55 protein-coding genes and 1 tRNA gene (2 of these 56 cut by a window edge) are annotated in these 54,966 nt (G+C 62.1%); 25 read left to right on the top strand and 31 right to left on the bottom strand.

The genetic code is table 11. From position 1 onward, the window contains the following. The 6 genes from CIT25_RS34555 to CIT25_RS34530 form a co-directional block, all read left to right on the top strand. Positions 1-804 carry the 3' portion of an alpha/beta fold hydrolase gene (locus tag CIT25_RS34555; RefSeq protein ID WP_095489539.1) on the top strand. Its footprint begins 153 nt before the window's first position, so 804 of the gene's 957 nt are visible here — the last part of the coding sequence; the start codon falls outside the window, past its left edge; it ends in the stop codon at positions 802-804. Positions 805-1,021: 217 nt separating this feature from the next. Beyond that, positions 1,022-1,420, top strand: a complete 399-nt coding sequence (locus CIT25_RS34550) for a GFA family protein (RefSeq protein WP_095489538.1) — start codon at positions 1,022-1,024, stop codon at positions 1,418-1,420. A gap of 139 nt (positions 1,421-1,559) precedes the next feature. Then, positions 1,560-1,775: a hypothetical protein gene (locus tag CIT25_RS34545; RefSeq protein ID WP_095489537.1), complete on the top strand. Its 216-nt coding sequence runs from the start codon at positions 1,560-1,562 to the stop codon at positions 1,773-1,775. 176 nt (positions 1,776-1,951) lie between these two features. Beyond that, the gene (locus CIT25_RS34540; RefSeq protein ID WP_095489536.1) at positions 1,952-2,968 is read left to right on the top strand and encodes a glycoside hydrolase family 25 protein; all 1,017 of its coding nucleotides are present in this window, start codon (positions 1,952-1,954) and stop codon (positions 2,966-2,968) included. A 150-nt stretch (positions 2,969-3,118) separates the two neighbouring features. Next, positions 3,119-5,317 (top strand): esterase-like activity of phytase family protein, encoded by a 2,199-nt coding sequence (locus CIT25_RS34535; protein WP_095489676.1) that lies wholly within the window; start codon positions 3,119-3,121, stop codon positions 5,315-5,317. A gap of 259 nt (positions 5,318-5,576) precedes the next feature. Then, the gene (locus CIT25_RS34530; RefSeq protein ID WP_095489535.1) at positions 5,577-5,948 is read left to right on the top strand and encodes an endonuclease domain-containing protein; all 372 of its coding nucleotides are present in this window, start codon (positions 5,577-5,579) and stop codon (positions 5,946-5,948) included. 249 nt (positions 5,949-6,197) lie between these two features. On the opposite strand, the gene CIT25_RS34525 is transcribed toward CIT25_RS34530, so the two are convergent. The 4 genes from CIT25_RS34525 to CIT25_RS34510 all read right to left on the bottom strand — a co-directional run bounded on the left by CIT25_RS34525 (position 6,198) and on the right by CIT25_RS34510 (position 13,263). After that, positions 6,198-9,986 carry a vitamin B12-dependent ribonucleotide reductase gene (locus CIT25_RS34525; RefSeq protein WP_095489534.1) on the bottom strand — a complete coding sequence of 1,263 codons (3,789 nt, stop codon included), beginning with the start codon at positions 9,984-9,986 and terminating at the stop codon, positions 6,198-6,200. A 614-nt stretch (positions 9,987-10,600) separates the two neighbouring features. After that, positions 10,601-11,089, bottom strand: a complete 489-nt coding sequence (locus CIT25_RS34520; protein ID WP_095489533.1) for an NUDIX hydrolase — start codon at positions 11,087-11,089, stop codon at positions 10,601-10,603. Between the two features lie 217 nt (positions 11,090-11,306). Further along, entirely contained in the window at positions 11,307-11,807 is a 501-nt protein-coding gene (gpt, locus tag CIT25_RS34515) for a xanthine phosphoribosyltransferase (RefSeq protein ID WP_029353723.1), read from the bottom strand. A 76-nt stretch (positions 11,808-11,883) separates the two neighbouring features. Continuing rightward, positions 11,884-13,263: a pyridoxal phosphate-dependent decarboxylase family protein gene (locus tag CIT25_RS34510; protein WP_245330140.1), complete on the bottom strand. Its 1,380-nt coding sequence runs from the start codon at positions 13,261-13,263 to the stop codon at positions 11,884-11,886. Between the two features lie 224 nt (positions 13,264-13,487). Here CIT25_RS34510 and CIT25_RS34505 point away from each other — a divergent pair, with 224 nt between their 5' ends. After that, on the top strand, positions 13,488-14,399 hold the full coding sequence (locus CIT25_RS34505; RefSeq protein WP_095489531.1) for a LysR substrate-binding domain-containing protein: 912 nt from the start codon (positions 13,488-13,490) through the stop codon (positions 14,397-14,399). A gap of 10 nt (positions 14,400-14,409) precedes the next feature. Here CIT25_RS34505 and CIT25_RS34500 read toward each other — a convergent pair whose 3' ends face one another. Together CIT25_RS34500 and CIT25_RS34495 are read right to left on the bottom strand one after the other, a co-directional pair. Then, complete coding sequence (locus CIT25_RS34500; RefSeq protein ID WP_095489530.1) at positions 14,410-15,243, bottom strand: universal stress protein; 834 nt, start codon at positions 15,241-15,243, stop codon at positions 14,410-14,412. Positions 15,244-15,448: 205 nt separating this feature from the next. Next, positions 15,449-16,192, bottom strand: a complete 744-nt coding sequence (locus CIT25_RS34495) for a competence/damage-inducible protein A (protein ID WP_095489529.1) — start codon at positions 16,190-16,192, stop codon at positions 15,449-15,451. Between the two features lie 356 nt (positions 16,193-16,548). Between CIT25_RS34495 and CIT25_RS34490 the strand changes: the two genes are divergently transcribed. Beyond that, positions 16,549-16,836: a hypothetical protein gene (locus tag CIT25_RS34490; RefSeq protein WP_095489675.1), complete on the top strand. Its 288-nt coding sequence runs from the start codon at positions 16,549-16,551 to the stop codon at positions 16,834-16,836. Positions 16,837-16,910: 74 nt separating this feature from the next. On the opposite strand, the gene CIT25_RS34485 is transcribed toward CIT25_RS34490, so the two are convergent. From CIT25_RS34485 to CIT25_RS34455, 7 genes are all read right to left on the bottom strand, one after another. Further along, complete coding sequence (locus CIT25_RS34485) at positions 16,911-17,804, bottom strand: carbohydrate ABC transporter permease (protein ID WP_095489528.1); 894 nt, start codon at positions 17,802-17,804, stop codon at positions 16,911-16,913. Between the two features lies 1 nt (position 17,805). Continuing rightward, positions 17,806-18,657 (bottom strand): carbohydrate ABC transporter permease, encoded by an 852-nt coding sequence (locus tag CIT25_RS34480; protein ID WP_370453353.1) that lies wholly within the window; start codon positions 18,655-18,657, stop codon positions 17,806-17,808. Between the two features lie 205 nt (positions 18,658-18,862). After that, the gene (locus tag CIT25_RS34475; RefSeq protein WP_095489526.1) at positions 18,863-20,188 is read right to left on the bottom strand and encodes an ABC transporter substrate-binding protein; all 1,326 of its coding nucleotides are present in this window, start codon (positions 20,186-20,188) and stop codon (positions 18,863-18,865) included. A gap of 34 nt (positions 20,189-20,222) precedes the next feature. Beyond that, the gene (locus CIT25_RS34470) at positions 20,223-21,311 is read right to left on the bottom strand and encodes an ABC transporter ATP-binding protein (protein ID WP_095489525.1); all 1,089 of its coding nucleotides are present in this window, start codon (positions 21,309-21,311) and stop codon (positions 20,223-20,225) included. Positions 21,312-21,602: 291 nt separating this feature from the next. Next, positions 21,603-21,842 carry a DUF2188 domain-containing protein gene (locus tag CIT25_RS34465; RefSeq protein WP_095489524.1) on the bottom strand — a complete coding sequence of 80 codons (240 nt, stop codon included), beginning with the start codon at positions 21,840-21,842 and terminating at the stop codon, positions 21,603-21,605. A gap of 31 nt (positions 21,843-21,873) precedes the next feature. Next, entirely contained in the window at positions 21,874-22,182 is a 309-nt protein-coding gene (locus tag CIT25_RS34460) for a DUF982 domain-containing protein (RefSeq protein ID WP_095489523.1), read from the bottom strand. Between the two features lie 113 nt (positions 22,183-22,295). After that, positions 22,296-23,399, bottom strand: coding sequence for an NADH:flavin oxidoreductase/NADH oxidase (locus CIT25_RS34455; protein ID WP_095489522.1), 1,104 nt, complete (start codon positions 23,397-23,399; stop codon positions 22,296-22,298). A gap of 259 nt (positions 23,400-23,658) precedes the next feature. Here CIT25_RS34455 and CIT25_RS34450 point away from each other — a divergent pair, with 259 nt between their 5' ends. Together CIT25_RS34450 and CIT25_RS34445 are read left to right on the top strand one after the other, a co-directional pair. Next, the gene (locus CIT25_RS34450) at positions 23,659-24,237 is read left to right on the top strand and encodes an NUDIX domain-containing protein (RefSeq protein ID WP_095489674.1); all 579 of its coding nucleotides are present in this window, start codon (positions 23,659-23,661) and stop codon (positions 24,235-24,237) included. Between the two features lie 41 nt (positions 24,238-24,278). After that, positions 24,279-25,244, top strand: a complete 966-nt coding sequence (locus CIT25_RS34445) for an ATP-grasp fold amidoligase family protein (protein ID WP_095489521.1) — start codon at positions 24,279-24,281, stop codon at positions 25,242-25,244. Positions 25,245-25,386: 142 nt separating this feature from the next. Here the strand turns inward: CIT25_RS34445 and CIT25_RS34440 are convergent, their stop codons facing one another. The 3 genes from CIT25_RS34440 to CIT25_RS34430 all read right to left on the bottom strand — a co-directional run bounded on the left by CIT25_RS34440 (position 25,387) and on the right by CIT25_RS34430 (position 27,753). Then, positions 25,387-26,493: a transporter substrate-binding domain-containing protein gene (locus CIT25_RS34440; protein WP_095489520.1), complete on the bottom strand. Its 1,107-nt coding sequence runs from the start codon at positions 26,491-26,493 to the stop codon at positions 25,387-25,389. Further along, positions 26,490-27,311, bottom strand: coding sequence for a phosphate ABC transporter substrate-binding protein (locus tag CIT25_RS34435; RefSeq protein ID WP_280953409.1), 822 nt, complete (start codon positions 27,309-27,311; stop codon positions 26,490-26,492). Before CIT25_RS34435 ends, CIT25_RS34440 begins: the two co-directional genes overlap by 4 nt. A 357-nt stretch (positions 27,312-27,668) precedes the next feature. Then, positions 27,669-27,753, bottom strand: a tRNA-Leu gene (locus tag CIT25_RS34430). 487 nt (positions 27,754-28,240) lie between these two features. Between CIT25_RS34430 and CIT25_RS34425 the strand changes: the two genes are divergently transcribed. Both CIT25_RS34425 and ade read left to right on the top strand, forming a co-directional pair. Next, positions 28,241-28,420 carry a hypothetical protein gene (locus CIT25_RS34425; protein ID WP_095489518.1) on the top strand — a complete coding sequence of 60 codons (180 nt, stop codon included), beginning with the start codon at positions 28,241-28,243 and terminating at the stop codon, positions 28,418-28,420. 224 nt (positions 28,421-28,644) lie between these two features. Further along, entirely contained in the window at positions 28,645-30,456 is a 1,812-nt protein-coding gene (gene ade / locus CIT25_RS34420) for an adenine deaminase (RefSeq protein ID WP_095489673.1), read from the top strand. A 239-nt stretch (positions 30,457-30,695) separates the two neighbouring features. On the opposite strand, the gene CIT25_RS34410 is transcribed toward ade, so the two are convergent. From CIT25_RS34410 to CIT25_RS34400, 3 genes are all read right to left on the bottom strand, one after another. Beyond that, positions 30,696-31,862 carry an alpha/beta hydrolase gene (locus CIT25_RS34410; protein WP_095489517.1) on the bottom strand — a complete coding sequence of 389 codons (1,167 nt, stop codon included), beginning with the start codon at positions 31,860-31,862 and terminating at the stop codon, positions 30,696-30,698. A gap of 141 nt (positions 31,863-32,003) precedes the next feature. Continuing rightward, positions 32,004-33,071: an alpha/beta hydrolase gene (locus CIT25_RS34405; protein WP_095489516.1), complete on the bottom strand. Its 1,068-nt coding sequence runs from the start codon at positions 33,069-33,071 to the stop codon at positions 32,004-32,006. A 101-nt stretch (positions 33,072-33,172) separates the two neighbouring features. Beyond that, positions 33,173-34,576, bottom strand: a complete 1,404-nt coding sequence (locus tag CIT25_RS34400) for an aminopeptidase P family N-terminal domain-containing protein (protein WP_095489672.1) — start codon at positions 34,574-34,576, stop codon at positions 33,173-33,175. Positions 34,577-34,783: 207 nt separating this feature from the next. Here CIT25_RS34400 and ilvA point away from each other — a divergent pair, with 207 nt between their 5' ends. Continuing rightward, a complete protein-coding gene (gene ilvA / locus CIT25_RS34395) occupies positions 34,784-36,040 on the top strand; it encodes a threonine ammonia-lyase IlvA (RefSeq protein ID WP_095489515.1) in 1,257 nt (418 codons plus the stop codon). Between the two features lie 25 nt (positions 36,041-36,065). Beyond that, on the top strand, positions 36,066-36,620 hold the full coding sequence (locus CIT25_RS34390) for a DUF1697 domain-containing protein (RefSeq protein WP_095489514.1): 555 nt from the start codon (positions 36,066-36,068) through the stop codon (positions 36,618-36,620). 10 nt (positions 36,621-36,630) lie between these two features. Here the strand turns inward: CIT25_RS34390 and CIT25_RS34385 are convergent, their stop codons facing one another. Then, positions 36,631-36,924 (bottom strand): DUF2218 domain-containing protein, encoded by a 294-nt coding sequence (locus CIT25_RS34385; protein ID WP_095489513.1) that lies wholly within the window; start codon positions 36,922-36,924, stop codon positions 36,631-36,633. Positions 36,925-37,068: 144 nt separating this feature from the next. Beyond that, a complete protein-coding gene (gene gloA / locus CIT25_RS34380; protein WP_095489512.1) occupies positions 37,069-37,509 on the bottom strand; it encodes a lactoylglutathione lyase in 441 nt (146 codons plus the stop codon). 219 nt (positions 37,510-37,728) lie between these two features. Here gloA and CIT25_RS34375 point away from each other — a divergent pair, with 219 nt between their 5' ends. The 3 genes from CIT25_RS34375 (at position 37,729) to CIT25_RS34365 (ending at position 39,769) form a co-directional block, all read left to right on the top strand. Further along, positions 37,729-38,325 carry a cold-shock protein gene (locus CIT25_RS34375; protein ID WP_095489511.1) on the top strand — a complete coding sequence of 199 codons (597 nt, stop codon included), beginning with the start codon at positions 37,729-37,731 and terminating at the stop codon, positions 38,323-38,325. A gap of 143 nt (positions 38,326-38,468) precedes the next feature. Beyond that, positions 38,469-38,981, top strand: a complete 513-nt coding sequence (locus CIT25_RS34370; protein ID WP_095489510.1) for a DUF192 domain-containing protein — start codon at positions 38,469-38,471, stop codon at positions 38,979-38,981. A 20-nt stretch (positions 38,982-39,001) separates the two neighbouring features. Further along, complete coding sequence (locus CIT25_RS34365; RefSeq protein ID WP_164547221.1) at positions 39,002-39,769, top strand: alpha/beta fold hydrolase; 768 nt, start codon at positions 39,002-39,004, stop codon at positions 39,767-39,769. Positions 39,770-39,996: 227 nt separating this feature from the next. On the opposite strand, the gene CIT25_RS34355 is transcribed toward CIT25_RS34365, so the two are convergent. After that, a complete protein-coding gene (locus CIT25_RS34355) occupies positions 39,997-40,596 on the bottom strand; it encodes an HD domain-containing protein (RefSeq protein ID WP_095489509.1) in 600 nt (199 codons plus the stop codon). A 145-nt stretch (positions 40,597-40,741) separates the two neighbouring features. Here CIT25_RS34355 and cysE point away from each other — a divergent pair, with 145 nt between their 5' ends. Continuing rightward, positions 40,742-41,590, top strand: a complete 849-nt coding sequence (cysE, locus tag CIT25_RS34350; protein WP_095489508.1) for a serine O-acetyltransferase — start codon at positions 40,742-40,744, stop codon at positions 41,588-41,590. A 151-nt stretch (positions 41,591-41,741) separates the two neighbouring features. Then, on the top strand, positions 41,742-41,945 hold the full coding sequence (locus CIT25_RS34345) for a DUF3126 family protein (RefSeq protein ID WP_013531334.1): 204 nt from the start codon (positions 41,742-41,744) through the stop codon (positions 41,943-41,945). Between the two features lie 132 nt (positions 41,946-42,077). On the opposite strand, the gene CIT25_RS34340 is transcribed toward CIT25_RS34345, so the two are convergent. Beyond that, a complete protein-coding gene (locus CIT25_RS34340; RefSeq protein ID WP_095489507.1) occupies positions 42,078-42,809 on the bottom strand; it encodes a hypothetical protein in 732 nt (243 codons plus the stop codon). 149 nt (positions 42,810-42,958) lie between these two features. On the opposite strand from CIT25_RS34340, the gene CIT25_RS34335 reads away from it, so the two are divergent. Together CIT25_RS34335 and CIT25_RS34330 are read left to right on the top strand one after the other, a co-directional pair. Further along, a complete protein-coding gene (locus tag CIT25_RS34335; protein WP_164759244.1) occupies positions 42,959-43,282 on the top strand; it encodes a DUF6949 family protein in 324 nt (107 codons plus the stop codon). Positions 43,283-43,403: 121 nt separating this feature from the next. Next, positions 43,404-43,931: a gamma carbonic anhydrase family protein gene (locus CIT25_RS34330; protein ID WP_095489506.1), complete on the top strand. Its 528-nt coding sequence runs from the start codon at positions 43,404-43,406 to the stop codon at positions 43,929-43,931. Between the two features lie 43 nt (positions 43,932-43,974). Here CIT25_RS34330 and CIT25_RS34325 read toward each other — a convergent pair whose 3' ends face one another. From CIT25_RS34325 to CIT25_RS34305, 5 genes are all read right to left on the bottom strand, one after another. Continuing rightward, positions 43,975-44,535 carry an ankyrin repeat domain-containing protein gene (locus CIT25_RS34325; RefSeq protein WP_164759243.1) on the bottom strand — a complete coding sequence of 187 codons (561 nt, stop codon included), beginning with the start codon at positions 44,533-44,535 and terminating at the stop codon, positions 43,975-43,977. Positions 44,536-44,676: 141 nt separating this feature from the next. After that, positions 44,677-44,949 carry an HNH endonuclease gene (locus tag CIT25_RS38665; protein WP_425351782.1) on the bottom strand — a complete coding sequence of 91 codons (273 nt, stop codon included), beginning with the start codon at positions 44,947-44,949 and terminating at the stop codon, positions 44,677-44,679. A gap of 553 nt (positions 44,950-45,502) precedes the next feature. Continuing rightward, positions 45,503-46,111, bottom strand: coding sequence for a transglutaminase-like cysteine peptidase (locus CIT25_RS34315; RefSeq protein WP_095489503.1), 609 nt, complete (start codon positions 46,109-46,111; stop codon positions 45,503-45,505). Between the two features lie 269 nt (positions 46,112-46,380). Further along, a complete protein-coding gene (locus CIT25_RS34310) occupies positions 46,381-46,998 on the bottom strand; it encodes a PilZ domain-containing protein (RefSeq protein WP_095489502.1) in 618 nt (205 codons plus the stop codon). A gap of 117 nt (positions 46,999-47,115) precedes the next feature. Then, positions 47,116-47,754 (bottom strand): PAS domain-containing protein, encoded by a 639-nt coding sequence (locus CIT25_RS34305; protein WP_095489501.1) that lies wholly within the window; start codon positions 47,752-47,754, stop codon positions 47,116-47,118. A 395-nt stretch (positions 47,755-48,149) separates the two neighbouring features. Here CIT25_RS34305 and CIT25_RS34300 point away from each other — a divergent pair, with 395 nt between their 5' ends. From CIT25_RS34300 to CIT25_RS34285, 4 genes are all read left to right on the top strand, one after another. Then, entirely contained in the window at positions 48,150-48,890 is a 741-nt protein-coding gene (locus CIT25_RS34300) for a rhomboid family intramembrane serine protease (protein ID WP_095489500.1), read from the top strand. A 285-nt stretch (positions 48,891-49,175) separates the two neighbouring features. Next, positions 49,176-49,607 carry a CBS domain-containing protein gene (locus CIT25_RS34295; RefSeq protein ID WP_023798170.1) on the top strand — a complete coding sequence of 144 codons (432 nt, stop codon included), beginning with the start codon at positions 49,176-49,178 and terminating at the stop codon, positions 49,605-49,607. Between the two features lie 163 nt (positions 49,608-49,770). Next, complete coding sequence (gene gatB, locus CIT25_RS34290) at positions 49,771-51,270, top strand: Asp-tRNA(Asn)/Glu-tRNA(Gln) amidotransferase subunit GatB (protein ID WP_095489670.1); 1,500 nt, start codon at positions 49,771-49,773, stop codon at positions 51,268-51,270. A gap of 4 nt (positions 51,271-51,274) precedes the next feature. After that, positions 51,275-51,763, top strand: a complete 489-nt coding sequence (locus tag CIT25_RS34285; RefSeq protein WP_095489669.1) for a GNAT family N-acetyltransferase — start codon at positions 51,275-51,277, stop codon at positions 51,761-51,763. Positions 51,764-51,836: 73 nt separating this feature from the next. Here CIT25_RS34285 and CIT25_RS34280 read toward each other — a convergent pair whose 3' ends face one another. The 3 genes from CIT25_RS34280 to panB form a co-directional block, all read right to left on the bottom strand. After that, positions 51,837-53,234 (bottom strand): glycosyltransferase family 39 protein, encoded by a 1,398-nt coding sequence (locus tag CIT25_RS34280; protein ID WP_158302730.1) that lies wholly within the window; start codon positions 53,232-53,234, stop codon positions 51,837-51,839. A 167-nt stretch (positions 53,235-53,401) separates the two neighbouring features. Next, entirely contained in the window at positions 53,402-54,253 is an 852-nt protein-coding gene (panC, locus tag CIT25_RS34275; RefSeq protein WP_095489498.1) for a pantoate--beta-alanine ligase, read from the bottom strand. Continuing rightward, positions 54,250-54,966: the 3' portion of a 3-methyl-2-oxobutanoate hydroxymethyltransferase gene (gene panB / locus CIT25_RS34270; RefSeq protein WP_095489497.1), read on the bottom strand. It continues 126 nt past the right edge of the window; 717 of the gene's 843 nt are visible here — the last part of the coding sequence; the start codon falls outside the window, past its right edge — the gene reads right to left on this strand; it ends in the stop codon at positions 54,250-54,252. Before panB ends, panC begins: the two co-directional genes overlap by 4 nt.

Here is a 54,966-nt window from a genome sequence, read left to right as displayed (position 1 = left end):
GGCCTGAATTACTATTATGCCGTCTATGGCAAGGGCGAACCGCTGCTTCTGCTGCATGGCGGGCTCGGCACGACCGATATGTTCGCGCCGATCCTGCCGAAGCTTGCCGAAAACCGCACCGTCATCGGCGTCGACCTGCATGGCCACGGCCGCACCGCGCTCGGCGACCGGCCATTGAGCTTGGAGGCGATGGGCGACGACATGGCGGCGATCGTCAAGGCGCTCGGCTATGAGCAGGTCGATGTCATGGGTTATTCGCTGGGCGGCGGCGTCGCCTTCCGCATGGCCGTCCAGCATCCCGAGGCAGTGCGCCGGCTGGTCCTGGTCTCGACCGGCTATGCCGCCGACGGTTTCTATCCCGAGATGCGCGGCCAGCAGGCGCAGGTTGGCGCGGCGATGGCCGACATGATGAAGGAGACGCCGATGTACAAATCCTACATGGCGGTCGCGCCGCATCCGCAGGATTTCCCGAAGCTGCTCGATCAGCTCGGCGCCTATATGCGCAAGGACTACGATTATTCCACCGACGTCCCGAAGCTGAAGATGCCCGTCATGCTGGCTTTCGGCGACAGCGACATGTACCGGCCAGAGCACGAGATCAAGTTCTATCAGATGCTCGGCGGCGGACTGAAGGACGCCGGCTGGATGCGCGAGAACCTGTCACAGAACCGCTTGGCCATCCTGCCGAACCGCACCCACTACGACGTGTTCTTCGCGCCGGAACTGGTGGCCGCCGCGCTGCCCTTCCTCAATGGCGAGACCAAGGTCAAGACCTGGGACGAGATCGTCAGCGAAACGAACTGACCGCCTGACAATCGCTTGCCTGCTGTCTCCCGCGAGATGGCCGGCGACGCTCGTTGCGCGTTACGCCTGACCAGAACAGCAGAGCGGCTGCTGAAACCGCACCACGAGTCTCGTCGGTCGCATCACGCCAAGAGATGGCGCCATCAAAGCTTTTCAATTGACGCTGCTATGCCGGCAGCTACCTTGCCGCCAATCCTAGGAAAGAGGGGCTCAGGCAATGGCGAAATATCAGGGCGGCTGCCTGTGCGGGGCCGTGCGCTACCGCACTGATGCGGCGCCAATCAACGAGCGTGTCTGCCATTGCCGGCTTTGCCAGAAGGCGTTGGGCGCGGCCTTCAACGCCCGCGTGCTGTTCCGCATCGACGACGTGACGACAGAAGGACCGGTGGCATTGGTGAATTCCTCGCCCGATCTCAAGCGCGGCTTTTGCCCGGGCTGCGGCACGACGCTGTTTTCCCGCCGCGATTCCGCCGGCATCATCGGCATCACGTCAGGCTCGCTCGACGATCCCTCCATGTTCAAGCCGCAGATGCATATGTGGACCGCCTCGAAGCAGCCCTGGGTACAGCTCGACGATGGACTGCCGCAATATGAAGGCGCGCCGCCGCCCGCCTAACCTTTTCCCGGAAGGGGAGAGGCAAGGCGCGTGCCCAATTTTTTTCATCCGGGACACGAGATAGCCGGCAAAGCGTCATTGGCGAGCCATCATTGCCACCTATCTATTACGTGCGGGTCGGCGGTCGAGGAGGCGACGGATGAACGACAGAATCAACACCCTGGATGAGCTTTTGAGCGATCCGATGATCAAGCTCGTGATGGAACGCGATCGCGTGCAGCCAGCGGCGCTTCGCACGCTGCTTGAAGAAAAGGTTCGCCGGGCGGAGGATAATGCGCCGGTCAACCCCGATCGCTTTGTACCGCCGGCTCACATGGTAGCCGAGACCTGCCACAAGCTATGGCTGTGCAGCTAGGCAACAGTGCCTGACAGGGTCAGCGGTCTTTCGCGCTGTCCCGCGGACGCTTCGACGAAGAAGCCCCTAACAATTTGATTCAAACTTTGTTGGTAATTTCTCGTTAGTAATCTGGACTGGTTTGTCCGGCGGCGCTGTCTTGCCATCGGTCTGTTGTGTTTTGCGTACAGGTCCAGATGCGGTTATCAGGCGTCGTTATCTTCTCGATCGCAGCGCTGTGCCTTGCCGGCTGCACGTCGACGTCCGGCGTCGACGCGCTGCAAGTGCCGTCCAGCGAGACGACCAGCTCGGTTGTGCGGCCGCCCGCGCCGATCGCGTCGGTCGGTGCCGCCGATGCCGCACCCGCCTTCGCTCAGGAAGAGGCGATGGACCAAGCCGTGGCGATGGCTCCTCCAGAGCCTGTGGAAAGCATTGAACCACCCGCCGAGCCAATTGCCCTGGTGGCGCCGAAGCGGCTGGCGCGGGCAGCACCGATCCTCGCCGAGCCGGTCCAGCGCTATCGTTTTCGTGACGCCAAGCCGATCAATTTCGGCAGGGCCTCGCCCAGGCACCTCGCCGTTCACGGCGTCGACGTTTCACGCTGGCAGGGCAACGTGAACTGGGACAAGCTGCGCGCGCAGGGCGCGAACTTCGCCTACATCAAGGCGACCGACGGCGGCGATCATCTCGACCCGATGTTCAGGAAGAACTGGCGCAATGCCGACGCTGCCGGCCTCAAGCGCGGCGCCTATCACTTCTTCTATTGGTGCCGCACGGCCGGCGAGCAGGCCGACTGGTTCATCCGCAACGTGCCGAGGGTCGAGGGCGCCTTGCCGCCGGTGATCGACGTTGAGTGGAACGGCGAATCCAGCTGCAAGCGGCGCCCGTCGCGGCAGAAGGTGCTGGAGAAGATGCAGGTGTTCATGGACAAGCTGGAACGCCACTACGGCCAGCGACCCATCATCTACACCGCGCCCGATTTCTACCGCGACAATCTCAGAGGCGCATTCTTGGATTATCCGTTCTGGCTGCGGGCGGTGGCACAGCATCCGTCAAAGGTCTATCCCGGCCGCAAATGGGTGTTCTGGCAGTATTCCGGCTCCGGCCTGTCGCACGGCGTGAGGGGCCGCATCGACCTCAACGTCTTCCACGGCGACGAGAGAGCCTGGCGGAACTGGGTTGGCGGGCGGCAGATGGTGGCCGAGGCGGAGTAGGCGGTCGCAGAGACCGCATTTGCAGGCCAGCGCGACGTGAATATCGACGGACCCTGACCGCCTGTCGCGGAATTGTCATGAATCCGTCATCGCATTGAAATGTCGCTCCTCCAAAGCAGGTGGCTTCCATCCGAACAGGAGACGCCATCCGTGCCCCGCCATTCCGCGCTTTTCGTCCTGACGGCAGCGCTTGCTGCCTCCGTTTCGCTGCCGGCCCATGCCGACATGATGTTCAACCGGGTCGCGAGCTTCGCGATCGCCGGAAACCTCCCGGCGGACGTCGAGAAGGCCACGCCGACTTCGTCCGAGATCATCGCGGCCTCCGAAGACGGCATGACGCTGGTCTATTCCGACAGCCCGCTCGGTGCGGTCGGTTTCATCGACATCACTGACCCCAAGGCGCCCAAGGCCGGCGGCATCGTCAAGATCGACGGCGAGCCGACCTCGGTCGTTGTCCTCGGCGGCAAGGTGCTGGCCGGCGTCAACACGTCGGAGAGCAAGGCCAAGCCTTCGGGCAACCTCACCGTCATCGACCTCGCCTCCAAGGCGATCGAAAGCACCTGCGACCTCGGCGGCCAGCCGGACTCGCTGGCGCTGAGCAAGGACGGCAAGTTCCTCGCCATCGCCATCGAGAACGAGCGCGACGAGGAGGTGAACGACGGAGAAATACCGCAGATGCCGGCGGGCGACCTCAAGATTTTCACGCTTGCCGAAGGCCAGCCCGATTGCGCGACGATGAAGACCGTGGACCTGGCGGGCATTGCCGCAGTCGCGGCTGAAGATCCGGAGCCGGAATTCGTCGCCTTCAACGAGGCTGGCGAGATAGCGGTCACGCTGCAGGAAAACAACCACATCGCCATCGTCAACGCCGAAACCGGCGCGATCGTCACTCACTTCTCCGCAGGCTCCGCCACGCTGGACAAGATCGACACCAAGAAGAACGGCGCCTTGTCCTTCGATGGCAAAATGGAAAACGTCGCTCGCGAACCCGATGCCGTGAAATGGCTCGACAATGACCGTCTCGTCGTCGCCAACGAAGGCGACTACAAGGGCGGCTCGCGCGGTTTCACGATCTTCAGCAAGAAGGGTGAGGTTCTCTACGAATCCGGCCCGTCCTTCGAGTATGAGGTTGCCAATGCCGGTCATTATCCCGACGCCCGCAACAAGAAGGGCATCGAGCCGGAAGGTCTCGAGACCGGCACCTTCGGCGAAGACAGGCTGATTTTCGTCGCTTCGGAGCGTGGCTCTGTTGTCGGCGTCTACAAGGACACCGGTGCTGAGCCTCAGTTTGCCCAGATCCTGCCCTCCGGCATCGCCCCGGAAGGCCTGGTCGCGATCCCATCGCGCAATCTGCTGGTCACCGCCAACGAGGCCGACCTGGTCGAGGACGGGCTCGCCCGCTCGCATGTCATGGTCTACGAGCGCTCCGAGGGCCCCGCCACTTACCCGATGATCACGGCAAAGCTCGCGGCAGACGGCACGCCGCTCGGCTGGGGTGCGCTTTCGGCGCTCGCGGCCGGCGACACTGCCGGCAAGCTGTTCGCCGCTTCGGACTCGTTCTACGCCAACGCGCCCTCGATCTTCGAGATCGACGCCACGCAGACGCCGGCGCTGATCGCCGGCAAGACCATCGTCACGCGTGGCGGCCATCCTGCGCAGAAGCTCGACATCGAAGGCCTTGTCGCCGACGGTGAAGGCGGCTTCTGGCTGGCCAATGAAGGCGATCCGGCAAAGCTCGTCCCGCACGCCATCCTGCGCGTCAATGACAAGGGCGAGATCAAGCAGGAAATCGGCTTCCCGATGGAATTGCTCGCCCACCAGACCCGCTTCGGTCTCGAAGGCATCACGACCATCGGCGAAGGCGACGAGCTGACGCTGGTGATGGCAGTGCAGCGCGAATGGACCGACGATCCTAAGGGCCAGGTCAAGCTTTTGGCCTACAAGCCGAAGGCCAAGGAATGGTCGGCGGTGCGCTATCCGCTCGAAGCGACCGAAGCTGGCTGGATGGGCCTGTCGGAGATCGCCGCGCATGACGGCAAGCTCTACATCCTCGAACGCGACAACCAGATCGGCGACCTGGCCAAGGTGAAGCGCGTCTATTCGGTGGCGCTCGACGCTTTCAAGCCGGCCAAGCTCGGTGGCGAACTGCCGTTGATAGAAAAGACGCTGGTGCGCGACATCATCGGCGACCTGAAATCAGCCACCAACGGCTATGTCGTCGACAAGGTCGAAGGTTTCACCATCGACAAGAACGGCGACATCTTCGTCGCCACCGACAATGACGGCGTCGATGATTCCTCCGGCGAAACGCTGTTTTTACGCTTGGGCAATATCAGCGCCGTGAATTGAGACTGGGGCAGTTCTTCCCTTCTCCCCTTACAAGGGGAGAAGGTGGATTGGCGCGCAGCGCCAAGACGGTTGAGGGGTGCTGGACGGAGTGCCGTCGGCGCCAAGCTGGAACACCCCTCATCCGTCGCCTTCGGCGACACCTTCTCCCACAAGGAGAGAAGGAAAGGCGCGGCATTCCGCGCTTCGGCCAATCTCGAATGTCCGCGATTTGCGTGACGATGGTGCTGGACGGAGCGCCGAGGCTGGGTAATCTCGCCCCATGCCGCATCAGCCCGTTGCTCCGACCAAACGTCGTTTCGCCCGCTCGATGCGCCGCGAGCCAACGGAGGCGGAGGACCGCCTGTGGCACGAGCTGCGCGGGCGCAGGCTCGATCGCATCAAATTCCGGCGTCAGGTTCCTGTCGGCAAATTCATCGCCGATTTCATTTGCGCCGAGGCCAGGCTGATCATCGAGATCGACGGCAGCCAGCATGCGGATTCGAACTATGACCGGGAGCGAACAGCCGAATTGAAGGTGAGGGGCTTTCGTGTGCTGCGTTTCTGGAACGACGACGTGCTGCGGGATTTGAACGCCGTCTGCGACACCATCATGGCTTATGTCCGCGATGAGAGTTTGCAGCCGTGGCGGTAGCGCGGTCTTGCCTTCTCCCCCTGTGGGAGAAGGTGGATCGGCGCGCAGCGCCAAGACGGTTGAGGGGTGTTGGACGAAACGCCGTCGGCGCCAAGCTGGAACACCCCTCATCCGACCGAGCTTCGCTCGGCCACCTTCTCCCACAAGAAGGGGAGAAGGAAGAGATGCGCCTGATCACGACGCTAAACGGATTTCGGCCCGATCTTGCGACCGGGCCGATCATGTTGCGTTTTAGCGCTGCATCTTTCCTCAGCTACACCCGCTCGTAGCCCCACAAGTGTCGCACTTCTCGCACGTCCCGTTCCGCACCATGGTGAAATTCTGGCATTCGGAGCAGGAATTGCCGGTGTAGCCCTGGAGCAGCGATTTGGCGCGGCGGTCGGCGGCTAGCTTCTTCGCCTCGGCCGCCTCGAGGGCTGCGGCGTCGGTGAACAGCGCCGCCGTGGCGTCCGAAGCCTCGGCAGCAGCGCCCGCCGCCTCCTCGAAGGCGATGTCCTCAATCAGCTCCTTTGCCCGCTCCTCGTAGTCGCGCTTGTAGGCGATGGCTTCGTCGCTGGCCGGCTTCAGCGCCAGCACGTTGGAGCCGGAGAATGCCGTCGGCGCGGAGCGGGCACTGGGCGAGCCCGAACCGGCAAAACCCTTCGGATCGTTGCCGCTCACCCTCGACACCAGTTTCACCGGCGAGGCACCGCGGGTCAGGCCCTTGGAAACGGCGTCGGTCTTGCCTTCGCTGATGCCGCGGCCAAGTGCGGTGTTGGAGAAGTCCGACTGGTCGACATGGGCGAGGTCGTTGCGGCCGAGATAGGAGATGGCGAGTTCGCGGAACACATAATCGAGGATCGACGTCGCGCTCTTGATGGCGTCGTTGCCCTGCACCATGCCGGCCGGCTCGAATTTGGTGAAGGTGAAGGCGTGCACATATTCGTCAAGCGGCACGCCATATTGCAGGCCGAGCGAGATGGCGATGGCGAAATTGTTGAGAAGGCCGCGCAAGGTCGCGCCCTCCTTGTTCATGTCGATGAAGATCTCGCCGAGACGGCCATCATCATATTCGCCGGTGCGCAGGAAGATGGTGTTGCCGCCGATCTTGGCCTTCTGCGTGTAGCCCTTGCGGCGAGACGGCAGCTTCTCCTGCTCGCGCGAGACGCGCTCGATGATGCGCTCGACGATCCGCTCGGTGATCTGTGCCGCGCGTGCCGCCGCCGGTGCCGCAATCAGCTGCTCGACGGCATCGTCCTCGTCGTCTTCGACGTCGGCAAGCAGCGAGGCGTTGAGCGGCTGGGAGAGCTTCGAGCCGTCGCGATAGAGCGCGTTGGCCTTCAGCGCCAGCTTCCACGACAGCATGTAGGCGCCCTTGGCGTCTTCCACCGTCGCGTCGTTCGGCATGTTGATGGTCTTGGAAATGGCGCCGGAGATGAAGGGCTGGGCCGCCGCCATCATCTGGATGTGGCTGTTGATCGACAGCGAACGCTTGCCGATCTTGCCGCACGGGCTGGCGCAGTCGAACACGGGCAGATGTTCGGCCTTCAGGAACGGCGCGCCTTCCAGCGTCATCGCACCGCAGACATGGATGTTGGCGGCCTCGATGTCCTTCTTCGAGAAGCCGAGCGCCGGCAGCATCTCGAACGAGAAATCGTTGAGCTGCTCGTCGGTGAAGCCAAACGTCTCCTTCACCCATTCCGCACCCAGCGTCCACTGGTTGAAGACGAACTTGATGTCGAAGGCCGATTTCAACGCTGCGTTAAGCGCCGCGATCTTGTCGTCGGTAAAACCCTTGGCCTTGAGCGAGCCGGGGTTGACGGCGGGCGCCTGGTTGAGATTGCCGTGGCCGACCGCATAAGCTTCGATCTCGGCGATCTGCGCTTCCGAATAGCCGAGCGTGCGTAGCGCTTCCGGAACGGCGCGGTTGATGATCTTGAAATAGCCGCCGCCGGCCAGCTTCTTGAACTTCACCAGCGCGAAGTCGGGCTCGATGCCGGTGGTGTCGCAATCCATCACCAGGCCGATCGTGCCGGTCGGTGCGATCACCGTCGCCTGCGCATTGCGGTAGCCATGCTCCTCGCCGAGCTCGATGGCGCGGTCCCAGGCAGCCTTGGCGTGGGCGGCAAGCTCCGGCTGCTTCAGGTCGGAGGCGACCAGCGGCACCGGATTGACGGCGAGCTTTTCGTAGCCGTCTTTGTCTCCGTAAGCAGCACGGCGATGGTTGCGCATGACGCGCAGCATGTTCTGCGCATTGCGGTCGTAGTCGGGGAAGGCGCCGAGCTCGGCGGCCATTTCGGCCGAGGTGGCATAGGCCGTGCCGGTCATGATTGCCGTGAGTGCTGCGCAGATGGCGCGGCCCTCGTCGGAATCATAGGGAATGCCCGAGGTCATCAGCAGGCCGCCGATATTGGCGTAGCCGAGGCCGAGCGTGCGGTATTCGTAGGAGAGCTTGGCGATCTCCTTCGACGGGAACTGCGCCATCATGACGGAAATTTCCAGCACCATGGTCCACAGCCGAACCGTATGCTCGTAGGCTGATATGTCGATGGTGCCGTCGGCGTTGCGGTAGGGCAGCAGGTTGATCGAGGCCAGGTTGCAGGCGGTGTCGTCGAGGAACATGTATTCCGAGCACGGGTTGGACGCCCGGATCGCACCGGCCGAGGCGCAGGTGTGCCAGTCGTTCATCGTCGTGTTGAAGTGCAGGCCCGGATCGGCCGACGCCCAGGCGGCATAGCCGATCTTTTCCCACAGATCCCTGGCCTTCAGCGTCTTCAGCACCTTGCCGTCCTTGCGTGCGGTGAGGTGCCAGTCGGCGTCCTCTTCGACGGCGCGCAGGAAATCGTCCTTCAGCGAGACCGAATTGTTGGAGTTCTGGCCCGAAACGGTGAGGTAGGCGTCCGAATCCCAGTCGGTGTCGTAGGTCTTGAACGACATCGAGGTGTAGCCCTGCTTGGCGAATTGGATGACGCGATAGATGTAGTTCTCCGGCACCCCGTCCTTCTTGGCCAGCTTGATCTCGCGCTTCAGCGCGGTGTTGATCGCCGGGTCGAAGCAATCGTCGTCCTGGCCTTCACAATTGATGCAGGCCTTCATGATCGCTTCGAGGTGCTTCTTCACGATCTTGGAGCCGGTGACCAGCGAGGCGACCTTCTGCTCCTCATTGACCTTCCAATCGATGAATTCCTCGATATCGGGATGGTCGGCGTCGACGATGACCATCTTTGCGGCGCGGCGCGTCGTGCCGCCCGACTTGATGGCGCCCGCCGCGCGGTCGCCGATCTTGAGGAAGCTCATCAGGCCGGACGAACGGCCGCCGCCGGACAGCTTTTCGCCTTCGCCGCGCAGGAACGAGAAGTTGGAGCCGGTGCCGGAGCCGTATTTGAACAGGCGCGCTTCACGCACCCACAGGTCCATGATGCCGCCTTCGTTGACGAGATCGTCCTGCACGCCCTGGATGAAGCAGGCATGCGGCTGCGGATGCTCGTAGGAAGATTTCGACTTGGTCAGCTTGCCGGTGAACGGGTCGACATAGAAGTGGCCCTGGCTCGGGCCGTCGATGCCATAGGCCCAGTGCAGGCCGGTGTTGAACCATTGCGGCGAGTTCGGCGCGACGCGCTGGGTGGCCAGCATATAGGCGAGCTCGTCGCGGAAGGCGCGGGCGTCCTCCTCCGACTTGAAGTAGCCGCCCTTCCAGCCCCAATAGGTCCAGGTGCCGGCGAGGCGGTCGAAGACCTGGCGGGCGTCGATCTCGGAGCCGTAGCGCTCGGCTTCGGGCAGCTTTGCCAGTTCGGCCTCGTCGGCGACGGAGCGCCACAGGAAGGAGGGGACGTCATTCTCCTCGACCTTCTTCAGCCGCGCGGGCACGCCGGCCTTGCGGAAATATTTCTGCGCCAGGATGTCGGCGGCAACCTGGCTGAACTGCGCCGGCACATCGATATTGTCCAAGCGGAACACCACCGAGCCATCCGGATTCTTGATCTCCGAAAGCGCCTTGCGGAATTCGATCTCCGCGTAAGCTGATTGCCCTGGCTTGGTGAAACGACGCTCGATGCGCATTGGTCCTATCCTTTGTGTCTACATATAGCGCTTTTCCCAGGGGATTTCTGCCCCTTTCTGAAACGCGCATGTCCGCCGTCTGCCGGCGTTCGAAAACGGCCGGCTCCTTTTCACAGCCTCCGTCCGCCCTGTTGGTCGAACTCCTTGCGAAGTAGCGGTCCAACGCGCCGACGAACCCTGCGGATCCCTCAAGACTGAAACTTTTTTGCGACTCCCTCAATCGAGGGACCTTCACACTATCTAGCGTCGAACCTACCTGCAATCACTAAATATAGTGTTAACAGACAATTTATTCCAGTCCGACATTTTTCCCTTTCGCCCCCAAAGACCCCACAGTCGCAACACTTCCGCCAGCCTCGTAACCAGGCGGAAATGCGGCCAAAACGCACATAATCCGGGAAAAAGACCGGGCTCAGAACTTTCCGGTCGCGCTCTCAACAGGAGCGCATGGCCTATAAAAGGCGACTCGTTTTGCGCCGTCAAGGATTCGTTTGCGTAGCTTTTATGACCCCAACATCTTGTGTGTCACACATGTGGATAACGGGGATAGAAAGTGGCGCGGAGGGTTTCGATTTTTACCCGCGCAATGCGCGGCTGGCGCGACCAGGTCTCGTTCAGGAGAATTGGTGCGGGTCGGCACAGAAATAGGCGATGATCTGGCAAAGGTCCGGCTCGTTGACCATGCGCACTGCTTCGGCGGGGCTGACCCATTTGCGGGTGCGCGAGCGCTTTTCCTTCCACCGGTCGGCGACCTTGTCGACCTGCAGCGGAAATACCAGGACTTCGCAAGGCACTTCCTCGCCTGAAGCCAATGCCTTGGCATAGAAGTAGCGGCCGGCTTCGTGGTGGGAGATCGTGCCGCGCAGTCCGGCTTCCTCGCCGGCCTCGCGTGCCGCCGCTTCGCAAAGCAGTTCCTTCGCCTCAGGCCAGCCCTTGGGAAGCACCCAGCGGCCGGTATCGCGGCTGGTGATCAGCATGATCTCGATGCCATGCTTGGTATCGCGCCAGGGCAGTGCTGCAACCTGCAGGCGGCACGGCGCTGTGCCGAAGAGCCGCTGGACCCTTTCGGCCAAATGGTTGTGCGTTGCTGGCGTCGTCAACATCGGAGAAGCTTGCCCCAGCCTCCAGAATCATCTGCCGTCTCGTGAATCTTACGGCTAATCATGGGCAATAAAAGTAAAAAACCTCATACGCACTGGTTAACCACGCCAAGAGGCGTCGATTCAGGAAATATCGTGCGCCGCGGCATGCTTTCAAGAAGTGGTCGCCGGCAAGAAGTGCTCGCCTGGCTGTTCCAGGAGAAAAGGCAGTTGCCGCGAATCAGCCGACGTGGTCGTCGGCGATCGGCTTCTGGTAGGTGAAGCCCATGTCCCACGGAAAATAGATCCAGGTGTCCTGGCTGACCTCGGTGACGAAGGTGTCGACCAGCGGCCTGCCTTTCGGCTTGGCATAGACGGTGGCGAAATGCGCCTTGGGCATCATGGCGCGCACGATGCCTGCGGTCTTGCCGGTGTCTGTGAGGTCGTCGATGATCAGCACGCCGGCGCCGTCATCGGCGAGCAGCGCCGGCGTGACCTCCTTCAGCACCTGCAGCTGCCCCTGGCTGGCGTAGTCGTGATAGGAGGCGACGCAAACCGTCTCGATGACCCGGATGCCGAGCTCACGCGAGATGATGGCGGCCGGAACCAGGCCGCCGCGTGTGATGCAGACGATCGCCTTCCATTGGCCTTTGTTGGCGCCGGCAAGCCGCCAGGCGAGCGCACGCGCGTCGCGGTGGAACTGATCCCAGGAGACGGGAAAGGCCTTTTCGGGAAGGGACATTTTTTCGCGCACTCCGCAGCGCGCGAAAAACGCGCGCAGACACTTGAAGGAATGCGCGCGGAATTAACTGGAAAGCCTAGGTGTTGGCAAGTGGCGCAACCTCCAGTCCGATCGGCGCAGCCACTTCCGGCGTCAGCACAGAAGTCGCGGCCGCGATCGCCCGCTTCACATCTTGCTCGCTGGTGCGCCAGTTAACCACGCTGACGCGCATGGCGCGGTGATTGCGCCAGGTCGTGCCGGAGAAGAAGGCTTCGCCTGTGGCATTGATTTTTTGAATCGTTTCGTCGGTAAAAGCATCATTTTCCGCAGGTGAAGCGCCAGGCCGAGCGAACCTGAGCAGGCCTTGATTGAGCGTTGGCCTCGCAAGGATCTCGGCGCCCGGTAGTTCGCCTATCCCCTCGACGATGTTGGCGCAATGCGCGCAGCAGCGATCAACCAAAGCCTCCATGCCGCTGCGGCCGAGTTGCTTGAGGGCAGCATAGACGGGAACGCCACGCGCGCGGCGAGAGTATTCTGGGTTCCAGTCTGACTGGTCCCGCGCAATTGAGGTTGGCGCGACATAGGATGCGCTCGATGTCATAGCTGTGCGATGTGCTTCCCGGTCTGCGATGATGGCGATACCGCAATCGAAAGGAACATTCAGCCATTTGTGGCCGTCGGTCGCCCAGCTATCCGCCAGTTCCACGCCGTCCAGCAGGTGGCGGTACGTTCGGCTGGCGCGTGCGAATAGGCCGAAGGCACCGTCGATGTGAACCCAGGCGCCGGCTGAATGCGCCATCGATATCAACTCCCTGAACGCGTCACAGGCGCCGATGTTCAAGTCGGCAGCATTCAGCACCAGCATGGTCGGTGTGGAACTGTCGGAAAGCGCGCCGTCGAGAACCGCAGGAGAGACGCGTCCATCCCCGTCCGTTTTCAACTGATCAATAGCCTTGCGGCCGATCCCCAGAAAGCGCACCGCGCGGTCTACGGTGACGTGTCGCTGGTCGCTCGTCAGCACCCTGATCCCCGGCGCGCCAATCAGCCCGTCCTCTTCCACGTTCCAGCCGACGCGCCTCAGCAGCGCCGCGCGTGCAGCCGCAAGGCTGGTCATATGCGCCATTTGGCAACCGCCGGTGAACGCAAATGAGGCGTCTCGCGGCAGGTCGAGCAACTCCTTGATCCATTCGCCGGCTGTTTCCTCGATCACGGCGGAGGCCGGACTGGAGGCATAGACGGTCGCGTTCTGATCCCAGGTGGCAACGAGCCAGTCTGCCGCGAGCGCGGATTCCAGACCGCCACCAATCACCCAGGCAAAGAAGCGTCCGCCTGCGTTGCCATGCATCCCGGGGCCGGCATCCCTGGCAAGTGCTTGAACCACTTCCTCTGCACTGCTGCCTTCGTATGGCAGTGGGCCGGCAAAAGACCGTTTGAGATCCATAAGACTGGCCGTTGCAGCCACCGAACGTTCATCCAATCCGTCGATCCAGGCTCGTGCTGCACGGTAGGCAAGATCTAGCGCCGTGTTCATTGAGTGGGTTCCTCAAGCGGTGTATTTGCCCATGCCCAGACGCAGCTAGCCGGTCACCATGCCGGCTGTGCAATTGGTTTTACTCAGTTTGGCCAAGGCTGATTGCTCCGACAAACGAAAAGGACTTACACTCGACATCAACGAAATTGGCGAATTGGGGCTTGCCACTCATGCCGAACCACGCACGCTTTGGGCCGGATTCGGGCGTTCTGTTGGGGCTGGACAACTCTCTCCTGCGTACTCTGATGGCGGTTGTCGACACAGGTAGCTTCGTCGGTGCTGCCCGAACAGTGCACCGGACGCCATCTGCCATCAGCATGCAAATGAAACGGCTTGAAACGCAGATCAGACAGCCGATCTTTGTGCATCAAGGGCGCTCGATAATGTTGACGCCAGCAGGTGAAGCGCTTCTGACCTATGCGCGGCGCGCGCTTGGAATCGCCGAAGAGGCGATAGTGCGATTCAATCGCCTGTCGCACGGACGCGCCGTACGGCTGGGAATGACGGATGAATATGCCGTTGCGTTCCTTCCCTCGGTTCTCGCCAGCTATACAGCGGCCTATCCGTTGGTGGAGATCAGCGTGACGTGTCGCACAAGCAGCACGATGTTGCGGATGCTGGATGAGGGCGAACTGGATGTCGCACTGGTGACAGCTGGCGCGACGGGTCGAACTGGATCGCCCGACACGGCCATCCATAGAGATCGGCTTGTGTGGGCAGGCCTTGCGCATGGAACCGCCCATCTCCGTCGTCCGCTGGCGGTCGCCGCAGGTCCAACGAGTTGCATTTGGCGGAAGTCAGCCATCGACGCGCTCGACGCAGCCGGCATCTCTTATCAGATCGCTTGTACAAGTGAGAATCTCGCGGGCCAGCTTGCGCTGGTGGTGGCGGGGCTGGCAGTCGCGCCGTTGCCGATTGCAACCTTATCGGGAGAACTGGTGCCGTTTGGGCCTGAGCAAGGCCTTCCGTCGATTGGTTACTATGACGTGGCTTTGCGGCGCAGCCCTCATGCGCCCGATGACCTGACTTCCACCGTCGTTGACCATGTCGGGGCGTATTTCGCCGCGCGCCAGAGTTCTTGATCTAGGCTTCCTACCGCGACAGGAAAGCTGCCACCGGCACCGTACGCAGCACCGTGCGCGTGACCCCGCCGAACAGAAGCTGGCGCAGCCAGGAATGGCTGTAGGCGCCAAGCACGAGCAGGTCGGCGCCGGTTTCGGCAATCCTGGTCTGGATCACGTCGTCGACCGAATGGCCGCCCGATTGCAGCACCGAGACGCTGACCGTGGCGCCATGTCTGGACAGGGCGGCGGCGATTTCGGCGCCGGCCGCCTCGGGAGCCGCGTCAAGCGTATCCGGCGGGTCGATGACGACAATATCCGTCTTCTCGGCCTCGATGATGAAGGGCAGGGCGTCGAAGGCGGCGCGCGCGGCTTCCTTGCTGCCGTTCCAGGCGAGCAGCACATGCTTGAAGCTGGTGACGAGCGGGCCCGAATGGGGCACGACCAGCACCGGCCGGCCGGCGTCGTAGACCAGCGTGTCGACGTCGGCGCTCGGATCGCCGCCGGACTCGCGCTGCGCGGCGATGATCAGATCCGCGGTGCGAACGGTTGGGATGCCGGTCAGCGCGCTATCTCCGGAAAAGCTCTCGAGGCTGCGCCACTCGAAAGACAGGCCGGAATCCTCGATATGCCTGAGGAAAACCGCCCGCAATTTTTCAGCACGCTCCTTGTTCATGTCGGCTGAAACCTGCAGGAACTCGGTGTCGGGAAAGCCGGTGGCCGAGGTGTAGGGGACGGGAAGCGCTTCGGCATGAATGCCGATGAGATGGCTCTGGAACTTATCGGCAAGCGGAATGGCGCATTCGAGCACGCGCTCCGCATCCTGTTCGTTCTGCAGTATGGCGACGATGGTCTTGAATCGCATGGTAATCCCTCATTTTACGGCGATCGAAACTCGCCCGCGAGAAACGTTACAGCACCATGCTTGGTTCCGGCCTAATGCATGTCGCCCAAAAGCATGCCCTCGGGCGTGAACCGAGGGTGCGCAGCGGTTTTGGGATAACGACATGCATAAAAACAAGAACCTAAAGAGCGTCGCATGAATCCTCTCAGACGCGACGCGCTTTAGATCAACTGACCGCGCTGGCGAGGCCTGCGACCATCGCCTCGACATCGGCGCGGGCGGCGTCCAGCGCTTCCTGGCTGCGGGCACGCACGACCAGCTCCGTCCAGAACTTGCCGTCGCCATATTTCGGATAGGACCCGATGATTGTATCCGGATGCGCCTTCTGAATGTCGCCCAGCGGTCCGCCGACCAGCCCTTCGCCGAACGGACAGTGCACCGTGGCCGACAGCATAATTGTGCCGGCCTTCAGCGTTGGCACCACATTGTCGAGCATCGCCTGGAAAATCGACGGCACGCCGGCCATGACATGGACGTTGCCAATACGAAAGCCCGGCGCGATGGACACAGGATTGTCGATATGGTCGGCACCGCGCGGCATCCGCGCCATGCGCTTGCGCGCCTCGGTGTATTCGATGCCGCGCGCGGCGTAGCTCGCTTCCAGCATGGCATAGGCTTTGGCGTCGTATTCGCAGGGCACGCCGAAGGCCTTGGCGATCGAATCCGCGGTGATGTCGTCATGCGTGGGGCCGATGCCGCCGGTCGTGAAGACATAGGTGTAACGGGCACGCACGGCATTCACCGCGGCGATGATCTCGTCTTCCTCGTCGGGAACGATGCGCACCTCCTTCAGGTCGATGCCGATCGCCGTCATGATATCGGCGAGGTGGCCGATATTCTTGTCCTTGGTGCGGCCGGACAGAATCTCGTCGCCGATGACGAGCATGGCGGCGGTGACGATTTCGGGCATGGGAGGCTCCGGCAAAAGGTCACCTGAGGCAGACAGGATCGCCTCAGGTAGAGAGGGTCGCCTGAGATAGCGCGGCGGATGGCCGGCGGCAATGCCGTCCGAACGACGGATCCACCTGTGCCATCTCCCTTGAGCGCGCGTTCGCAGGCTGATCTCGACAGGCGGGCACTTCGCCGATCTCGCGTTGCTCAAAACTGCCGAAGCATCCCAAACCTCTTCACGCACTGGTCACAAAAAGGTGTCGAAGCTTGCGCGCCTTAACGACCTTTTCATCGGAACTTCGAGCCGGCTGATGGATTCTTTGGCGGTCGCACGAAGTCGACATCTGCAACCACATGGAATGGAGTAGTCTCTTTATGCTTACCAAAATTCTCGCAGCCTCGATCTTCACGATTGGCCTCGCCACGTCCGCAATGGCGCAATCGTCGGATGTTTTATCCAATAGCCCAGCTCCCACGAACCCAGTTCCCACCAACGAAGAGCGGATGACCGCTGATCCCAGCGCCACCGGCAGCATCAACGGCGACGCCTCGGGTCTGAACATCCAGGGCAACCCGGGCCCGGTTGGACCTTGCGCCTCGAACTCGCCAGGACCCGACGCCAACGCCCGAATGAACATCAACGATCAGTACTGCGGCAAGTAATCAGCCCACGACCGGACCGGCCGGCAGGATGCTCTTCAACGGGCATCCGCGGCCGCCGGGACCGAGGCAGCGCGCTATTCCTTCACCGCGCCAGTCATCGACGAAACGTAGTGCTCGACAAAGAACGAATAGAGCACGACCACCGGCAGGGAGCCGATCAGCGCTCCGGCCATCAGCGCTCCCCACTCATAGACGTCGGAGCGGACAAGCTCCGTGAGCACCCCGACCGGCACAGTCTTGTTTTCGGACGACTGGATGAACGTCAGGGCGTAGATGAATTCGTTCCATGACAGGGTGAATGCGAATATCCCGGCCGAAATCAGTCCGGGCACCGACAGCGGCAGCACGATCTTGGTGAGGATCTGCCACCGGCTCGCCCCGTCAATGAGCGCGCATTCTTCCAGTTCGAACGGGATGGAGCGGAAGTAGCCCATCAGCAGCCACGTGCAGAAGGGCACCAAGAAGGTCGGGTAGGTGAGGATGAGCGCGAAGGGCGTGTCGTAAAGCCCAAGGTTGAACACCATCACCGACAGCGGGATGAACAGGATCGAGGGCGGCACGAGATAGGCGAGGAAGACCGCGAGGCCGACCTGCCGCGCCCCTGAAAACCGCAGCCGCTCGATCGCATAGGCCGCGAACACCGCAGCCAGGAGCGACAGGAAGGTGGCGGCGGTGGAGATGATGATCGTGTTGAGCAGCCAGCCCGGATAGGACGTGTCGAACAAGAGATAGCGGATGTGCTCCAAGGTCGGGTGCACGACCCAGAACGGGTTGAAATTGGCGTAGTCGGTCATCTCGAGATTGGGCTTAACCGCCGTGATCGTCATCCAGTAGAACGGGAACAGCAGCACGATCACGAACACCAGCAACGGCAGATAGACCGTCACCACGCGCCGCGGCAGGCTCTGAAGGTAGCCCATGCCGCCTTCGTCGAGTTCCGGACGTTTCGTCTTCTTGGTCGTGGCCATGTCAGTCTCCGCCGCCCTGCTGCCATTTGCGGCGTTGCAAGCCGAAATAGCTGAACAGGATCGCCGCCAGCAGGAACGGGATCATGGCGACCGCAATCGCGGCGCCCTCGCCAAGCTGGCCGCCCGAAATGCCGCGTTGAAAGGACAGTGTCGCCATCAGATGGGTGGCATTCACCGGTCCGCCACGGGTCAGCACGTAGATCAGCTGGAAATCGGTGAAGGTGAACAGCACCGAAAACGTCATGGTGATGGCGATGATCGGCGTCAGCAGCGGCAGCGTCACAAAGCGGAACAATTGCCAGCGGCTGGCGCCATCGAGCGTGGCGGCCTCGTAAAGCGACTGGGGAATCGTCTGCAGGCCGGCAAGCAGCGTGATGGCGACGAACGGAATGCCGCGCCACACATTGGCCGCGATAACCGAAGCGCGCGCGTTCTCCGGATCGCCGAGGAAATTGATGCGATGGTCGATCAGGCCCATTTCCATAAGTGCCCAGGACAGGATGGAGAACTGCGAATCGTAGATCCACCAGAAGGCGATGGCCGACAGCACCGTCGGGACCACCCACGGCAGCAGGACGATGGCGCGGAAGAACGATTTGAAGGGAAGGTTTTGATTGAGAATAAGCGCCAGCCAGAGGCCAAGCGCGAACTTCAGGATCGAGGCGCTTATCGTGTAGAGCAAGGTGTTGAAGACGGAGAGCCAGAAGACGGCGTCATCCCACAGATATTGATAGTTTTCGGTGCCTATGAAGATACCGGGGCGGCCGATGCGGGCATCGGTGAAGCCGAGCCAGACGCCGAGCCCGAGCGGATAGGTCAGGAAGACCAGCAGCAGCGCTGCCGCCGGCAGCATGAAGCCGAAGCCAAGCGCGTTCCGGCTGTCGGCCAAGAGCGACAGGCTCCGCGACAGGATCGACGGACGCGGCTGAACGGCAGCGGACGACACGGCCATGGGACGGCTCCTCATAAGGTCTGGTGGCATGGTGGCCTGAGTGGCCGCCACGCGATTTCAGGAACCAGACCGGGCAGCGCGGTTGCGCTGCCCGGCTCGGCTGTGATCAAACGCGATAGTACCGGTTTGCGCGCTTCTCCGCCTCTTCCATCGCCTCCTGGGCCGTCGCCTGGCCCGTCACGGCCTTGGCGAACATGTCCACCAGGACATAGTCGGCCATGGTCGCCGCCGAGGCATAGCCGAGCGGCCCGGCATAGCCATTGGGACGCAGCGTCGCCGAGGCCTTGGCGTAAGCGGCATTGTTCGGGTCGGCCGTCCACACCGGATTGTTGTCGAAGGCTTTGAGCGTCTGGCAGCAGTAGCCGGCCGAGGAGGTGATCCACTCCGCCATTTGCTGCTCCTCGAACATGAACTGCAGATAGGCTTTGGCCGCGTTGGGGTAGGGTGTGTAGTCGAAGATCACGGCCGTGGTCACCTGGAACAACTCGACCGATTTTCCGACCGGACCGATCGGCAGGCTGGTCGTGCGCATGTCCTTGGCGATTTCAGCCAGTTTCGGATCATTGTCCTTGTTGGTCTTGGCCGTGTTATACACGGAAATGCCATTGGCGATGACGCCCAGTTCGCCGGCCAGGAAGGCGCGGTTGTTGTTCACGTCGAGCCAGCTTTCGGTGCCGGGGATGAATGTCTTGTAGAGTTCCTGCGCGTATTCGATCGCCTTGAGGGTCTCGGGGCTGTTGATCGCCACCTTTCCGCTCTCGTCGACCATCTGGCCGCCGTGGCTCCACAGCAGCCAGTGAGCGTAGTTGTTGCCGTCGCCAACGCCATGGCCGTGCGTGAAGCCGGCCGGATGTCCCTTCGCCTGCAAGGCCTTGCAAAGCTCGAGGAAGCCTGCAGTGTCCTTCGGAAACTCAGAGAAGCCGGCCTCCTTCACCCAGCTTTCCCGATAGACGATGGCATTGCCGATGGTGGCGAGGGGCAGGCCGAGGAATTTTCCTTCCCGCGTCGCATATTGCTTTGGTCCGTCGTGCCAGCCGCCGTATTTCGAGCCCAGATACTCACCCAGTTCCGTGACGTCGTGCAGCTTGTCGGGGTACTGGTGCGGGTCGTCGAACCAGACCAACATGAGATCTGGACCGGAGCCGACATTGGCGGCGACCGCCGCCTTGGGGCGAATGTCCTCCCAGCTTTCCTTGTCGACGCGGACCTCCACACCTGTCGCCTCGGTGAACCGCTTGGTGTTGGCCAGCCATTGATCCTCATCGCCCTGCACGAAGGGCGACCAACGCAACATCCGCAGCTTCGCGCCGTCTTCGGGCTTGTACGTCAACTCCTCCTGGGCAAAGGCGGCAGAGCCGACGAACCGGCTTCCCAAGGCTCCCGCCGCCACGCCGGCGGTCGTGCGGATCACGTCACGTCTGGTGAATTTCATGCTCGTTTCCTCCTGTTATTCGTTGCCGTGGTTCTTACTGTTCGCTGCGCGTCTTGAATCGCTTTCCGGTCTCGCCGTGGAAGAGATGGATGAGGCCGGGCTCGACCGTGAGGCGTATGGTCTCGCCCGGCGCGAAGGAATGGCGCTCCCGGAAATTCGCGACGATCTCTTCGCCGCCAGCCGTCCGGCCGATGAGCTGCAATTCGGACCCTGTCGGCTCGACCACCGCGACCGTCACCGGAATGCCCTGGTCGTCGGACAGCCGCAAATGCTCGGGCCGTATTCCCAGCACCACCGGCTCGCCACTGCCGATGGACAGTGCTGTGGCCAATGGGACTGAAATCCCGCCGGAGCCGCGAAACGACGGTGAGCCGCCATCGGTTGTGATTTCGCCCCGCAGCATGTTCATGGCGGGCGAGCCGATAAAACTGGCGACAAAGAGATTATCCGGCCGGTCGTAGAGTTCCAACGGCGGCCCGATCTGCTCGACGATGCCATCATGCATGACCACGATCTTGTCGGCCATGGTCATGGCCTCGATCTGGTCATGGGTGACATAGACGGTCGTGGTCTTCAGGCGCTGGTGCAATTCCTTGATCTCGGCGCGCATCTGCACCCTGAGCTTGGCGTCGAGATTGGACAGCGGCTCGTCGAACAGGAAGACCGCCGGATCGCGCACGATCGCCCGGCCCATGGCGACGCGCTGGCGCTGGCCGCCGGAAAGCTGCCGGGGATAGCGTGCCAGCAACGGCACCAGTCCCAGGATTTCGGCGGCGCGCTGGACGCTAGCACTACTCTCGGCTTTCGCGACGCCCTTGAGCATGAGCGAGAACGCCATGTTCTCTGCGACGGTCATGTGCGGGTAGAGCGCGTAGTTCTGGAAGACCATGGCGACGTCGCGTTCTTTTGGCGCAACGTTGTTGACGACACGCTCGCCAATCGCGATCTGGCCGCGCGAAATCTTTTCCAGGCCGGCAATCATCCTGAGAAGCGTTGATTTTCCGCAGCCCGACGGTCCGACCAGCGTGACGAACTCGCCATCGTCTATATCCACGCTGACGCCGTGGAGAATCTCGACGGTTCCAAATGATTTGTAGACATCGCCAATCGCGACAGACGCCATCGATTTCCTCCCGAATGCTTCCTGCGACGTCTTCGAAGGAAACCGCTTTCCTAACTGGCCCGCGGCAGCTCCCAAGCTCCTCCCTGGTCACGCGCGATGATGAAACGGTAGCGCTACCAGACCGCCCTGTAAAGCGGCTGCGTGGCAAGCGCTCTTCTTCGTCGCACCTGATCGTGAGCGTTCCCAACGGGACTGAGATTCGTCATGTCCGGGATCGGAGCAAGAGAATAACTTGCCAAGCCCCAGCTCCCAAAACCGAAGGTGCGAGAAGCCATCAGCAACGACGCCAGCCTAATCGGAAACTTCGGTTTGCGGCCGGTCCCGGCCATCGGCGAGCTCGTCGTGCCATTTGCCGTCGGCGTCCTCGTACTGGATGCCGTCCGTGGTGCCGGCGACCTGCTGTTCGGCCGAAGCGATCTCGGCGGCGCGCAGCGCGTCCTCGTGAGTAGGAAACGTTTCCGAGAATGTCGCGCCGACCTTGTAGGCCCAGCCCCCGTCATGTTCGACGATCTTGTAGGTCAGCTTCGCCATGAAATCCTCCGGTGGAAAAAGCTCCGTCTGCTCAATGCAGTTTGTCTTCGGGCAGTTTGCGTTCGGGCAGCTTGCCGTCGGACAATCTCTCGTCGGGAACCAGCACGTCCGATTCCTTCGCGGCCTCGACCAATGCCCGGCGCGCATCCGCTGTCGAACGATAACCCTCCAGCACTTTTAGGCAAGTGTCGAGAGCATCGCGATGCCGAGGACCACGATTGAGTGGCCAGACCGTCATCAGGCACTCCGCTGCTTCCTGGGTGCTACGGATCTCACGGTATTTGCCGACATGGCCAAGCTCGACCACGACCGGCTTTTCAAAAGGCTTGTTGTCCATCATCGCCGGCAACGCGGAGCGACCGATTTGGTTGCAACGCCTCGGCGCAAAGGTCTCAAGTGCCGCGATTAATGGGGCCGCGGTCATTGGGGCCGCAGCCAGTGGAAACGGGGCGGTCAGCCCGCCGCCTTCATCCAGTGCTGCATCGTCGTCACCGAGCGGGCAAGCTGCGGCGCCGGGTGGATCTTCTCGCCGAATGTGGCCGCGGCGCGCCACGCCCAGCGCGGGTCGGCCAGGAAGGCGCGGGCCAGAGCCACCATGTCGGCACGGCCTTCGGCGACGATCGCCTCGGCCTGCTTCGGATCGTCGATCAGGCCGACGGCCCGCGTCGGGATGCCAGCGCCCTTGCGCACGGCTTCCGCCAGGTGCACCTGGTAGCCCGGGCCTGTCGGCGGCTTCTGCAACGGCGAATTGCCGCCGCTCGAGCAGCAGAGATAAGCGACGCCCTCCGCCTTCAGCGCCTTGACCACTTCGATCGCGTCCTCGACATCGAAGCCGCCATCGACCCACTCCTTGACCGACAGACGCGCCCCAAGCATCAGCTTGGGGACGGCTTTTCTCACCGCCTTTGCGATCTCGACGACAAAACGCATGCGGTTTTCCAGCGAGCCGCCCCAGCGGTCGGTGCGCTGGTTGGAAAGCGGCGACAGGAACTGGAAGATCAGATAGCCATGGGCTGCGTGCAATTCGATGAAGTCGAAACCGGCACGTTCGGCCCGCCTTGCCGCATCAGTGAAGCGTTCGATGATGTGCAGGATCTCCTCATCCTCCAGCGCCCGCGGCACCTGCCAGCCCGTGTCGTAAGCTATTGCCGAGGCAGACACGATCGGCCACGGGTCCTGATCGGCCTTCAGCGGTCCGCCGCCTTCCCACGGTTTCTGGTTGGAAGCCTTGCGGCCGGCATGGGCAAGCTGCGTGCCGAACCTGGTGCCGGGGGCGGCGACGCGCTTGGCGGCATCCAGCGCGCGCCGGGCGGCTGCCTCGTTGTCGTCGGAATAAAGGCCGAGGCAGCCATGCGAGATGCGGCCGCGCCGCTCGACGTCGGTCATCTCGACGGTGACCATGCCGGCGCCGGACATCGCCAGGTTCATCCAGTGGTACAGGTGCCAGTCGCTGGCGGACCCGTCATCGGCGGAATACTGGCACATCGGCGCCACCGCGATGCGGTTGGGAAAGGTGAGGCCGTCAAGCGTGATCGGCTGGAAAAGGGATGTGGTCATCAAAAAACTCCGGGGAGGGGCTGCCGCTATTTAGGCAGTGGATTGCGCCTGCGCCATACACGAGGCGGTGAAGCGCACCTCTGGACCAATGGCTGCCGGGATTGCGCAAAGGCCGGTTCGCGGTTAGCGCATGACCCCGAAAATCAATTCCGATTTTCGGAAAGGATCATGCGCAGATCAAAAGTGCTACAGCGTCCTTTGCGCGTCCAAGAGGACGCGCGGCGCTGTAGTCCTCGCCACCGACAGCACGGAGTCCGTCATGGAAGATCGCATTCGCATCCGTTCGGAGGAAATCCTTTCCGACGACTGGGCCGTCCTGAAAAAGACCGTCCTCGATTATCGCCGGCGTGACGGGCAATGGGAGACGCAGATCCGCCAGACCTACGATCGCGGCGACGGGGCGGTGATCCTGCCTTACGATCCCGAGCGCTCGACGGTTCTGCTCGTGCGGCAGTTCCGCTACCCGGCCTACGTCACCGGCCACCGCGAGCCGCTGATCGAGGCCTGCGCCGGCCTGCTCGATGAACACGATCCGGAAACCTGCATCCGCAAGGAGGCGGAAGAGGAACTGGGCTACCGGCTGAAGGACGTTGAACGGCTGTTTGCGCCCTATATGAGCCCTGGCAGCGTGACCGAGCGGCTTTGGTTCTTCATCGCGCGCTACTCGCCCGCCGACCGCATCTCGGACGGCGGCGGCGCGCCGGAAGAAGGCGAGGACATCGAGGTTCTGGAAATGCCGCTCGATGAGGCTTTGGCCGGCATTTACGACGGCCGCATTATCGATGCCAAGACGATCATCCTGATCCAGCATCTGAAGCTGAACCTGATCCGGGCCTGACCCGTGCCGGAATCTGGGTGCAGCGAAGGGGCGCGGCAAACATGAGCGCCGGAAAGCTGGGTTCGCTGAAGCGGGTTGGCGCGATGGCGCTGCTGCTGGTCCTGAATGTCGCGCTGCTGGTCAGCTACCGGCGCCTGACCCAGCGTTTCTCCGAAAGGATGCGGCATCTGCCCAGTTTTGCTGCCCCGGCGACCTTCACGGAAAAGATCCATTGGCGCAAGATTTTCGACGACGATCCGCGGTTTGCGATTGTGCTCGACAAGCTGAAAGCCAAGGAATTCGTCCGGGATCGGCTTCCCTGGCTGCTTGTCCCGGCGGTGCTGTGGCGCGGCGACGACCCGCGCGAAATCCCCTTCGACGAATTGACGATTCCATACATCGTCAAATGCAATCACGGCTGCAACATGAATGCCGTCGTTCCGGACCCCGCAACCGCCGATCGGGACGCGATCATTGCCGAGATGTCCAGGCACCTCGCCGAGACCTATGGCAGCCGCAAGCTGGAGCGCGGCTATGCCCACATCAAGCCGCAGGTTTTCGTCGAGACGCTGATCGGCAAGGATCATGACTATCAGCCCATCGACTACAAGTTCAACGTGATTGCCGGCCGTGTCGCCTTTGTCGTGGTCACGTCTTTCCGCTCGACGGTGCGGAAGACGGCACTTTTCGATCGCGACTGGCGCCGGCTGGCAGTCGTCCAGGGCGGCATCGACGCGTCGCTGGAAATTGCCCGGCCGCAAAGCTTTTCGCGCATGGTCGAGGCTGCCGAGATACTGGGCGGCGAATTCGACATGATGCGAGTCGATTTCTACGAAGACGGCGGAGAGCCGGTGTTCGGCGAGTTCACGATCTATCCCCGCAGCGGCCTGCAGCAATTCGAGCCGCCGGCTTTCGATCGTGAACTGGGCGCGTGCTGGGATATTGCGGCGTCCGGCTATCTGAGCCGCCCGTCGAGCAGGTTTGCGCGCCGCTACAGGGCCGTGCTTGTCGCTGCCGGCCGCATCTGAAACAGAGCGACGGTCTCTTCGCGGTCCAAATCCACGGCACGAGGCGGCGGGCGAATTTATCGGCGAGAGAAATCCGTGTAGGAGAGAAACCCGCATCGCATCGCCGGCTTCGGTCGGCCGGGACCCCTCGGTCATTCCGAATTCAGGGTTCGCTTTGGCCGACGTAGCGATGCACGAGCTCTTTCCAATCGGGATGATGGGTCACCGTCAGCACGGCGCGGTTGATGTCCTCCATGAGCGGGCTGCCGCTTGGAATGGCGATCGCGTAGTCGCGGACCGCCAGGGTTTGCGGCAGGATAAGCAAGTCGTTCCACTGGTATTCCTGGATCATGTGTCCAAGGATGGCGCGCTCCACCACCAGCGCCTCCACTTCACCGCGCTTGAGCGCCTTGCTGGCCTGGATCAGGAAAGGGTAGGTCTGCACCTTCAGGCCCTGCGCCTTGGTCCACAACTCGCCGGCTGTACCCGCCACTGTTCCCACACGGGCTCGCGGCAAGTCTTCGGGACCGTCAACGCTGCTCTTAAGCCGGCCAACGACCAAAGACGAGGCGAGCGTCGCCGAAAAGGTGGCGATGCAGAAAATGCTGGTGAACATCCAGACAAGAGCGATGGCGCGGCCGCGCCAGGTGATCGGCGTCTTGTCGCCATAGCCGGTCGTCGTCATCGTCACGGCGGCCCACCAGATGCCATCGCCAATGCCCTGCATCATGCGGGGATCGAAATGGCCGGGATTGCGGCGTCGCTCGATCAGCCACAACGACGTGCCGACAAGCAGCAGTAGACCCACGAGGCCGCCGATTGGAACAAGCAACTGCCAGGTAAACAGCCTGCGCAGGGTCGCCAGGATACCGGCGGTTGGCTCGCTGCGCACCGCGACACCAACGCCCGCGGCGAAGTAGGCATGCGAGAAATCGAAGCGCGCCTCACCGTCCGTCGTGACCGGCATGGCGGCGACCACCAGATCGATTTGGCGGGTCTGCAAGGCCTGGACCATGGCATCGGGATCATAGTCGAACTCGCGGAATTCATAGCCAAGGTTCAATTGCGAGGCCACTTTTTGCCAGAGCTCGATGCTCAGGCCGCTCCATACGCCATCATCGCCGCGCGATGCAAAGGGTGGCACCCGCATCGTGCCGACGACGAGCTTGCGTACGCGGAAATCCTCGACCCGCGGCTCGGCGAGCGCCGGCATGGAGAATGCCCAGGCGAGCACGCCGACCGCCAAACCGACGACCCGGCGCGCGCTCATGGCTCGCCCGCCGCGATCTCGACATAGCCGGCGCGCTTCACCAAGGCCTGTCCGGCGGGGCCGGTGTACGCGATGAACGAGGCGGCAAGTCCCGACGGCGTCCCCGGATTGATCAAAAGCAAGGCGCGTGTCAGCGGGTAGCTGCCTGACCACACCGTATCGGCGCTCGGCAAGACCGAGGAAGATTGGCTGCGTATGGCCAGGACATGGACGAGGTCCGAGGCATTGCGGAGCGCTCCGAGGCCGGTGTATCCGATAGCATTCGGCTGCGCGGAGACCTCGGCGACAATGGCCTCGTTTGTTGGCAATTCCTTTGCCACACCCTCCCTTTGTCCTTTCAATACCCGCTCGGCGAACACCTCCTCGGTTCCAGACCCTTTGGCGCGGGCAAGTGGTTGGATCTCGCCGGGGCCGCCGCTGAGCTCCCGCCATTGCGATAAATCTCCGGACCAGATGGCGCGGAGCTGATCGACATCGATTTCGCGCAGCGGGTTGGTTCGGTGCACGACGATAGCAACGCCGTCCAGCGCCAGCTCGAACTGCGTCAGATCGATACCTTTCGCGGTTGCGAACCCAATCTCCTTCGGCGACAGTGGCCGTGAGATCATGCCGATATCGATCATGCCGTGGAGCAGCGCTGCCATACCGTCGCCGGAGCCGCCGCCGCGCACGATGATGTCGGCCTCGGGATTGTCGGCCATGAATGCCTCGGCGCAGACCGTGACGACCGGCCGCATCGTTTCGGAACCCATTATTTGCAGTGAACCGCCAGTAACCGGCCCGGAGACCAGTACAGAAGCCGGCCCAGAGCCCGGCATTGCCCGGCTGCCGTAGAAATACCAGGCGGCCAACGCAACGATGATGGCTGTCGCAATGGACGATGCCGCGACCCACGCGACACTCGGTCTCGTGTTGATTGGCGGTTCCAGTCTTTGCCCCCGATCAGCGAAATGTGGTCGCGTATTCGGAAACTGCACCGGGACAGGTGTCAGTTTGGTGACATAGAGCCAGGCTGGCTCTTGTTTGCCTCCGACCAGCCCAGTTGGGGTCGCCAGCCGCGGGCCGTTCAATGAGAAATTCGCTGGTCGGCGCGCGATGTCGCTCACAACAGGCCGGCCGCCATCACATTCCAAACGGTCCGGGCACTGCCGGCTCGCGAAGCCATAAATACAATCTGGTGCGGACGCCGGGAATCGAACCCGGATAGCCGTAGCTGAGGGATTTTAAGTCCCTTGCGTCTACCAATTCCGCCACGTCCGCAGGCCAGTCCTTTTCAGACGCCAGCCAAAGGCCGTCAAGCCATCTTCTGCCATCGCTGAAACCTGGTACAAAAAACCCGCCTTGACGGCGGGCCGTTGGCGCAATCAGCACCGCGCCCACATAGCTGCCGTCACCGAGCGAGCTCCAACCACCCACAGAGATTCAAACAAGATCGCTGGAACTATTTCGCAGCGGCTGAGTTTCGGACTAAAGTTACTGGAACCCCGAACATGGCAGAGTTTGACACAGGACGAGGGAAGTCTGTTGCCAAGGCCGTACGGCAATTGATCCGTTCCGAAGATAATCGCCGGCATTTACACGACGTGCTAAATCTGGCTGTCGACCTCCGGCTGCCCAGCACTCTTGCCCCATTACTTGAGGCGCTTGATCAGACTGGACGGGAATCATTTCCGCAATGCCGTAGGCCAAACGAGCGGTGACCGGGTAAAACGCGCTAAATCTTCTCCTCTATCCATGCTCCACCCCCATGGCTCAACGCTACGACATTGAGAAGACACCTGAAGGCACCTGGGACATCATTGATGTGTTCACTGGCCTGCCGGTTGTCGAGGTGGGCGTCCCCTTGATCGACATGCCCATCGAAGAGGCCGACGATCTGGTCGACCTTCTCAACTGCCGCGACAGGGAACAGCGGGAGGATACTTAACGGCCGGCGCCGAAACAAAAAACCCGCCTCGGCGGCGGGTCGTTGGCGCAAATCAGCACCATGCCGATAGCATAACTGCCGTCACAAAGCAACGAATCGCGACCTCGCAACGAAACGCGAGAATCACGATCGATGTGAAGGCCGAGGAGCGCTCAAGCAATCCGCTGATCTCGCTGGTCAAAATCCGCGCGGCTTGGCACAGTCGGGAAAACAGGAGTCCCTTCATGGCGAAGACCGCGCGTGCGACGAAACCAAAACCCTGGGCCGAGGTGTCGACGCATCTGGTCGACGTGGCGATGGGCAGGCGGCCCGCCGATCTCGTCATCCGCAATGGGCGCTGGGTCAACGTTCACTCCGGCGAGATCATCGCCGGCACCGACATTGCCATTGCCGGCGGCCGCTTCGCCTATTGCGGGCCGAATGCCGGTCACGCTATCGGGCAGGGCACCAAGGTGGTCGACGCCGGCGGGCGCTATCTGGTGCCGGGCCTTTGCGACGCGCACATGCATGTCGAGAGCGGCATGGTGACGGTGACGGAGTTCTGCCGCGCGGTTATCCCGCATGGCACCACCTCGATGTTCATCGACCCGCATGAAATCGCCAACGTGCTCGGCCTGCCGGGCGTGCGGCTGATGCATGACGAGGCCGTCGCCATGCCGATCAACGTGCATGTGCAGATGCCGTCCTGCGTGCCCTCCGCACCGGGGCTGGAGCATGCCGGCGCCGAGTTGACGGTCGCCGATGTCACCGAGGCGATGACCTGGGAAAACGTCATCGGGCTTGGCGAGGTGATGAATTTTCCCGGTGTCGCGGCCAACGATCCGGTGATGTCGGGCGAGATCGCCGCGACGGTGAGGGCGGGCAAGACCGTCGGCGGCCATTACGCCTCGCGCGATCTCGGCCTGCCGTTCCACGGCTATGTCGCCGGCGGACCCGAGGACGACCATGAAGGCACGCGCGCCGAGGACGCGATCGCCCGCGTCCGCCAGGGCATGAAGGCGATGCTGAGGCTGGGCTCCGCCTGGTACGACGTCGCCTCGCAGATCAAGGCGGTGACGGAGAGCGGGCTCGACCCGCGCAACTTCATCCTGTGCACCGACGACAGCCATTCCGGCACGCTTGTCCATGAAGGCCATATGGACCGGGTGGTCCGGCACGCCATCAGCCAGGGGTTGAAGCCGGTGACGGCGATCCAGATGGCGACGCTCAACACCGCCCAGCATTTCAAGCTGGAGCGCGAGTTGGGCTCGATCGCGCCGGGGCGGCTCGCCGATCTGCTGATCGTCTCCGATCTGGCCGCGATGACCATCGACGAGGTCTATGGCCGCGGCGTCAGGCTGGCCAAGGGCGGCAAGCTCGAAATCGACATTCCGGCCTATGACTATCCGAAGACGGCGAAGAACACCGTCAAGCTCGGCAAGAAGCTCAAACCGGGGGATTTCGACATCGTGGCGCCCATGGGCGCCAACGAGGTGCGGGTGCGGGTCATCGGCGTGATCGAGAACCAGGCGCCGACGCGGGCTCTCGAGGCCGATCTTCCGGTGGAGGACGGGCTGGTCGCCATGGACCGTCGCAACGACGTTTGCCAGATCGCGGTGGTCGAGCGCCACCGGGGCACCGGCGGCGTCACCAATGCCTTCGTCTCCGGCTTCGGCTATATGGCCGACTGCGCCATGGCCTCCAGCGTGGCGCATGATGCGCACCACATCATCGTCGTCGGCACCTCCAAGCAGGACATGGCACTGGCGGTCAACCGGCTGGGCGAGGTCGGCGGTGGAGTCGTGCTGTTCTCCAAGGGCAAGGAACTGGCACTGGTCGAAATGCCGATCGCCGGGCTGATGTCGGACGAGCGCGCCGAAATCGTGGCAGTCAAGGCCGACATGCTCACCGAGGCGATGCGCAAGATGGGCTGTTCGCTGAACAACGCCTACATGCAGCACTCGCTGCTGGCGCTGGTCGTCATCCCGGAACTGAGGATTTCCGATGTCGGCCTGATCGACGTGACGACGTTCCAGAAGGTTGATCTGTTCGTTTAGGGTTGCTGCGGTGTAGAACCTTTGATGCCGGCGGGACAGCGCCCCCCTCTGTCCTGCCGGACATCTCCCCCACGAGGGGGGAGATTGGACGTCACCTCGGCTTTCGCCAATCTTCACCGTCGTAGGAATGAGCGGAGCGCCGAAGCTGCCAATCTCCCCCCAAGTGGGGGAGATGTCCGGCAGGACAGAGGGGGGCGCGAAGGATCGCTACTTATATTCCGAACTAGCTCAGCCGCCGCTCATCCGCCGGTGGCGATGGTCAGCACCCTGAACGGGGTGGTGATGACGATCTCGGCGACGGAGCCGACGGCCTTGCCGATGCCTTGGCCGAGATTGTCGATCGGCTGCGCCGGATTGGCTTCTTCCGATGCCAGGCCGGCCGGCGCGCGCAGCCGGTCGCCGAGCAACTGCACCAAAAACGGGTTGTCGGCGAATTTGGCGTGGTTCAGGCGGTCGCCGCCTTTGGTCTTGGTGAGGTCGACCACCGAAACGCCATAGCTGGCGAGGTCGGCCGCATCGCCATAGTCGCCGACGCGCGGCTTATCGCCGGAGATCAGCGAGGAGAGTCTGAGGGCGCGATCGTCGCCCGAAAGCAGGATGGCGAACGGCTTGTCGGGCTTGCCGTAGCGGATCATCTGCTTCTTGAAGACATCGACATCGATATCGGGTGAGGCAAGGATGACATAGCCAAGCTTGTCGCTGAGATCGCGGTCGCCGGTGATGGCAAGCTGGCGCAGCGCCTCCATCGTCACCCAGGTGCCCATCGAATGGGCGATGATGTCGATGCTCTTGACCTTCGTCTTGGCCAGCATGCGCAGCGTCTCTTCGAGATCGTCGCGCGCGGCGTTGGCGCTTTCCTTGTCGTAGATATAGCCCGTGGTCTTGCCGCTCGACGCCCATGAGAACAGCACCGGCGTGCCGGGATATTTCGTATCGTGCGCAATCTGCGTCAACCGGTAGACGCCGTCGTCGAAACCGTTGTTGAAGCCATGCACGAAAACCAGCGCGCGGTCGCCGCGCATGGCGATGTCGGCGCCGACCGCCTTGGCGAATTGCGGGGCGCCTTCATAGAAGGCGACATTCGTTGCGGTGAAATCCTTCGCTGGATTGCTGTTTGCGGAGCCTTTGACGCGCTCGATTGCGCCAAGCTGATGGACCTTCGGAACCGTTACCTCGACCCGGGCAAAGCTGGTGGTCAGCGAGCGATTGCCATCGAACACCTGCCGCGGATCTTTCGTGGCTTTCTCGCGGGTGGTGGCGACGAAGATCTCATGCGTGGCCGCGATGTCGGAGGCAGGCACCGTCACAGCCGTCGTGTTGAGAAGGTCGTGTGTCTTCCGGCCGGCGCAGCCGGTAACAGCGAGCGCCAGCGCAACGACGAGAAAAATCTTCGAACGCACGGTCACGCAGGCTCCCGAAGGGACGTCAACCGTATGACGTCTTTGGTTTCGATAGAGCCAGAGGCCGGCCTGGTCCAGTTGAAAGCGATCCGATGGTGGCGCAATCGTGTATCACGAAAGCCTGCGGAACAGGGCGTGGAACGCACCTCACTGTCCGAGCAGATGGATGCGGTCGGTCACCTCGCGGTCGCTGGCAAATCCGTCGTCCTCGCGCAGCCGCTGGCCGATCATCTTCACCAGTTCGGGGTTGTCGGCGAATTTGGTGTGGTTAAAGCGATCCGATCCCTTGACGCTGGAGAGATCGACGACGCTGACGCCATAGTCGGCGAGGTCGGCCGCGTCCTTGTAGTCGCCGACGCGTGGCCGCGAGCCGGCGATAAGGCCGGAGAGCCGCAGCGCCCGGTCGTCGTCGGACAGGAGCAGGATGAAAGGTTTGTTCGGCTTGCCATAGCGGCGCATCTGGCTCTTGAACACGTCGACATCGATGTCGGGCGATGCCAGTACCACATCGCCGAGCTTGCCGCCGAGATCGCGGTCGCCATTGATGGCGAGCTGGCGCAGCGCTTCCATGGTGACCCAGGTTCCCAGCGAATGGGCGACGATGTCGATGCGCCGCGCGCCGGTCTGCGCGAGCATCCTCAGCGTCACTTCCAACTGATCGCGGGCAGCACTGGCGCTTTCGCGGTCGTAGACATAGTCCCTCGTCTTGGCGCCCGACGCCCAGGAAAACAGCACCGGTGTGCCCGGATAACCGGAATCATGGGCGATCTGGGTGACGCGGTAGACTGCGGCGTCGAAGCCGGTGTTGTAGCCATGGACGAAGACCATGACGCGGCCGCCGCGTGCGGCGATGTCGGCGCTGAGCGCGCTGGAGAATTTCGGCGCGGTGTCGTAGCCGACGACCTCGGAGGCCATGAAGTATTTGGCCGGGTCGTTCGACTTGCCGCGCGAGCGCCGCTCGATTTGGCCGGTTTCGTGGCTTCCCGGCACGGTGACGTTGAGGCGGGCATAGTTCAGCGTGGCCGAGCGCTCGCGGTCGAAGACCTTGCTGGGGTCGTCGGAGCGCTTGCGCGTCGTGGCGATGAAGATCGAGTGGTTGCCGGCAATTTCCGTCACCGGCGCGGACACAATGGCGCTGCCGAGCAGTTCCTCGGTTTGCCGGCCGCCGCAGCCGGCAACAAGCAAGGCAAGCGCAATGATACAAATCTTCTTCAACTCTGAAATTCCACTCCGGCCGAAAGGCCTATCCAACCTCCGCGAACCCTCCCGGACAGTCGAAGTGCGGCAGAAGTAAGTCATGTCCGGCCGAAATGCGCTCAGCGGCTGGCGACGGCCATCGCACTGTTGCGCGAAAGCCAGAACGGCGGCAGGAAGGCCGGGATGTTGGAGAAGGGCAGCACCTCCGGCCTGAGACGGATGCCGAGCACTTCCGTCATGAAGGCGCGCCGCGCCTCGATGCGGCGCCAGGCTTCGGGGTGACGCGCGGCGATTTCCTCGCGCAGGGCCTGGTCGGCCAGCGCGATGCCGTCCTCGATATTGGTGGTGAAATAATCCGTCCCGGTTGCCGGAATGATGTCGACCTGCAGCGCCATGCCCGACTTCAGCGTGATGTCGGAGCCGGCGAAGATCGGCGAATGCATCCATTCGTCGATGTGGACGAGGTGGCCGGGATTGAGCGAGACGCCGAAGAACGGATCGCCGATGCGGTCATGCACGGCTTTCCACAGGGCGCCGCCGCTGACGCCGATGCCGACGGTCTCGTACCAGTCGACGACGGCAGCGAAATAGGGCGCGACCAGTCTTTCGACGTAGTCGCTTATGTCGGGCGGAAGCTCGGTTGCGTCCTCGACCAGGAAACCGGCGCGGGCATTGAGCGAACCGTGGAGGCCATAGGCCATGGTGACCGGATCGCCGCGCTTGATGACGTCGAGGCGGGGGCTTGGCAGGCCATAGGGCGCGCGCTTGCCGGCCGACAGCATGAGGTGGCAGCATTGCGGCAGGCCGTTGATGCCCATCAGCCGCGCCGCCTGCAACTCGGTCATGCCGGGTTCGATGCCTTGCAGAACGTTGCGCAGGCCTTGCGACGAATAGGTCGCGGCGAATTCGAAGGACGCGAGCTGGTCGGCCTCATTGATCGCGCGCAGGCCGTCTGCCGGGTTCATCAAAAGGTTCGCCGCATTCACCACTGTGTGCTTGTCGCCGGCAAGCGTGCGCAGCGTGTCGGCGATGAAGGAGGGCAGATCGAGAGTTGTTTCACCAAAACCGGCGTCGCCGGGACCGAACGGTTTCCAGCCAATGGCGCCGATGCGCTGGCCGGCTTTCAGGCCGCAGTCGGCAAAGATGTCGAGGAGCGCCGGCGAGCGGTCGCGGGGCTGCGCCGGCAGCGAGAACGTCTGGTAGAGGACACGTTCGTAAGGTCCATCGCAGATCTCGGCATAGCCCCAGCCCTCGTTGCCGACGAGGAGTTTCGGCTGTTTGTCGGGAACGATGACCAGCAGCGTTTCCTCGAAACGCGGATCGTAGCCCGTGAGATAGGCGACATTGGCCGCGTGCTCGCGGTCGCCATACACGACGAAAGCGTCGAAGCCGGCCTTGCTGCCGCGCGCCACCAGTGCCCCGATGCGTGCCTCGTAGGTGGTGCGCGCAACGAGCGGCATCACCGTCGGCTCGCCGAATTCCGGCAGCGACATGGTTTTCAGGGCAACCGATGCGACGGGCATGAACAAACGCCTCCAAGTGCTTGCAAGGATTCTGGGAATACCCCGTGACGGGGCGCATGAACCGGCCGGACAATGGCTTCGCGGGATTGGATATGCAATAGGCTGGGATCAAACGCACGCGCTGTGTGCTAGGTTTGCGACCACCGCGTGGCGGCAAACCAAATGCACGCTACCGATAGCCGACATGCGACCCGGGGTGATCTTGCCATGACCAGTTTTTCCTCCCGCGTCGCTGCTGCCGCTGCCGCGATCCGCCAGATTTTCCCGGAGACGCCGCTGCAGGAAAACGACTATCTGTCGAAGAAGACCGGAGCGCGCGTGCTGCTGAAGCGCGAGGACCTGTCGCCGGTGCGCTCCTACAAGATCAGGGGCGCCTTCAATTTCTTCCGCAAGGCGCTCGACGCCGGCAACGATGCCCAGCTGTTCGTTTGCGCTTCCGCCGGCAACCATGCGCAGGGCTTTGCCTTCGTCTGCCGCCATTTCGGCAAAAAGGGTGTGGTGTTCATGCCGGTGACGACGCCGCAGCAGAAGATCGACAAGACGCGGCTGTTCGGTGGCGAATTCGTCGAGATCAGGCTGGTCGGTGACTTTTTCGATGACTGCTACCGCGCCGCGTTGGAGTTCACCGAAAACTCAGGCGCGCACATGGTGCCGCCGTTCGATCATAAGGACATCATCGAGGGGCAGGCGACCGTCGCCTACGAGATATCAGGCCAGATGCCGGGCGCCCGCATGCCGGACATTGTCATGCTGCCGGTCGGCGGCGGCGGTCTGGCCGCGGGCGTCACGCATTATTTCGCCGATCAGCGCCGCGACACGCGCTTCGTCTTCTGCGAGCCGGCCGGCGCGCCGAGCCTGCGCGAGAGCCTCACCGCCGGAAAGCGCATCAAGCTCGCCAAGGTCGACAATTTCGTCGATGGCGCGGCGGTGGCCGAGATCGGCCGTGAACCGTTGCGGCATCTCAGGGAATTTGCCACTGAGGCCGTGCGGCTGATCCCGGAAAACCGGCTCTGCGCGACCATGATCGAGATGCTGAACGTCGAAGGCGTGGTGCTGGAGCCAGCCGGCGCACTGGCGATCGACGCGCTCAAGGATTTCTCGAAAAAGGAGATCAGGGGCAAGACTATCGTGGCGGTGGTTTCGGGCGGGAATTTCGACTTCGAGCGGCTGCCGGATGTGAAGGAAAGGGCGCTGCGTTTCGAGGGGCTGAAGAAGTACTTCATCATCCGCTTTCCGCAGCGCCCGGGCGCGCTGCGCGATTTCCTCGAATTGCTCGGACCTGACGACGACATCGCCCGCTTCGAATATCTGAAAAAATCGGCGCGCAATTTCGGTTCGGTGCTGATCGGCATCGAAACCAAGGACCGCCGCAATTTCGAGCTGCTCAACGCGAATTTCGAGGCCGAGGGCGTCCAGTATCAGGACATCACCGACAACGAGACGCTGGCTGGCTTCATCATATGAGCGCCCGAATATGAGTGCCCCGAATATGAGTGCCCAAGCGAAAATCTTCGTAGTGTTGTTTTCCGGCATCAATGTCGGCGGCAACCGCATCGTCAGGATGGCCGAACTCCGGTCGTTCTTCGAGGAGCTCGGCTTTCGCGACGTCGCCACCTATGTGCAGAGCGGCAACGTCGTGTTTCGCTCGGCAAAGGGTGATGCCGCCACTCTGAGCAGACAGCTTGAAGCGGCCTTCGAGAAGAAATGGGGATTTTATTCGCGCATTATGGTGCGCGATCTCGGTTGGTTCGAGCGGCTGGCGGCGGAAAATCCCTACCCGGAGGTCGCCGGGGAGCCGACGAAACTTCACGCCTATGCGCTGGAGCGCGCGCCGACACCTGAGGAGACGGCCCGTCTTTCGGAGAAATGCACGGGTCCCGAACGGTTCGAGATCAGGGGCGACGTGCTTTATCTGCATGCACCGGAAGGTCTCGGCAAATCGGTGTTTGCCAATCTCATCCCGCGCACGCTGAAAGTGCCCGCCACCGCGCGCAACTGGCGCACGGTGCTGGCGCTGCTGGAGTTGGCTGGGAGAAGTGGCTGAACGTGGTCGCCTACGCTGCCGAAGCCCTCTTCCAATCGAACGCCAGCTCTTCGCGGAAAGCGAAGCGTTTGATGTGATCGGCGACGACCGTTTCCAGGCGCTCCAGCGAGCCGGCCTCGTCAGCAGCTACCGTGATGTGGAGCGCTGCCGCATCGGCGTCCAGAACCGTGTGGCCTAGCGTGAGATCGATTGTCCCGTGGTTCGGATCGAACTCGACGGGAAACTTGTGCGCCCAGTGCTTGCAGAGCTGCTGCAGATAGCGGCTCGCATGTCCGGTAGCGACATCGACATGGCTGGTCGGCATGAATGGATTTCTCCTGAAGCAAGCGCGCATCTTTTGGATGCGCCAATTTCGGAAGCAGGCGCGATGGCCGGACAGATAGGCGCGATCTTGAGAAACGCCATAAAATCTCAGCTAGGTCGTACCCGCTCTCGATCTTGTGATTGGCTACCAGCTTCCTGTGTTCGCCATCGACGCCCAGGGCTCGGCCTTGGCCTTTGCGGGGCCTTTCTGCAAAAGCTCGATCGAGATGCCGTCCGGCGATTTGATGAAGGCCATGTTGCCGTCGCGCGGCGGCCGGTTGATGGTGACGCCGTTGTCCATCAGTTGCTGGCAGGTGGCGTAGATGTCGTCGACCTCGTAGGCGAGGTGGCCGAAATTGCGACCGCCCTTGTAGTCTTCAGGATCCCAATTGTAGGTGAGCTCGATCAGCGGCGCCTTTTCGGCGATGCCGCTTTGCTCGTCTTCGGAAGCGGCGAGGAAGATCAGCGTGAAGCGCCCCTGTTCGTTTTCGTGGCGGCGCACTTCCTTGAGGCCAAGCTTGTTGCAGTAGAAATCGAGCGATGCATCGATGTCGGCGACACGGACCATGGTGTGCAGGTAGCGCATGTGATTTTCCTCGAAATGTTGCGTTGCGGCGGAACATAGGGGCCACCCGGCCAAAGGGCAATTGCCGATAGCCGGCCGCGCCGGCAAACAACAAATCCGGTATTCCTGCAAATCAACCGTGAAAAAAGGCACGTCAGGTCTTGCACAGACCGGAAGCGGCAGTGTTAATCTAACATCAAGAATCACTTGCGGTATTCTTGGAAAAAGGGGGGCGTTCTTATGGGGGAAAAGGCCTCTTTCATGGGGCGGGACGGAACCGGTAACGACGCCTTGCGAAGGGACGAAAGCGGCGATGCCGCTGATCTTGTCGAGGTTGCGGGCGCCATCAAATGGTTCGATGTGGCCAAGGGTTACGGTTTCATTCTTCCCGATGACGGCTCTTCCGGCGATATTCTCCTCCATGTGACATGTCTTCGAAAGGACGGTTTCCAGACCGCCTTGGAAGGCGCGCGCGTCGTCTGCCTCGTCAAGCATGGTGAGCGCGGATTGCAGGCGTTCCGTGTGCTCTCCATGGATGTCACCACGGCGGTCCATCCCGCGGAAATGCAGGATCAGCGCACCCACGTCTCGGTGACGCCGGAAAGCGGCCTCGAGCGGGCGCTGGTGAAATGGTTCAACCGCACCAAGGGGTTCGGTTTCCTGACCCGGGGCGAAGGCACCGAGGACATTTTCGTCCATATGGAGACGCTGCGCCGCTACGGCATTACCGAGCTCAGGCCGGGGCAGGTCGTGCTGGTCCGCTTCGGGCGCGGCGACAAAGGCCTTATGGCTGCCGAAATTCACCCGGATATGGGTACCTTGCCGGTCTCGCACTAAGGTCCCGTCCCGATCGAATCGGGATGCGACCTGGTGCTTTTTGCTTGACCATGATCTTTTCCGAACTGCAGGTCAGCGCAGCAAAAACCGGGTTCCACTTTTTGGGATCATGGTCTAGGACGATGTCCGGCCGAGGATTTCGAATGACCCACAGGAACTGGCTGACAACGGGCGTCGTTTGCGCAGCGATCGCCTTTGTCGTCGCCACAGGCGCTTTCTTCCATTCGCAGCAACCGGCTTTGGCGGACAGTCGGGTGATGATCCTTGCCGTCGACCCGCAGCCGCTGGTCGCGGTGACGAAAGGCGGCGAACGCTCTTTCTCGATCGAAATCGCCGACACCTCCGCCGAGCGCGAGGCCGGCCTGATGTTTCGCGAGGAGATGGCCGACGACCATGGCATGCTGTTCGTGTTCGAGGAGCCTCGGGATGTCAGCTTCTGGATGAAGAACACGCCGATGCCACTCGACCTGATCTTCGTCGGTCAGGACGGCAAGGTCCGGGCGATCAAGCAAGGCGAGCCGCAATCCGAAGCGATGATCTCGCCCGGCGAGCCGGTTCGCTTCGTGCTCGAGCTCAAGGCGGGCACCGCCGCGAGGGGCGGCATCGAGGACGGCGATTTGTTGCGCCACCCGGCAATCGGCACTGCGCACAACTGAACGCGCAGGATCCGTCGCAGATGCAGTTTTTCTCCCATGACGGTTTTGACCTCGCCTTCCTCGATCGCCAGCCGGCATCGGGGCAGGGCGATCCGGTGCTCATGATCCATGGCTTTGCCTCGACCCACTACGTCAATTGGGTGTCGCCCGGTTGGTTCAAGGCGCTGAACGATGCCGGCTACCGCGCCATCGCCTTCGACAATCGCGGCCATGGTGCCTCGTCGAAGAGCTATGAAGAGGCCGATTACACGCCCGCAAAAATGGCTTCCGATGGGGCAGCGTTGCTGAATCATCTCGGCGTCGAACGCGCCCATGTCATGGGTTATTCGATGGGTGCGCGGGTGTCGGCGTTCCTGGCGCTTTCCGACCCTGACAAGGTGGCGACGCTGGTCTTCGGCGGTCTCGGCATCGGCATGATCGACGGCGTCGGCGATTGGGATCCGATCGCCGCCGCCCTTCTGGCCGAAGATCCCGATACCACCAGCCATCCGCGCGGCCGTTCGTTTCGCGCCTTCGCCGACCAGACCCGCAGCGACCGCCGCGCGCTGGCCGCCTGCATTGCCACCTCGCGGGAATTGCTGGCCGAGGCCGACATTGCGCGCATTGCCCAGCCGACATTGATTGCCGTCGGCACCAAGGACGACATCGGCGGTTCGCCCGACGAACTGGCCGCCTTGATGCCGAACGCCAAGGCTTTTCACATCGAGGGCCGCGACCACATGCTGGCCGTCGGCGACAAGACTTTCAAGCAGCGGGTGCTGGAGTTCTATGCCGAAAATCCGCTGTGAGCACAAAGCCGATCTGTAGTGATCCTTCGCGCCCCCCTCTGTCCTGCCGGACATCTCCCCCACAAGGGGGGAGATCGGCAGCTTAGGCGCTCCGCTCACTCCTGCGGCGGTAGCGATTAGCGACAGCGGTGGTGACAGCGAATCTCCCCCCTCGTGGGGGAGATGTCCGGCAGGACAGAGGGGGGCGCTGTCCCGCCAGAATCAACGGTTCCGCACCGCGGCAGCGCTCACGCCCCAAGCGCCTTGAGCGAGCGCGCCATGTTTTGCCGAGCCTGAGCCTCGAACCGCTGCCGGAATTCCTCGGTGTGAAAAATATGCGGACGGGCGAGGAAACTCTTCAGCACAGCACTGCGGCCGGCACGCCACATCGGCTCTTCCACCCAGCCATATTCGCGGCGAACCGCCTGTTCATAGGCGTCGAAGGCATCAGGCGTCGCACCCAGGATCGCCAGGTCCATGTCGAGGAACAGCGCTGCGTCGCGGGCGGCATTCTCGTCGCTAAAGCGCGGCAATTCATGCGTGGCGGTGGCGATGATCATCGCCGTGATGCGGCCGAGGCGCTGCGCATCCGTGCGGCCGGAGAGCTTTTTCTCGGCAAGGGCGGCACTTTTGGCTTCGTTGTCCTTGGCTCGGCTGTCATAGATGGCATCGTGGAACCAGATAGCCGCCTCGACCGCCTCGGGGTCGTGCAGGGATGCCCGATAGTGCCCGGCCAGCGCCAGCATCGCCTCGATATGGGCAAGGCTGTGATAGTGGCGGCCTTCGGCCCGGTAGAGCGCGGAAAGCTCGCGCTTCAGCGGCGCTTCGATCAAGGGTTCGTTTTCCATGGCCGCTTGAATTTCCGTGAACCAAATCCATTTGACAAAGCACTAAGGAAAATTGAGTTCAACCGTGCTATGATCTGGCTTATATGTGCGGCCGGAGAATAGGCAAGCTGCCAAGCCTGAGCCAGTAGATGGCCGGAGATCATTGATGAACAGCGTTACGATTGCCCGCCCCACCATGGTGAAGCCGATCGACCCGATCTGGCGCTCGATCCGCGACGAGGCGATGGAGGCGGTCAACCGCGATCCGCTGCTGGCGGCATTCCTCTATTCGACCATCCTCAACCAGGAAAGCCTGGAGGAAGCGGTCATCCATCGGCTGGCCGAGCGGCTCGCCCATCAGGATATCGGTTCCGATCTCATCCGCCAGACATTCAAGGCGATGGCAGCCGACGACAAGGACTGGGCGTCGACGGTGCGTGTCGACATCCAGGCCTATTACGACCGTGATCCGGCCTGCGACCGCTTCATCATGCCGGTGCTCTATTTCAAGGGTTTTCACGCCATCCAGACCCACCGGCTGGCGCATTGGCTGTGGAATCAAGGCCGTCAGGACTTCGCGCTCTACCTGCAGAGCCGGTCGTCCTCGGTGTTCCAGACCGACATCAACCCGGCCGCTCGCATCGGCAAAGGCATCTTCCTCGACCACGCCACCGGCCTCGTCGTCGGCCAGACGGCGGTGATCGAGGACGACGTGTCGATCTTGCACGGCGTGACGCTGGGCGGCACCGGCAAGGCCGGCGGCGACCGCCATCCCAAGATCCGCTACGGCGTGCTGATCGGCGCCGGCGCCAAGATCCTCGGCAATATCGAAGTCGGCCATTGCTCGAAGATCGCGGCGGGCTCGGTGGTGCTGTCGCCGGTGCCGCACAACAAGACGGTTGCCGGCGTGCCGGCCCGCGTCGTCGGCGAGACCGGCTGCGACCAGCCTTCGCGGCAGATGGATCAGCTTTTGCCGTCGCAGACGATGGACCACGTCGTCAGCTTCGATATCTGATTTCAAGTCCGCAGGGCGGGCAACCGAACTCCGTTTGCCGGCTCTGCCGCCTGTCGGTTCTCGCATATCCGGTCGGCTCGCCTTTACATCGCCATTGTCGACGTGCCAGAAGCGCGCTCAAACGAGCAAGACCGACGATCGGAGAAGACTGTTGAAGCCGGACGAAATCAGAAAGCTGGACGCCTATTTCAAGCGCGTCTTCCAGAACCCCAAGCTTGAAGTGAAGGCGCGGCCGCGCAAGGACGATTCGGCCGAGGTCTATGTCGGCGACGAATTCCTCGGCATCGTCTTCAAGGACGAGGACGACGGCGACTATAATTTCTCGATGGCGATCCTCGACATCGACCTGGCCTGAGCCGGGAGTTTGCGGTTGGCGGCAGGCACCCCGGGTTCCTCATCCCTGGGCGGAGAGGGGTTTTTGCCAATCTCCGCCGTTTGCGATTTTCCACCAAAGCGCGTCGCATAAATTCCTTTCAGACACAACGCGTTAGCGTCCGGTCCTCAGGAAACGCGTGGCCTCGGCGGCGATGGCTGCATCGAGCACCTGCCAGTCCGCCAGAAAGTCTTTGGGAAAACGGTAGGTGAGGCTGAGCTTGTCGCCGACCAGGATGTCGCGTTCGCAGGGCGCCAGCGATTGCGCAGCACTTGGGCCGCTCAGGCAGCGGGCCACGAACGGGTCCTTGCCCCGGCGGTTGCCGACCGCCAGCACCTCGTTGAGATAGCCTGATTTTTCGGTGAAGCCGTAGAGTGTGGTGCCGCCCGGGCCGGGCGTGCCGGGTTGGGCGATCAGGGCGCTGTAGATCGGCGTGAAGCGGCCGCTCATGTCGCGCGACATTATCTGCCGTTCGAGCGACAGGAAAATGATGTTCTTGCTCGATCCGGTGTTGTTGAAATCGTCCCGGGCAGCCTCGCTGTAGCCGTCCATCTCGGGATAGCGCAGATAGAGGTCGAGGCGCGAGGCGATGCCGTCGCGCCGGGCCTGGTCGAAGCGGACGACATTGGCCGGCACGGCGATGACGTTGTTGCCGATCACGACCTCGTGGGTTGTCGTGTCGTCGGTGTATCCGGCCATGGCGATCGAGCGGCCGAACCATTTGCCGCCAAGGCTGATCGCCACCGAAAGCACTGCCAGCGCCGCGAACACGTAGAACACCCGCCTCATCAGCTTGGAATCGACGACGGTGAGTTGCGGGCCGTTGGCGGTGGCTGCCTGCTTCATCGCGATCCCCTGTATCGGCCGCCTGTCCCAAGATGTCCCCTTGGGTGTTCCCCTTTGGGTGTCCTCAAGCGGCACATGTGGCGCGGCACGGCTCTTGCAACGCGCCTGTCGACACGACTGTGCGATTTCATGGTAAATGGAAGGTAAAGATGGGTCCGGTCGAACACACTCTCTTCGGTTTTATGGTTGGGCTGACGGCGTGCGGCCTGGTTGGATCGGCAATGGAGCTGGTATCAGGCCGCCGGCTTGCCTTCGTCGAGCCTTATGTGTCGCCAAAGCATATGCTGCGCTCGTTGGTCGCGACGGCATGCGCCGGGCCCCTGATGTTTGCCAACGACGCCCTGGACGCCTGGCGGGAAGGCCGCATTTCGGCACTGGCGCTGATCTCCTGCGGCTGCACTGCGACGATCTGGGCGTTGGCTTTGGGCATAGCGCTGATCGATATATTGCATCCCGGGCCGGCACGCTTTTAGGCTCTGCGAACGTTTAGTGCATGTCGCGCAAAAGCATGCCCCTGGGCTTGACCCAAGGGTGTGCAGCGGTTTTGCGATGACGACATGCAAAGCTTAGTGTGAGACGATTCGGAGGCGAAAAATGCCGCTCTATGCGATCGACGGAAAGGCCCCCGGCTTCGAGGACGCGGACAGCAACTGGATCGCGCCCGACGCCACCCTGATCGGCGATATCAGGGTCGGCCGCAACGCCGGCTTCTGGTTCGGCGTCGTCATCCGCGGCGACAACGAGCCGATCGTCATCGGCGCCGACACCAATGTGCAGGAACACACGGTCATGCACACCGATGTCGGTTTTCCCCTGACCATCGGGCAAGGCTGCACGATCGGCCACCGCGCCTTGTTGCATGGCTGCACGATCGGCGACAACAGCCTGATCGGCATGGGCGCCATCGTGCTGAACGGCGCGAAAATCGGCAAGAATTCGCTGGTCGGCGCCGGCGCGCTGGTCACTGAGGGCAAGGAATTCCCCGACAATTCGCTGATTATCGGCTCGCCCGCTCGTTTGGTGCGAGCGCTGGACGATGCTGCGGTTGCCGGGCTGCGCGCTTCGGCCGCGCATTATGTGGCCAACGGCAAATGCTTCAAGGCGGGACTGAAGAAGGCCTGAGGCCAGCCTTCGGCTATATGGTTCACCGGCATCGTCGCCCAACTCACCGTCCATTGGGGCCGCGCCTGATCATCGCATCGCGCAAAAACGAAGCGCCGGCTTCAAAGCCGGCATTGTCGGCGTCCTCGAGGGCTGTCGTATAGTCGTCGATGCGGGTTTCGAGCGATGGGTTGGCGCCCGCCGCCAACAGCAGGCGGATGGCATCGACGCTACGGATGGCGACCGCATAGTGAAGCGGCGTCCAGTCGTTTACGCCCCGCATGTTGAGGTCTGCGCCACCATCGATCAGGATTCGGACGATTTCCAGTCTGTCAGCCCGGTCGGTGGACAGTGCCGCAATGATTGCCGGAAAACCGCCATGGTGGTGATAGTTCGGGTCCGAGCCCGCATCCAGTAAGGTCGAGATGAAAGCAGTGGGGCTCCAATAGATCGCATATTCCAGTGGATGCCCAAGGCCGAGTTCAAAAGGCATCTGCTCGTCGAACCAGCAGGGTGAGCCGCCGAGGGCCACACCGAGGGCCTCGAAGTCGCCCGCCTTGAACGCGTCGTCGATGGCCTTGAACAGGCGGTGGCGCTCGCATCGATCTTCCGGGATTTCCAACATCGCAGCGATCCGGAGGTTGAATTGATGGTTCATACTGCATCGGTCAATTGCCCTTGGAAAGCTGGCTCTAGCCAAGAGTTTCTGGCTCTGTTCCGACGTCCGTAGCGGCCGTGGCCTTCCGATGGATCGTCTGACGCTGCATCATTTCAACAAGTGGTGACACGCGAGCGGATGCCATTTCCAGGCCGTTATTCGGTTTCGGACGTGCCGCTGGTACGTGGCCGGCGATAGCACTTTACCCATTCGATGCCGGGTTTGATTGCAAAACTTGCACGCCGCAACAAGGTTCTCTGGTCTGTCCTCGCCGCCGTCCATCCGGGGTTTCAGATGTTCCGCGGTGCAGCGGAAGCGGTTGAGCGATCTTACAGGGAGATGATAACGCTCTGAAAACAGCGTCGGGTCTCCATCCCACATCTGAAAACCGCAGTAGAAGCATCGCCAATTTTGCTTCTTGGCCTGCACGGTTCGGAGTTTTGTTAGTTTGTTTGAATTGTTCATTTGACACATCCTTTTGCTTCATCAACATGAAGCGGATGTGCAGCAACCTGTAAGCGATTGCCCCTTATTCAGGAGGGATAGCCCTCGCACTAGACGGCACCCGTAAGAGTGCCACTCCGCAGTATTACAGCGGTAGATGCCGAATTTGAGATCGGCATCCATACAGTCACCAATGACGGCTCCCAGACGAACTAGAGAACGTCTCCACAATTCTTTCAATACGTCAAAATTTGGCGACGCTCAAGTCGAGTTCTCCTATCGGGGCTTCCTCCGGTCTCCCCCGAAAGGTGGAGCCGGCCCGGGGACGGGGCCGGCTCCTAAAACCCGGTCGTTGGGGACGGGGAGGGTGGGGACTCGACCGGGTTTTCTCCTTAAGCGCGTCGCATTCATGCGACGCGCTTAACCTCTGTTTTATGCATGTCGTTATCCCAAAACCGCTGCGCACTTTGGGCGACATGCATTGGCGTCCTTAGCGGACGCTGGCGACCGCGTCGGAGCGGCCGTCGTTGATCGTTACCCAAGCGCCCGAATTCTGGCTCGATTGGCGCTTCAGGTAGGTGTAGTCGGTGTTGGTCCAGGACAGCACCCTGGTCTCCAGATTGTCGAGGATGAACTCTCCAAGGCTGGTGCGCACGGTCAGCACCGCATGGCCGTCTCCGTTCGGCTGGCGCGCAACCGTCATCAGCAGGTCGCCGGCCGGTATGCCGATGTTCATCAACGCGCGGCGCTTTTCCAGCGCATAGTCCTCGCAGTCGCCGAAGCCGCTGTTGGGATAGGACCAGACTTCTTCCTTGCCCCACAGTTCCATGTCGGTGCGCGGCGTGATCCTGGTGTTGACCGAATTGTTGATGCTCACGATTTTCGCCCACAGCTTGCGTGTCAGCTCGACCGGTGCCTGCTTAGGCGTGCGCTCATTGCATTCCTGCGGAATCTTCTGGCAGAACTCGTAATGGCCGACCGGCTGTGTGGTGCGGCTGCCAGTGTGCATGAAGGCTGGTCCCGCTGCGTACGCCGTTCCCCAGGCGGTAAGCTGCATCGCCATTGCCAAGAGCAACAGCTTGCCCCTCGTCTTCTTCATCGTCCAGTCTCCCCGTTTGAGGAGACAATGACACGATTGGATTTATTCGACGCAAAGGCTCGAAGTAGATATTAAGTAAAACGCCTGTAGAATAAACGTAAAATTTGAATCATTTCAGTATAAAATTGTTGAGGCATTTTCGCGGAGCTGCATCGGCACGGCGCGACGCCTTGGCGCGGCATCGGTTGGCAAGTCGCGTCGGCCGGTGCGGAACAACGAAAAAACCGGCCGAATGGGCCGGTCTGATTGCGATAATATGTTGTTGTTTGTCAGGTGCCGGATGCGTTGAATTCGGAATCGAGCGTTTCGGGCCGCTGGACGACGGCGAACTCGATGGCGACGCCGTCCTCGAAATGGCGCACGACCTGGCCGCGCATCGTGCCCAGCATGACCTGGATGCCGATTGCCGGCTTGACGTTGATCTCGACCGCGGCGCCCGAAAGCGACAGGTCGATGATGCGGCACTGGTACTGGCGCCCGTCGGCGAGCTGAAGCACGCTGGTCGGATTGCGCGGCGCCACGCGTTCGTGACGGCGGTCTTCCGGCAGATCGAGCTCATGCTTGTTGGCAAGCCAGGTCAATTGCGCGGCAAGCTTGTCCTTCTTGCGTTCCGACGCGATGACCGTCATCGCGAAACCATCCTGCAAGATACGAGTGACGACGCCTTCGATGCGGCCGATGTGATCGATATAGGCGATGACCTTCTCGCCCGGCATGCCGATGCGCTCCGTGCGAAGCGCAACATTGCCCGGCGACATGTCGACCACCTGGCACGGATGTTCGGTGCGATCCTCCAGCATGAAGCGCCCATAGATCTTCACGCGGACGCGCTGAAAGTTACGCCTTTCAGCTTGGGACGGCGCGGTGTCGACCGCCGCTGACCTCATGACTGCCTACACCCCGTCTGGCATTCCGCGCGTTGATGCGAGGAACTTCAGCGGAAAACTACAGCAAAGCAGGTTAACAAAGGGGAAAGCCTGGCACCGTTACTTTAGCGTTCGCGATTATTCCTCGCGCCCGCCGTCGAACACGACCAGATGGCGGATGCGGCGCGCCTGGCCGAGCGCCGAAATCGTCTGGGGCGGATCGAGATCCAACGGGACAAGCGAGGGGACGTCGATGGCCGGCCGGTTCTTGGGGAATATCGGTTCCTTCTCCGGATCGACGATGCGGATCGAATCGATCAAGGCGTCGGTGATCGGATCCGCGCCCAGCCAGAAGGGTTTTTCAGCGGCGCTTATCACACCGAGGCAGCGCGGGTTTTCGACGCCGCCGTCGAGCGGCAGAGCGAGCAGCTCGAACTTGTTGGAACGGTCGCCGCGGCTGAAACCTTCATAAGTGATGAGCACCACGGATTTCTGGTCGAAGACGCCATGGATCAGTTTTGAGACAAGCCGCTGGTCCTTCTCCCGCCACAGCGACGGGAAGGAAAACCCCTTGAGCTCACGGCCATAGACCGCGCAAAGTCTTGTGCCGGCGAGCCGGAACACCGCCTCGCCGCGTGTATCCTTTTCCAGGATGAATGTGTCGGCCAGCAGCGACTTGATGTCGGCTGGCTCGACTTCCGAACGCTTCGGGGCAGGGCGCCCGTCACGCAACCGGTTCCAATAATGGAACAGCGTGATCGATCCGTTCTGGTTCATGCTATGCTGCTCCGCGCAATCTGTCGTCTGATGTCCCATCGGTGAACAGAAGGGCGCCCTCCGAGGACCTACATGCGTTGCGGAGCAGGATGCGTGCCAGCATCGTTAACACTTGTTCACGGGTCGGGGTCGTTAAGGTTAACAAGTGGTTTACGTTGCGCCCCACCCAAGCCCGTGGCACGCTAAAACCACTCCAGAAGCGGTCGTTTCGCAGCGATCGGCAGCACTTCAGTCAAGAGTTTTGGGGAGCGTGGGGGCTCGACCAGCCGTTCAAGGGCAACCTTGGACGGCTTCTTTTTGATTCGCGCCCAAGCGATTCGCGGCGATTCGCCCTTTGTGAATCGGGTGACCGTGATCTACATGCTCGCGAAGGCGAGCGACTGAGTGCAAGGCATATGAGCGAACCAGCAAGCCCATCGGAAATCGAACAGGGCGAGGGCAGACCTATCGGCCGCGAGCCGGTATTCAACATGCCACCCGTTGTGCTGGCGGTGATCGGCATCTGCGTCGCCGTTCACCTGATCCGGTTCTATTGGCTCACCGACGACCAGGATTTCTCGCTGCTGATCCGGACTGCCTTCATCCCGATCCGCTATTCCGGTCGCTTCGACCTCGATTTCTACGCGTTTTCGAGCCCCTTCACCTATGCCTTCCTGCATGGCGGCTTCGCTCATCTAGCCATCAACATGGTGTGGCTGGCGGCTTTCGGCTCGCCACTGGCGAATCGATTCGGCGCGCTTCGTTTCAGTCTGTTCTTCGCGGCGACGGGGCTGGCGGCGGTGGTGCTGTTCTGGGCCATGCATCCGCTCGGCCAGGCGCCGCTGGTCGGCGCATCGGGAGCGATTTCCGGCATGATGGGGGCCGCCGCCCGCTTTGGCTTCCGCACCGACCGCTCGTCCGGCAAAGCCGCCTTCGCCGGCGCGCCAATGCCCATGGCGGCGGTGTTCCGCTCGCGCGGCGTTATGACTTTTCTCGCCATCTGGATGGTGATCAATCTCATCACCGGCCTCGTTGCCTTCGCGCCCGGCATCGACAGCCAGATCGCCTGGGAGGCCCATATTGGCGGTTTTGTCGCCGGCTTCTTCGGCCTGCGCGTTTTCGATCGGCGGCAGCAGGCGGATGAGTCCATGGCCTGAAGCATGTCGCCCAAAAGCATGCCCTCGGTCTTGAACCGAGGGTGCGCAGCGGTTTTGGGACAACGACATGCGATGCGCATTAAGACGCCGCACTTGAAATGCAATCGATCGCGGCGCACGATGTTCACTACAGCGCCGCGCGTCCTCTTGGACGCGCAAAGGACGCTGTAGAAACTTTGATTTGGCGCATGATCTTTTCCGAAAATCGAGGCCGATTTTCGGGGTCATGCGCAGGAGGAAAGCCGGTCAGGGCAGGAACCGGCAAGTAAAACAGAGGAGGACGCCATGACTGTTAAGGCAATTCTCGAGCAGAAAGGCCATGACGTGTTGACGCTCGGGCCGAACGAAAAGCTGAGCGAGGCCATTCGCATCCTGGCCGAGCACAGGATCGGTGCGCTGGTCATCACCAATGGCGATCACAAGATCGTCGGCATTCTTTCCGAGCGCGACGTCGTGCGGGTCCTCGCCAGGGAAGGAGCCGCCGCACTGGACATCGCGGTGCGTTCGGCGATGACGCCCAAGGTGAAGATTTGCAATGAGAACCACACCGTCAACGAGGTCATGGAGATCATGACCAGTGGCCGTTTCCGCCATCTGCCGGTGGAAAAGGACGGCCTGCTCGACGGCATCGTGTCCATAGGCGACGTGGTCAAGCGGCGCATCGAGGATGTCGAGCGCGAGGCAGCCGAGATCAGGGCCTACATCGCGACGGCCTGAATGCGGCGAGACCGACGGCGGCGGCGAGACTCGGTGCGAAAGCGCCAGCTTCGGCTTTGCGCTTGTCTCTTTTCGTGGTTTGCACTAGCGAATGACTTTCACGTCCGGCGTGGCGGAATTCACGTTCAGATGTGAATCCGCCACCGAAAGTTCGCAGGCCACTATGACCCTCATCGACACCCGCACGCCAGAAGCCAAACGCTTGATATCAGGCGCCACCGGCGACTGGGAAATCATCATCGGCCTCGAGGTCCACGCGCAGGTGACTTCGCAGGCAAAGCTGTTCTCCGGCGCCTCGACGGCTTTCGGCGCGCCGCCGAACGCCAATGTCAGCCTCGTCGATGCGGCGATGCCGGGCATGCTGCCGGTTATCAACGAGGAATGCGTCAAGCAGGCGATCCGCACCGGCCTGGGGCTGAAGGCCGAGATCAACCACAAATCGGTCTTCGACCGGAAAAACTATTTTTATCCCGACCTGCCGCAGGGCTACCAGATCTCGCAGTTCAAACAGCCGATCGTTGGCGAGGGCAAGGTGATCGTCTCCGTCGGTCCGGACCGGCAGGGCGAGTTCGAGGATATCGAGGTCGGCATAGAGCGCCTGCACCTGGAGCAGGACGCCGGCAAGTCGATGCACGACCAGCATGCGACGATGTCTTACGTTGATCTCAACCGCTCCGGCGTGGCGCTGATGGAGATCGTCTCCAAGCCCGATATGCGCTCCGCCGACGAGGCCAAGGCCTATGTCACCAAGCTGCGCACCATCGTGCGCTATCTCGGCACTTGCGACGGCAATATGGACGAAGGCTCGCTGCGCGCCGACGTCAACGTCTCGGTGCGCCGGCCCGGCGGCGAATTCGGCACGCGCTGCGAGATCAAGAACGTCAACTCGATCCGCTTCATCGGCCAGGCCATCGACTACGAGGCGCGCCGCCAGATCGCCATTCTGGAGGATGGCGGCAAGATCGACCAGGAAACGCGGCTGTTCGACCCCAACAAGGGCGAGACGCGCTCGATGCGTTCCAAGGAAGAAGCGCATGACTACCGCTATTTCCCGGATCCCGACCTTCTGCCGCTGGAATTCGACCAAGCCTATGTCGATGCGCTGGCAAAGGATCTGCCTGAACTGCCCGACGCCAAGAAGGCACGGCTGATCTCCTCGCTCGGCCTGTCGACCTACGACGCCTCGATCCTGGTATCGGAAAAGGCGGTTGCCGAGTATTTCGAGAAGGTGGCCGCTGGTCGCGATGGCAAGCTTGCCGCCAACTGGGTCATCAACGATTTGCTGGGTGCGTTGAACAAGGCCGGCAAGGGTATTGAAAATGCTCCGGTTTCGCCTGATCAACTCGGCGCGGTCATCGACCTGATCAAGGAGGGCACTATCTCCGGCAAGATCGCCAAGGATCTGTTCGAGGTCGTCTGGAGCGAGGGCGGCGATCCGCGCCAACTGGTCGAAAGCCGCGGCATGAAGCAGGTCACCGACACCGGCGCCATCGAAAAGGCGGTCGACGAGGTGATATCAGCCAATCCCGACAAGGTCGAGCAGGCGCGCGCCAAGCCGACCATGGCCGGCTGGTTCGTCGGCCAGGTGATGAAGGCGACAGGCGGCAAGGCCAACCCCCAAGCGGTCAACGACCTCGTCAAGGCCAAGCTCGGGATCGAATAGGATGATGTTCGTTCGCACCGCCGGCGAGCGCGATCTTGCCGCGGTCCGCGCGTTGCTGGTCGAAACGTGGCACGCCACCTACGACAACATCTATGGTGCTGCCAAAGTCACCGAGATCACAGACGAATGGCATTCGATCGCCTCGCTCAAGGCGCGGCTGACACGGCCGAACTCCGAATTCCTGGTCGCGGACGACGGCAAGCGCATCGGCGGCATGGCTTTCGCGGCAACCACCAAGGATGCGAAGATCGTCATGCTGAACCAGCTCTACGTGCATCCGGCCTGCCAGCGGCAAGGGATCGGCCAGGCACTGCTGGAGGAGGTCGAGGCCAGCTTTCCGGAGGCGCGGACGCTGCGTGCCGAAGTGGAAGAGGCAAACGCTCCGGCCGTCGCCTTCTACCGCTCGCAAGGGTTTTTGCCCGCCGGCAATACCGCCGACTGCGGCGGTGGCTCAGGACTGCCGGCGCTGATTTTCGAGAAGACGATCGGCTAGACTTGTCTGCCGGACACGTCGCAGTCAGTTGCGTTTCATGGGCAGCGCCGGTCGATTGCGGGCAGCCACGCCGTCAGTGTTGGCCCTTGAGGACGACAAGATAGCCTCGTTCGACGCGAACGCGGAAAGCGATTTGCTCCGATGTCCCAGGCTCCTTGGATTTGTCGATGACATAGCCGCCAGGATGGGAACGAAGCCATTCCTCGGGATTGTCGGTGCTTTCGAACGGCTTCTGCAATCGGGCAAGGAAGCCGACCTCGTCCTGGTAGTCGAAGGCGACAGCCCAATCCGCATTCTTTCGCTCGTCGATAAAGTTGGCCAGCGGCATGAGATCGTCACGTTTGAAAACGGTCGCTGATGCTACGGCATGGCCGATGCCGAAAATGGCAAGCAGGATGAAGGCCGAGTTTCTGAGCCTCGCTAGTGGGATCTCCGCCATGAAATACCCGAACAGGATGGTCGCAAATGGCAGGATCGGCACCACATAGTGAGGCTGCTTGCCGGATATCGCGCTGAAGACCAGTAAAACCGCGACGAACGAGAACGACAGCAGGCGCAGCGCGCGCAGGTCTGGCGATCTCGTGTCGATCAGGCCACGTATCCGGGCGCCCAGCCTCAGCCGCCATATTTCGGGTATGAAGATCCACGGTATGAGCATGATCGGCATCAGCACGACGTAGAAATAGAACGGCCGGTGATGGGAGTTGTGCAGATTGCCGGTGACACGCCCTGCCGACTGGTTCCAGACAAGGTCGTAGACGAAGTCGCCGTTGGTCAGGATGGTCGCCGGCACCAGCCACATCGCCACCGGGATCAATGCGGCGAGAATTGCCAGACCTGCCCCAGCGAAGAATTTCGGCGTCGCCAGTCCGGCCTGCCGATCGCGCCAGAATGGATAGAGCAGGATGGGGGCGCCGACATGGATGAGCACCACCGGACCTTTCGTCAAGACACCCAGCCCGATGAATAATCCCGCCAGCACGGCGTGCCAGCGGTTGCCGCTCCTGGCAAAGGCAAGCAACGACAAAAGCGCGGCAAGCACGAAGACCGTCAGCAGCATGTCGAACAGAATCAGGGTCGAATAAATGACGAAGACGATGCTTCCCGCGACCAGCCAGGGGACACGGCCTGCGATGTCGTCGCGTCCGGGAAAGAGGGTTTTTGCCAGACGAGTCGTCAGCCAGATGACGAGCGACGAGGCAACGAAGATAACGAGCATCGCGGCAACCCGGCTTACGCCGAAAATGTCCCAGACCAGATCGATAAGCCAGAACAGCAGCGGCGGCTTTTGCAGATAGGGCGCGAAATTCATCGTCGGAACGAAGATCTTTCCGCTCAGATACATCTCCCAGGTGACGCTGAGATATCGCGTTTCATCGACAGGCAGCAGCGGCCGGAAGGCGACCGCGATGCAGATCAATGCAAGCGCGAACAGATAGGGGAGCAGCCGCTCGACAAATGCTGGTATCAAGATTGAGGATCCGCGCCAGAAATCGTTCTCTTTCCAGCCGAGCATGATGCAGCGCTCCTGGAGCGCGCAGGACCGCACCATGATTTTGGCCGAATTGTAACGGAGCCGGCCTGATGCTGCGGATTTTGGAGGTGAAGCTCACAAATCCCTTTAGTCGCGGACGCGCTTTAAGTGGAGGGAGTTTCCATATTATCGATCAGCCTGGTCTTGCCCAACCAGGCGGCCGCGAGCAGGCGTCCGGCACGGTCTCGTCGCCACGGGGCGAGCGTCATGCTCTCGCGCGCCGCGACATAGTCGACTTTGTCGAAGCCAGCCTTGACGAGCGCGCGGCTGGCCTCGGCGGTCGCGCTGCCTTCGTCACTGCCGGCCGCAAGTGCCACTGCTGCCCGGCGCAAAATGACGTTGAGTTGGCGCGCCACCTCGAGCTCGGCTTCGCTCAGATAGGCGTTGCGTGACGACATGGCGAGACCATGCGCGTCGCGTACCGTTGGCGCGCCGATGATATCCACCGGCAGATCGAGGTCACGGCAGAGCTGCCTGACGACGCAAAGCTGCTGGTAGTCCTTTTCGCCAAAGACCGCACAGTCGGGCAACGCCTGCAGGAAGAGCTTAGCCACGACCGTGGCGACGCCGTCGAAGAAGGTCGGCCGGAAATCCGATTCCAGCCCGGCAGCCGGTCCGCCGACCGAGATCTTTGTGGCGAAGCCGGCCGGATACATCTCCGCAACATCGGGGGTGAAGACGAGTTGTGCGCCGGCCTCGGCCAGCCGGTCGAGATCGCGGGCGAGCTGGCGCGGATATTTGTCGAGGTCTTCGCTCGGCGCGAACTGCGTCGGGTTGACGAAGATCGAGACAACGCAGCGCTCGGCCTTTTCGAGCGCGATCTCCAGCAGCGAGATATGGCCGTCATGCAAGGCACCCATGGTCGGCACCATGGCGACGCTGAGGCCATCGCGGCGCCAGTCGCGGATTTGCGCGCGTAGGGCGGCGACGCTGTCGACGACGAGCGGCCGGCTCATGCCTTGTCCTTTTCGGCTGCGGCGGAAAAGACATGGCCCGGGCCGGGAAAAGTCCGGCTTCGCACCTCCGCTGCATAGCTGGCTGCCGCCTGCGATATGGCGCTGCGCAGGTCGGCATATTGCTTGACGAATTTCGGCACGCGATCGACGGTCAGGCCGACCATGTCGTCGACGACCAGGATTTGGCCGTCGCAGTCGCCGCTGGCGCCGATGCCGATGGTTGGAATGGAAATGTGCCGGGTGAGGTCGGCGGCGACGGTCTCGACGGTGCCTTCGATGACCACAGAAAACGCGCCGGCCTTCTCGACCGCGTCGGCGTCGCGATAAAGGGCGACCACATTCTCCTCGGTCCGGCCCTTGATCCTGTAGCCGCCGTCGCTTTCCACCGATTGCGGCTGCAAGCCGATATGTCCCATGACCGGAATGCCGGCAGCGACGATCGCCGCAATCTGCCGGGCAACTGTGACGCCGCCCTCCAGCTTGACCGCCTGGCAACCGGTTTCGTCGACGATCCGCTGCGCCGAGGCAACTGCTTGGCGCGGCGTTGCCTCGTAGCTTCCGGCCGGCATGTCGACCACCACGCAGGCCCTGGCTGAGCCCCGCATCACCGCTTGTCCATGGGCGATCATCATCTCAAGCGAGGCGCTTAGCGTGGTCTTGTGGCCATGCAGGACCATGGCGACGCTGTCGCCCACCAGAAGGAGGTCGACATG

The sequence above is a fragment of the Mesorhizobium mediterraneum genome (assembly GCF_002284565.1).
Lineage (GTDB): Bacteria > Pseudomonadota > Alphaproteobacteria > Rhizobiales > Rhizobiaceae > Mesorhizobium > Mesorhizobium mediterraneum.
The sequence above is the reverse complement of the archived record's forward strand: the minus strand, read 5'-3'. Positions and strand labels throughout refer to the sequence as shown.

What these genes read in the sequence shown, in the direction of transcription:
- CIT25_RS34550 (WP_095489538.1), top strand. Translation starts at nt 1,022, where the DNA reads ATGGCGAAATATCAGGGCGGCTGCCTGTGCGGGGCCGTGCGCTACCGC.
- CIT25_RS34545 (WP_095489537.1), top strand. Translation starts at nt 1,560, where the DNA reads ATGAACGACAGAATCAACACCCTGGATGAGCTTTTGAGCGATCCGATG.
- CIT25_RS34540 (WP_095489536.1), top strand. Translation starts at nt 1,952, where the DNA reads ATGCGGTTATCAGGCGTCGTTATCTTCTCGATCGCAGCGCTGTGCCTT.
- CIT25_RS34530 (WP_095489535.1), top strand. Translation starts at nt 5,577, where the DNA reads ATGCCGCATCAGCCCGTTGCTCCGACCAAACGTCGTTTCGCCCGCTCG.
- CIT25_RS34525 (WP_095489534.1), bottom strand. Translation starts at nt 9,986, where the DNA reads ATGCGCATCGAGCGTCGTTTCACCAAGCCAGGGCAATCAGCTTACGCG.
- CIT25_RS34520 (WP_095489533.1), bottom strand. Translation starts at nt 11,089, where the DNA reads ATGTTGACGACGCCAGCAACGCACAACCATTTGGCCGAAAGGGTCCAG.
- gpt (WP_029353723.1), bottom strand. Translation starts at nt 11,807, where the DNA reads ATGTCCCTTCCCGAAAAGGCCTTTCCCGTCTCCTGGGATCAGTTCCAC.
- CIT25_RS34505 (WP_095489531.1), top strand. Translation starts at nt 13,488, where the DNA reads ATGCCGAACCACGCACGCTTTGGGCCGGATTCGGGCGTTCTGTTGGGG.
- CIT25_RS34500 (WP_095489530.1), bottom strand. Translation starts at nt 15,243, where the DNA reads ATGCGATTCAAGACCATCGTCGCCATACTGCAGAACGAACAGGATGCG.
- CIT25_RS34495 (WP_095489529.1), bottom strand. Translation starts at nt 16,192, where the DNA reads ATGCCCGAAATCGTCACCGCCGCCATGCTCGTCATCGGCGACGAGATT.
- CIT25_RS34490 (WP_095489675.1), top strand. Translation starts at nt 16,549, where the DNA reads ATGCTTACCAAAATTCTCGCAGCCTCGATCTTCACGATTGGCCTCGCC.
- CIT25_RS34485 (WP_095489528.1), bottom strand. Translation starts at nt 17,804, where the DNA reads ATGGCCACGACCAAGAAGACGAAACGTCCGGAACTCGACGAAGGCGGC.
- CIT25_RS34480 (WP_370453353.1), bottom strand. Translation starts at nt 18,657, where the DNA reads ATGCTGCCGGCGGCAGCGCTGCTGCTGGTCTTCCTGACCTATCCGCTC.
- CIT25_RS34475 (WP_095489526.1), bottom strand. Translation starts at nt 20,188, where the DNA reads ATGAAATTCACCAGACGTGACGTGATCCGCACGACCGCCGGCGTGGCG.
- CIT25_RS34470 (WP_095489525.1), bottom strand. Translation starts at nt 21,311, where the DNA reads ATGGCGTCTGTCGCGATTGGCGATGTCTACAAATCATTTGGAACCGTC.
- CIT25_RS34465 (WP_095489524.1), bottom strand. Translation starts at nt 21,842, where the DNA reads ATGGCGAAGCTGACCTACAAGATCGTCGAACATGACGGGGGCTGGGCC.
- CIT25_RS34460 (WP_095489523.1), bottom strand. Translation starts at nt 22,182, where the DNA reads ATGATGGACAACAAGCCTTTTGAAAAGCCGGTCGTGGTCGAGCTTGGC.
- CIT25_RS34455 (WP_095489522.1), bottom strand. Translation starts at nt 23,399, where the DNA reads ATGACCACATCCCTTTTCCAGCCGATCACGCTTGACGGCCTCACCTTT.
- CIT25_RS34450 (WP_095489674.1), top strand. Translation starts at nt 23,659, where the DNA reads ATGGAAGATCGCATTCGCATCCGTTCGGAGGAAATCCTTTCCGACGAC.
- CIT25_RS34445 (WP_095489521.1), top strand. Translation starts at nt 24,279, where the DNA reads ATGAGCGCCGGAAAGCTGGGTTCGCTGAAGCGGGTTGGCGCGATGGCG.
- CIT25_RS34440 (WP_095489520.1), bottom strand. Translation starts at nt 26,493, where the DNA reads ATGAGCGCGCGCCGGGTCGTCGGTTTGGCGGTCGGCGTGCTCGCCTGG.
- CIT25_RS34435 (WP_280953409.1), bottom strand. Translation starts at nt 27,311, where the DNA reads ATGCCGGGCTCTGGGCCGGCTTCTGTACTGGTCTCCGGGCCGGTTACT.
- CIT25_RS34425 (WP_095489518.1), top strand. Translation starts at nt 28,241, where the DNA reads ATGGCTCAACGCTACGACATTGAGAAGACACCTGAAGGCACCTGGGAC.
- ade (WP_095489673.1), top strand. Translation starts at nt 28,645, where the DNA reads ATGGCGAAGACCGCGCGTGCGACGAAACCAAAACCCTGGGCCGAGGTG.
- CIT25_RS34400 (WP_095489672.1), bottom strand. Translation starts at nt 34,576, where the DNA reads ATGCCCGTCGCATCGGTTGCCCTGAAAACCATGTCGCTGCCGGAATTC.
- ilvA (WP_095489515.1), top strand. Translation starts at nt 34,784, where the DNA reads ATGACCAGTTTTTCCTCCCGCGTCGCTGCTGCCGCTGCCGCGATCCGC.
- CIT25_RS34390 (WP_095489514.1), top strand. Translation starts at nt 36,066, where the DNA reads ATGAGTGCCCAAGCGAAAATCTTCGTAGTGTTGTTTTCCGGCATCAAT.
- CIT25_RS34385 (WP_095489513.1), bottom strand. Translation starts at nt 36,924, where the DNA reads ATGCCGACCAGCCATGTCGATGTCGCTACCGGACATGCGAGCCGCTAT.
- gloA (WP_095489512.1), bottom strand. Translation starts at nt 37,509, where the DNA reads ATGCGCTACCTGCACACCATGGTCCGTGTCGCCGACATCGATGCATCG.
- CIT25_RS34375 (WP_095489511.1), top strand. Translation starts at nt 37,729, where the DNA reads ATGGGGGAAAAGGCCTCTTTCATGGGGCGGGACGGAACCGGTAACGAC.
- CIT25_RS34370 (WP_095489510.1), top strand. Translation starts at nt 38,469, where the DNA reads ATGACCCACAGGAACTGGCTGACAACGGGCGTCGTTTGCGCAGCGATC.
- CIT25_RS34365 (WP_164547221.1), top strand. Translation starts at nt 39,002, where the DNA reads ATGCAGTTTTTCTCCCATGACGGTTTTGACCTCGCCTTCCTCGATCGC.
- CIT25_RS34355 (WP_095489509.1), bottom strand. Translation starts at nt 40,596, where the DNA reads ATGGAAAACGAACCCTTGATCGAAGCGCCGCTGAAGCGCGAGCTTTCC.
- cysE (WP_095489508.1), top strand. Translation starts at nt 40,742, where the DNA reads ATGAACAGCGTTACGATTGCCCGCCCCACCATGGTGAAGCCGATCGAC.
- CIT25_RS34340 (WP_095489507.1), bottom strand. Translation starts at nt 42,809, where the DNA reads ATGAAGCAGGCAGCCACCGCCAACGGCCCGCAACTCACCGTCGTCGAT.
- CIT25_RS34335 (WP_164759244.1), top strand. Translation starts at nt 42,959, where the DNA reads ATGGGTCCGGTCGAACACACTCTCTTCGGTTTTATGGTTGGGCTGACG.
- CIT25_RS34330 (WP_095489506.1), top strand. Translation starts at nt 43,404, where the DNA reads ATGCCGCTCTATGCGATCGACGGAAAGGCCCCCGGCTTCGAGGACGCG.
- CIT25_RS34325 (WP_164759243.1), bottom strand. Translation starts at nt 44,535, where the DNA reads ATGTTGGAAATCCCGGAAGATCGATGCGAGCGCCACCGCCTGTTCAAG.
- CIT25_RS38665 (WP_425351782.1), bottom strand. Translation starts at nt 44,949, where the DNA reads ATGTGGGATGGAGACCCGACGCTGTTTTCAGAGCGTTATCATCTCCCT.
- CIT25_RS34315 (WP_095489503.1), bottom strand. Translation starts at nt 46,111, where the DNA reads ATGAAGAAGACGAGGGGCAAGCTGTTGCTCTTGGCAATGGCGATGCAG.
- CIT25_RS34310 (WP_095489502.1), bottom strand. Translation starts at nt 46,998, where the DNA reads ATGAGGTCAGCGGCGGTCGACACCGCGCCGTCCCAAGCTGAAAGGCGT.
- CIT25_RS34305 (WP_095489501.1), bottom strand. Translation starts at nt 47,754, where the DNA reads ATGAACCAGAACGGATCGATCACGCTGTTCCATTATTGGAACCGGTTG.
- CIT25_RS34300 (WP_095489500.1), top strand. Translation starts at nt 48,150, where the DNA reads ATGAGCGAACCAGCAAGCCCATCGGAAATCGAACAGGGCGAGGGCAGA.
- CIT25_RS34295 (WP_023798170.1), top strand. Translation starts at nt 49,176, where the DNA reads ATGACTGTTAAGGCAATTCTCGAGCAGAAAGGCCATGACGTGTTGACG.
- gatB (WP_095489670.1), top strand. Translation starts at nt 49,771, where the DNA reads ATGACCCTCATCGACACCCGCACGCCAGAAGCCAAACGCTTGATATCA.
- CIT25_RS34285 (WP_095489669.1), top strand. Translation starts at nt 51,275, where the DNA reads ATGTTCGTTCGCACCGCCGGCGAGCGCGATCTTGCCGCGGTCCGCGCG.
- panC (WP_095489498.1), bottom strand. Translation starts at nt 54,253, where the DNA reads ATGAGCCGGCCGCTCGTCGTCGACAGCGTCGCCGCCCTACGCGCGCAA.